This window comes from Nocardioides speluncae, assembly GCF_003121585.1.
Classification (GTDB): Bacteria; Actinomycetota; Actinomycetes; order Propionibacteriales; family Nocardioidaceae; genus Nocardioides; species Nocardioides speluncae.
The window spans coordinates 1-56,211 of the sequence record NZ_QEOO01000047.1 but is presented as its reverse complement, the minus strand read 5'-3'; the positions used below and the strand labels follow the sequence as shown (position 1 = coordinate 56,211).

Annotated in this window: 55 protein-coding genes (1 of these 55 only partly in view); 25 read left to right on the top strand and 30 right to left on the bottom strand. The window is 70.1% G+C overall.

From position 1 onward, the window contains the following. Positions 1-425 carry the 5' portion of a 4-hydroxy-tetrahydrodipicolinate reductase gene (gene dapB, locus DDV73_RS24670; RefSeq protein WP_109509936.1) on the bottom strand. Its footprint begins 319 nt before the window's first position, so 425 of the gene's 744 nt are visible here — the first part of the coding sequence; the start codon lies at positions 423-425; the stop codon falls past the left edge of the window. Between the two features lie 66 nt (positions 426-491). Here dapB and DDV73_RS24665 point away from each other — a divergent pair, with 66 nt between their 5' ends. The 4 genes from DDV73_RS24665 to DDV73_RS24650 all read left to right on the top strand — a co-directional run bounded on the left by DDV73_RS24665 (position 492) and on the right by DDV73_RS24650 (position 2,763). After that, entirely contained in the window at positions 492-1,007 is a 516-nt protein-coding gene (locus tag DDV73_RS24665) for a class I SAM-dependent methyltransferase (protein WP_109509935.1), read from the top strand. 64 nt (positions 1,008-1,071) lie between these two features. After that, on the top strand, positions 1,072-1,674 hold the full coding sequence (locus DDV73_RS24660) for a SatD family protein (protein ID WP_240617461.1): 603 nt from the start codon (positions 1,072-1,074) through the stop codon (positions 1,672-1,674). After that, on the top strand, positions 1,671-2,192 hold the full coding sequence (locus DDV73_RS24655; protein ID WP_109509933.1) for a hypothetical protein: 522 nt from the start codon (positions 1,671-1,673) through the stop codon (positions 2,190-2,192). Before DDV73_RS24660 ends, DDV73_RS24655 begins: the two co-directional genes overlap by 4 nt. A 49-nt stretch (positions 2,193-2,241) precedes the next feature. After that, a complete protein-coding gene (locus DDV73_RS24650; protein ID WP_109509932.1) occupies positions 2,242-2,763 on the top strand; it encodes a hypothetical protein in 522 nt (173 codons plus the stop codon). A gap of 14 nt (positions 2,764-2,777) precedes the next feature. Here the strand turns inward: DDV73_RS24650 and DDV73_RS24645 are convergent, their stop codons facing one another. The 5 genes from DDV73_RS24645 to DDV73_RS24625 form a co-directional block, all read right to left on the bottom strand. Then, positions 2,778-3,104 carry a hypothetical protein gene (locus tag DDV73_RS24645; protein ID WP_109509931.1) on the bottom strand — a complete coding sequence of 109 codons (327 nt, stop codon included), beginning with the start codon at positions 3,102-3,104 and terminating at the stop codon, positions 2,778-2,780. A gap of 43 nt (positions 3,105-3,147) precedes the next feature. Beyond that, positions 3,148-4,533: a M16 family metallopeptidase gene (locus tag DDV73_RS24640; protein ID WP_109509930.1), complete on the bottom strand. Its 1,386-nt coding sequence runs from the start codon at positions 4,531-4,533 to the stop codon at positions 3,148-3,150. Positions 4,534-4,537: 4 nt separating this feature from the next. Then, on the bottom strand, positions 4,538-6,796 hold the full coding sequence (locus tag DDV73_RS24635; protein WP_338066408.1) for a polyribonucleotide nucleotidyltransferase: 2,259 nt from the start codon (positions 6,794-6,796) through the stop codon (positions 4,538-4,540). A gap of 315 nt (positions 6,797-7,111) precedes the next feature. After that, entirely contained in the window at positions 7,112-7,387 is a 276-nt protein-coding gene (gene rpsO / locus DDV73_RS24630; RefSeq protein WP_109509928.1) for a 30S ribosomal protein S15, read from the bottom strand. A 194-nt stretch (positions 7,388-7,581) separates the two neighbouring features. Beyond that, complete coding sequence (locus DDV73_RS24625; RefSeq protein ID WP_109509927.1) at positions 7,582-8,322, bottom strand: hypothetical protein; 741 nt, start codon at positions 8,320-8,322, stop codon at positions 7,582-7,584. Positions 8,323-8,397: 75 nt separating this feature from the next. Between DDV73_RS24625 and DDV73_RS24620 the strand changes: the two genes are divergently transcribed. Then, positions 8,398-10,530 (top strand): molybdopterin-dependent oxidoreductase, encoded by a 2,133-nt coding sequence (locus DDV73_RS24620; protein WP_109509926.1) that lies wholly within the window; start codon positions 8,398-8,400, stop codon positions 10,528-10,530. Further along, positions 10,527-11,936: an NAD(P)-binding protein gene (locus tag DDV73_RS24615; RefSeq protein WP_109509925.1), complete on the top strand. Its 1,410-nt coding sequence runs from the start codon at positions 10,527-10,529 to the stop codon at positions 11,934-11,936. Before DDV73_RS24620 ends, DDV73_RS24615 begins: the two co-directional genes overlap by 4 nt. A 70-nt stretch (positions 11,937-12,006) precedes the next feature. Here DDV73_RS24615 and DDV73_RS24610 read toward each other — a convergent pair whose 3' ends face one another. Next, entirely contained in the window at positions 12,007-14,172 is a 2,166-nt protein-coding gene (locus DDV73_RS24610) for an MMPL family transporter (RefSeq protein WP_109509924.1), read from the bottom strand. Between the two features lie 137 nt (positions 14,173-14,309). Between DDV73_RS24610 and DDV73_RS24605 the strand changes: the two genes are divergently transcribed. After that, positions 14,310-15,497 (top strand): sensor histidine kinase, encoded by a 1,188-nt coding sequence (locus tag DDV73_RS24605; RefSeq protein ID WP_109509923.1) that lies wholly within the window; start codon positions 14,310-14,312, stop codon positions 15,495-15,497. On the opposite strand, the gene DDV73_RS24600 is transcribed toward DDV73_RS24605, so the two are convergent. Continuing rightward, positions 15,498-15,686 carry a hypothetical protein gene (locus DDV73_RS24600; RefSeq protein ID WP_109509922.1) on the bottom strand — a complete coding sequence of 63 codons (189 nt, stop codon included), beginning with the start codon at positions 15,684-15,686 and terminating at the stop codon, positions 15,498-15,500. 95 nt (positions 15,687-15,781) lie between these two features. Here DDV73_RS24600 and DDV73_RS24595 point away from each other — a divergent pair, with 95 nt between their 5' ends. The 4 genes from DDV73_RS24595 to DDV73_RS24580 are packed head-to-tail and all read left to right on the top strand — an operon-like array spanning position 15,782 to position 19,779. After that, positions 15,782-16,699, top strand: coding sequence for a LysR family transcriptional regulator (locus DDV73_RS24595; RefSeq protein ID WP_109509921.1), 918 nt, complete (start codon positions 15,782-15,784; stop codon positions 16,697-16,699). Positions 16,700-16,731: 32 nt separating this feature from the next. Next, entirely contained in the window at positions 16,732-17,373 is a 642-nt protein-coding gene (locus DDV73_RS24590; RefSeq protein WP_109509920.1) for a response regulator transcription factor, read from the top strand. Between the two features lie 47 nt (positions 17,374-17,420). After that, positions 17,421-19,112: a helix-turn-helix transcriptional regulator gene (locus tag DDV73_RS29400; protein WP_109509919.1), complete on the top strand. Its 1,692-nt coding sequence runs from the start codon at positions 17,421-17,423 to the stop codon at positions 19,110-19,112. A 43-nt stretch (positions 19,113-19,155) separates the two neighbouring features. After that, the gene (locus DDV73_RS24580) at positions 19,156-19,779 is read left to right on the top strand and encodes a hypothetical protein (RefSeq protein WP_109509918.1); all 624 of its coding nucleotides are present in this window, start codon (positions 19,156-19,158) and stop codon (positions 19,777-19,779) included. A 6-nt stretch (positions 19,780-19,785) separates the two neighbouring features. On the opposite strand, the gene DDV73_RS24575 is transcribed toward DDV73_RS24580, so the two are convergent. After that, positions 19,786-20,760, bottom strand: a complete 975-nt coding sequence (locus DDV73_RS24575; protein ID WP_109509917.1) for a hypothetical protein — start codon at positions 20,758-20,760, stop codon at positions 19,786-19,788. A 1-nt stretch (position 20,761) separates the two neighbouring features. Continuing rightward, entirely contained in the window at positions 20,762-21,712 is a 951-nt protein-coding gene (locus tag DDV73_RS24570) for a bifunctional riboflavin kinase/FAD synthetase (RefSeq protein ID WP_109509916.1), read from the bottom strand. 350 nt (positions 21,713-22,062) lie between these two features. On the opposite strand from DDV73_RS24570, the gene DDV73_RS24565 reads away from it, so the two are divergent. Further along, positions 22,063-23,952 carry a hypothetical protein gene (locus tag DDV73_RS24565; protein ID WP_154402897.1) on the top strand — a complete coding sequence of 630 codons (1,890 nt, stop codon included), beginning with the start codon at positions 22,063-22,065 and terminating at the stop codon, positions 23,950-23,952. On the opposite strand, the gene DDV73_RS24560 is transcribed toward DDV73_RS24565, so the two are convergent. From DDV73_RS24560 to DDV73_RS24530, 7 genes are all read right to left on the bottom strand, one after another. Beyond that, the gene (locus tag DDV73_RS24560) at positions 23,949-25,067 is read right to left on the bottom strand and encodes a serine hydrolase domain-containing protein (RefSeq protein ID WP_109509914.1); all 1,119 of its coding nucleotides are present in this window, start codon (positions 25,065-25,067) and stop codon (positions 23,949-23,951) included. The genes DDV73_RS24565 and DDV73_RS24560 overlap by 4 nt on opposite strands. Further along, positions 25,046-25,354: a hypothetical protein gene (locus tag DDV73_RS24555; protein WP_109509913.1), complete on the bottom strand. Its 309-nt coding sequence runs from the start codon at positions 25,352-25,354 to the stop codon at positions 25,046-25,048. Before DDV73_RS24555 ends, DDV73_RS24560 begins: the two co-directional genes overlap by 22 nt. Beyond that, a complete protein-coding gene (locus DDV73_RS24550; RefSeq protein WP_109509912.1) occupies positions 25,351-25,674 on the bottom strand; it encodes a PadR family transcriptional regulator in 324 nt (107 codons plus the stop codon). The genes DDV73_RS24555 and DDV73_RS24550 overlap by 4 nt, the downstream gene beginning before the upstream one ends. Before the next feature lie 49 nt (positions 25,675-25,723). After that, positions 25,724-26,593, bottom strand: coding sequence for a tRNA pseudouridine(55) synthase TruB (truB, locus tag DDV73_RS24545; protein ID WP_109509911.1), 870 nt, complete (start codon positions 26,591-26,593; stop codon positions 25,724-25,726). Continuing rightward, complete coding sequence (gene rbfA, locus DDV73_RS24540; protein ID WP_109509910.1) at positions 26,590-27,045, bottom strand: 30S ribosome-binding factor RbfA; 456 nt, start codon at positions 27,043-27,045, stop codon at positions 26,590-26,592. The genes truB and rbfA overlap by 4 nt, the downstream gene beginning before the upstream one ends. Before the next feature lie 218 nt (positions 27,046-27,263). After that, entirely contained in the window at positions 27,264-30,152 is a 2,889-nt protein-coding gene (gene infB / locus DDV73_RS24535) for a translation initiation factor IF-2 (protein WP_109509909.1), read from the bottom strand. 116 nt (positions 30,153-30,268) lie between these two features. Continuing rightward, entirely contained in the window at positions 30,269-30,583 is a 315-nt protein-coding gene (locus DDV73_RS24530; RefSeq protein WP_240617459.1) for a YlxR family protein, read from the bottom strand. 68 nt (positions 30,584-30,651) lie between these two features. On the opposite strand from DDV73_RS24530, the gene DDV73_RS24525 reads away from it, so the two are divergent. Next, positions 30,652-31,458 carry a glycoside hydrolase family 16 protein gene (locus DDV73_RS24525; protein ID WP_206051076.1) on the top strand — a complete coding sequence of 269 codons (807 nt, stop codon included), beginning with the start codon at positions 30,652-30,654 and terminating at the stop codon, positions 31,456-31,458. Here DDV73_RS24525 and DDV73_RS24520 read toward each other — a convergent pair. Genes DDV73_RS24520 through rimP form a run of 3 tightly spaced genes read right to left on the bottom strand, consistent with a single transcriptional unit; the run spans position 31,435 to position 34,482 of the window. Next, positions 31,435-32,931, bottom strand: a complete 1,497-nt coding sequence (locus DDV73_RS24520) for a sialidase family protein (RefSeq protein ID WP_154402896.1) — start codon at positions 32,929-32,931, stop codon at positions 31,435-31,437. The genes DDV73_RS24525 and DDV73_RS24520 overlap by 24 nt on opposite strands. A gap of 55 nt (positions 32,932-32,986) precedes the next feature. After that, a complete protein-coding gene (gene nusA, locus DDV73_RS24515; RefSeq protein ID WP_109509907.1) occupies positions 32,987-33,967 on the bottom strand; it encodes a transcription termination factor NusA in 981 nt (326 codons plus the stop codon). Then, complete coding sequence (rimP, locus tag DDV73_RS29395) at positions 33,967-34,482, bottom strand: ribosome maturation factor RimP (RefSeq protein WP_420818488.1); 516 nt, start codon at positions 34,480-34,482, stop codon at positions 33,967-33,969. Before rimP ends, nusA begins: the two co-directional genes overlap by 1 nt. Positions 34,483-34,594: 112 nt before the next feature. Between rimP and DDV73_RS29390 the strand changes: the two genes are divergently transcribed. Beyond that, positions 34,595-35,131, top strand: coding sequence for a hypothetical protein (locus tag DDV73_RS29390; protein ID WP_240617458.1), 537 nt, complete (start codon positions 34,595-34,597; stop codon positions 35,129-35,131). Beyond that, positions 35,128-35,562, top strand: coding sequence for a DUF4439 domain-containing protein (locus DDV73_RS24500; RefSeq protein ID WP_109509904.1), 435 nt, complete (start codon positions 35,128-35,130; stop codon positions 35,560-35,562). Before DDV73_RS29390 ends, DDV73_RS24500 begins: the two co-directional genes overlap by 4 nt. A gap of 305 nt (positions 35,563-35,867) precedes the next feature. On the opposite strand, the gene DDV73_RS24495 is transcribed toward DDV73_RS24500, so the two are convergent. Both DDV73_RS24495 and DDV73_RS24490 read right to left on the bottom strand, forming a co-directional pair. Beyond that, the gene (locus DDV73_RS24495; protein ID WP_240617457.1) at positions 35,868-36,818 is read right to left on the bottom strand and encodes a zinc metalloprotease; all 951 of its coding nucleotides are present in this window, start codon (positions 36,816-36,818) and stop codon (positions 35,868-35,870) included. A 119-nt stretch (positions 36,819-36,937) separates the two neighbouring features. Further along, on the bottom strand, positions 36,938-37,639 hold the full coding sequence (locus tag DDV73_RS24490) for an HAD family hydrolase (RefSeq protein ID WP_109509902.1): 702 nt from the start codon (positions 37,637-37,639) through the stop codon (positions 36,938-36,940). A 40-nt stretch (positions 37,640-37,679) separates the two neighbouring features. On the opposite strand from DDV73_RS24490, the gene DDV73_RS24485 reads away from it, so the two are divergent. Next, positions 37,680-38,594 (top strand): site-2 protease family protein, encoded by a 915-nt coding sequence (locus tag DDV73_RS24485; protein WP_109509901.1) that lies wholly within the window; start codon positions 37,680-37,682, stop codon positions 38,592-38,594. Here the strand turns inward: DDV73_RS24485 and DDV73_RS24480 are convergent. The 4 genes from DDV73_RS24480 to DDV73_RS24465 all read right to left on the bottom strand — a co-directional run bounded on the left by DDV73_RS24480 (position 38,591) and on the right by DDV73_RS24465 (position 43,880). Beyond that, positions 38,591-40,402: a TIGR03767 family metallophosphoesterase gene (locus tag DDV73_RS24480; RefSeq protein WP_109509900.1), complete on the bottom strand. Its 1,812-nt coding sequence runs from the start codon at positions 40,400-40,402 to the stop codon at positions 38,591-38,593. The genes DDV73_RS24485 and DDV73_RS24480 overlap by 4 nt on opposite strands. Positions 40,403-40,468: 66 nt before the next feature. After that, positions 40,469-41,335, bottom strand: coding sequence for a hypothetical protein (locus DDV73_RS24475; RefSeq protein ID WP_109509899.1), 867 nt, complete (start codon positions 41,333-41,335; stop codon positions 40,469-40,471). A gap of 72 nt (positions 41,336-41,407) precedes the next feature. Further along, the gene (locus tag DDV73_RS24470) at positions 41,408-42,028 is read right to left on the bottom strand and encodes a DUF4291 domain-containing protein (RefSeq protein ID WP_109509898.1); all 621 of its coding nucleotides are present in this window, start codon (positions 42,026-42,028) and stop codon (positions 41,408-41,410) included. 37 nt (positions 42,029-42,065) lie between these two features. Beyond that, positions 42,066-43,880, bottom strand: coding sequence for a proline--tRNA ligase (locus tag DDV73_RS24465; protein ID WP_240617456.1), 1,815 nt, complete (start codon positions 43,878-43,880; stop codon positions 42,066-42,068). 150 nt (positions 43,881-44,030) lie between these two features. On the opposite strand from DDV73_RS24465, the gene DDV73_RS24460 reads away from it, so the two are divergent. The 5 genes from DDV73_RS24460 to DDV73_RS24440 all read left to right on the top strand — a co-directional run bounded on the left by DDV73_RS24460 (position 44,031) and on the right by DDV73_RS24440 (position 49,563). Next, positions 44,031-45,002, top strand: coding sequence for a WD40 repeat domain-containing protein (locus DDV73_RS24460; RefSeq protein ID WP_109509896.1), 972 nt, complete (start codon positions 44,031-44,033; stop codon positions 45,000-45,002). Positions 45,003-45,140: 138 nt separating this feature from the next. Beyond that, complete coding sequence (locus DDV73_RS24455; protein ID WP_109509895.1) at positions 45,141-46,124, top strand: hypothetical protein; 984 nt, start codon at positions 45,141-45,143, stop codon at positions 46,122-46,124. A gap of 101 nt (positions 46,125-46,225) precedes the next feature. Beyond that, on the top strand, positions 46,226-47,239 hold the full coding sequence (locus DDV73_RS24450; protein ID WP_109509894.1) for a hypothetical protein: 1,014 nt from the start codon (positions 46,226-46,228) through the stop codon (positions 47,237-47,239). Between the two features lie 42 nt (positions 47,240-47,281). Next, positions 47,282-48,265: a hypothetical protein gene (locus DDV73_RS24445; RefSeq protein ID WP_154402895.1), complete on the top strand. Its 984-nt coding sequence runs from the start codon at positions 47,282-47,284 to the stop codon at positions 48,263-48,265. Between the two features lie 311 nt (positions 48,266-48,576). Next, positions 48,577-49,563: a hypothetical protein gene (locus DDV73_RS24440; protein WP_154402894.1), complete on the top strand. Its 987-nt coding sequence runs from the start codon at positions 48,577-48,579 to the stop codon at positions 49,561-49,563. 15 nt (positions 49,564-49,578) lie between these two features. Here the strand turns inward: DDV73_RS24440 and DDV73_RS24435 are convergent, their stop codons facing one another. Then, complete coding sequence (locus DDV73_RS24435) at positions 49,579-50,355, bottom strand: DUF2071 domain-containing protein (protein ID WP_109509891.1); 777 nt, start codon at positions 50,353-50,355, stop codon at positions 49,579-49,581. A 4-nt stretch (positions 50,356-50,359) separates the two neighbouring features. Next, the gene (locus tag DDV73_RS24430) at positions 50,360-50,725 is read right to left on the bottom strand and encodes a DoxX family protein (RefSeq protein WP_109510004.1); all 366 of its coding nucleotides are present in this window, start codon (positions 50,723-50,725) and stop codon (positions 50,360-50,362) included. Between the two features lie 88 nt (positions 50,726-50,813). Between DDV73_RS24430 and DDV73_RS24425 the strand changes: the two genes are divergently transcribed. Next, positions 50,814-51,791 carry a hypothetical protein gene (locus DDV73_RS24425; RefSeq protein ID WP_109509890.1) on the top strand — a complete coding sequence of 326 codons (978 nt, stop codon included), beginning with the start codon at positions 50,814-50,816 and terminating at the stop codon, positions 51,789-51,791. Positions 51,792-51,795: 4 nt separating this feature from the next. Here the strand turns inward: DDV73_RS24425 and DDV73_RS24420 are convergent, their stop codons facing one another. Next, complete coding sequence (locus DDV73_RS24420; protein ID WP_109509889.1) at positions 51,796-52,641, bottom strand: GNAT family N-acetyltransferase; 846 nt, start codon at positions 52,639-52,641, stop codon at positions 51,796-51,798. A 73-nt stretch (positions 52,642-52,714) separates the two neighbouring features. On the opposite strand from DDV73_RS24420, the gene DDV73_RS24415 reads away from it, so the two are divergent. After that, entirely contained in the window at positions 52,715-53,677 is a 963-nt protein-coding gene (locus DDV73_RS24415) for a helix-turn-helix transcriptional regulator (protein ID WP_109509888.1), read from the top strand. After that, positions 53,674-54,240: a dihydrofolate reductase family protein gene (locus tag DDV73_RS24410; RefSeq protein ID WP_109509887.1), complete on the top strand. Its 567-nt coding sequence runs from the start codon at positions 53,674-53,676 to the stop codon at positions 54,238-54,240. The genes DDV73_RS24415 and DDV73_RS24410 overlap by 4 nt, the downstream gene beginning before the upstream one ends. A gap of 3 nt (positions 54,241-54,243) precedes the next feature. Here the strand turns inward: DDV73_RS24410 and DDV73_RS24405 are convergent, their stop codons facing one another. After that, positions 54,244-55,386 carry an endonuclease gene (locus DDV73_RS24405; protein WP_109509886.1) on the bottom strand — a complete coding sequence of 381 codons (1,143 nt, stop codon included), beginning with the start codon at positions 55,384-55,386 and terminating at the stop codon, positions 54,244-54,246. A 184-nt stretch (positions 55,387-55,570) separates the two neighbouring features. Here DDV73_RS24405 and DDV73_RS24400 point away from each other — a divergent pair, with 184 nt between their 5' ends. After that, the gene (locus DDV73_RS24400; RefSeq protein WP_109509885.1) at positions 55,571-56,116 is read left to right on the top strand and encodes a hypothetical protein; all 546 of its coding nucleotides are present in this window, start codon (positions 55,571-55,573) and stop codon (positions 56,114-56,116) included. The last annotated feature ends 95 nt before the right edge of the window (positions 56,117-56,211 follow it).

Sequence of the window (56,211 nt, the reverse complement as noted above, 5' to 3'; positions counted from 1 at the left end):
CCGGACGGCGCGTCGGCCTTGTCGGGGTGATGCAGCTCGACGACCTCCACCGACTCGAAGTACGGTGCCGCCTCGGCCGCGAACCGCATCATCAGCACCGCACCGATCGAGAAGTTCGGCGCGATCAGCACGCCGGTCGCCGGGCTGACCTCGAGCCAGGTGCGCAGCTGCCCGAGCCGCTCCTCGTCGAAGCCGGTGGTGCCGACCACCGCATGGATGCCGTGGTCGATGCAGAATTCCAGGTTGTCCATGACCACGTCGGGATGGGTGAAGTCCACGATCGCCTCGGCGCCGGCCGAGACAAGTCCTTCGATCGGGTCGCCGGCGTCGATCGACGCGACCAGCTCCATGTCGCCGGCGGCCGCCACCGCCTTGCAGACCTCGGTTCCGACCTTGCCGCGCGCTCCGAGCACGCCCACCTTCATCCGTTCTGTCACCGGGTCAACCTATCCCGGCGGATCCGGCGTTCGGCTTGTGGCAGGCTGTCCCTCATGGCGGTCCAGACAGTCCCGGCCCGGATTCGATGGGCAGTCGAGCTCATCGACGTGCAGCCTTCAGACCAGATCCTGGAGATCGGCTGCGGTCCCGGCGCAGCGGCGGAGGTGATCTGCGCGAAGCTCGAGAAGGGGCGGCTGTTCGCGATCGACCGTTCCGAGTCCGGCGTGGACCGGACCAAGCGCCGCAACGCGAAGTACGTCGAGAGCGGCCGGCTCACGGTGCGCCAGATCGACCTGGCGACGCTGCGGGTCCCGGTGAAGCGGATCGACAAGGTCTTCGCGTTCAACGTGAACCTCTTCTGGGTGCGCAAGTGCGCCGACGAGGTGGCGCTGCTGCACGAGCGGGTGGTGCCCGGCGGAACGGTGAGCCTGTTCTACGACGCGACCCGCCCCGAGGGTGTCCCGCACGTCGCCGAGAAGGCGTCGACGGCGCTCGCCGAAGGCGGCTTCCGGGTCTCGCTGGTCGAGAACAAGGTCCCGCCGGTCCTCGGGATCATCGGACGCCGCTGAACAGGCTGCAATATCCTTCGTCATCGACGACCGACGAGCAGTCTCGAGGGGGCCTTGGTTGATCGTGGCTGTACTCACCGTGGACCAGCGGTCGAGCCGTCGCGGACCCGACCTAGTGCCCGAGGCGCTCGCTGCCCTGGCCGCCCACCGATCACTCCTCGAGTTCGAGCGCACCGCCGGCGACGAGATCCAAGGCGTGCTCAGCGACGCCGCTACGACCGTGAACTGCATCGAGACCCTGCTTCGCGCCGGCACCTGGAACATCGGCCTCGGCGTCGGCGCGATCGAGGAGCCGCTCCCCGACCACGCGCGTGCCGGCCGCGGGCCGGCGTACCTCAACGCTCGCGAAGCGGTCACCCGGGCTAAGTCCGGGTCGCCGTACCTCAACGTCGTCGGCGCCGATGACTACCATGCCGAGCAGCTTGAGACCGTCCTGTGGCTGTGGGCAGGCGTGCTCAGCCGGCGTACTCAACGAGGCTGGGAGGTGGCCGACCTGGTGGCCGACGGCCTGACCTACGACCAGGCTGCGCGCGTGCTCGGCATCAGTCAGGCAGCCGTCAGCCAGCGTGTGCGTGCGGCGGCGCTCATTGAGGCGAGCAGAGCGTCAGCGCTTGCCAGTGTCCTGCTCGGGAACATGCTGCCCAACGATGCGAGCTCCTCCATATGACAAGCCTCCTACTCCTGGCGACGGCAGCCATTGGGGTCGTCGCGTGGAAGTACATCGCATCGAACGACTCTCGCCTGTTCTGGTCGCTCGCCGCCGGCAACGTTTCTCTGGTGACACTTGCCACCGTCATCGCGGTGAGCGACCGCACCTTGATCCCGGCGCCAGTCGAAGCAGACGTCGGCGCCACGATCTTGGCTGCCGCCTTCGGCGGCGGAATCGTCGCACGCGCATCGCTCAAGCTCGCAGAGAGGGGCGGACTCGATCCAGGGTGGATAACGCTGCCGGCGTCCCCGTGGATTGGCGTGAGCGAACGTCTGACCATAGTGATCGCACTGCTCTTGCGATTGCCTGAGGTGGCATCCGTCGTGGTGGCAGTCAAGGCGCTGGGACAGTACGCCGACAGCCAAGGTTCGGACGGGACGGTCAACCATGTGTTAGCCAGCAGGATCCTCGGGACAATGGCGAGTCTGGCCTGGACGCTGGCGTGCTACGCCACAATCGTTGTGGCCGGCAGATAGGCAAACAGAGTTCTTGGACGTCTACGCTCTTCTAGGTAATCTTTATTACATGATTACCGATGAGGCGCTGGAGAAGGTACGGGGCTGGTTCACGGGCCGCCTGCCGCAGGAGTGGACCGCGCAGCCACCCACGATCACCGTCGACCGCGAAGAGGTCGTCGTCATGCTCACCCTTCCCGACGTCGAGCTCGCCAAAGGCGCATCGGAGAGTGAGACCGCCGAGGCCAGGGCCGGACGGGCGAAGGCGTTCCGCGAGGAGACCCGGGACCGTCGGATCCGGCTCGCCGGCGAGGCCGAGCGACGCTACGACCGCAAGGTCTCCTGGGGCGTCCGGGTCGGCGAGTACGACGAGCTGTTCACCAGTGTCGCCGCGCCCGTGATGACCCGGCTCCGCCAGCCGCAGCGGCAGATCCTCGACATCCTGGTCGAGGCCGGAGTGGCCCGGTCCCGGTCGGACGCCCTCGCCTGGTGCGTGCGCCTGGTCGGCCAGCACGAAGGCGACTGGCTGGCCGAGCTGCGCGACGCGATGACCAACGTGATCGACGTCCGCGCCAAGGGGCCGGCCGCCTGAGCCGCGCGACGTGTTCAGGACATGGTCCTGAACACGTCGACGTACACCCACACGAGGTTGCCGAGCACGGTCAGCGCCAGACCCGCGAGAACCCCGACACCGACTCGTCTGGCCGGCCAGGGAAGCAGCAGGAGCAACCCCACGAACGCCGTCAGGCTGAGGCCAGCTCCGATGGTGAGGAACCACGACACGATCTCGCTGCGCTGCATGCCGTCCGCGCCCGCCTCGAACCGCCACGATCGCACCGAAACGACCATGTTCGCGACGAAGACGAGCAGGGTCGCCAGACCAGCCGCGAGTGGCGCGCCGGCCCGCGCGGGCGTGACCAGATCCGAAGCCATGGCCCATGATCAGCGGTGAGGCCACCTCGGCGCAGGCGTTTGCCTACTCAGGTCCGACGACGGCGAGGATCTCGGCCTGGCTGAACAGCTCGTGGGCCAGGGTGCGCACCTCGTCCAGCGTGACGGCGTCCATCCGGGCGATCACCTCGTCGATGCTGAGCAGCTCGTCGTACACCAGCTCGGCCTTGCCGAGCCGGCCCATCCGGGAGCCGGAGTCCTCCAGGCCGAGAACCAAGCCACCGCGCAGCTGGCCCTTCGCACGCGCCAGCTCCTCCTCGGTGATGCCGGTGTCGGCCACCTTCGCCAGCTCGGCCCGGATCGTGGCCAGTACCTCGGCCTGCTTCGCGGGCAGGCAGCCGGCGCCGACCCCGACCAGGCCCGCGTCGGCGTGGTGCGAGGCGAACGAGTAGACCGAGTAGGCCAGCCCACGGCGTTCCCGGACCTCCTGGAACAGCCGTGAGGAGGTGCCGCCGCCCAGCGCGGTGGTGAGTACGCCGAGCGCGAAGCGCCGCGGGTCGTTGCGGGTCAGGCCGTTCATACCGAGCACCAGGTTGACCTGTTCGAACGGACGGCTGGCCCGGGCCTCGCCGGTGTGGACCGGGCGGACCCGCTCCCCCAGCCGCGGCCGGGCCGGGGTCTCGGTGCCGCTGAGGAAGCCGTTGCGGGAGAACGCCTTGCGGACCTGACGGACCACGGTGGTGTGGTCGATGTTGCCGGCGACGGCGACCACCATCGAACCGGGGCGGTAGTGGCTCCGGTAGAAGCGGGTGATCTGGGCGCGGGTCAGGCCACGGATCGACTCGGCGGTGCCGGCGATCGGCCGGCCGAGCGGCGAGCTTCCCCACGCCTGCGCGGCGAACAGGTTGTGGACCACGTCGTCCGGGTCGTCGTCGTGCATGGCGATCTCGTCGAGGATCACCTCGCGCTCCGCCTCGACGTCCGCCGCGGCGATCAGCGAGCTGGTGATCATGTCGCCGAGTACGTCGACGGCCAGCGGCAGGTCGTCATCGAGCACCCGGGCGTGGAAGCAGGTGTACTCCTTGGCGGTGAACGCGTTGAACTCGCCGCCGACGGTGTCCAGGGCGACCGAGATGTCCATCGCGGTGCGCTCGCGGGTGCCCTTGAACAGCAGGTGCTCCAGGAAGTGCGAGCAGCCGTGCAGGGTGGGCGTCTCGTCGCGCGAGCCGACACCGACCCAGACGCCGACGCTCGCGGAGCGGACGCCGCTCATCTGCTCGGTGACCACCCGGAGACCGCCGGGCAGCACGGTACGGCGTACCCGCGAGACGACCTGGCCGGCGTTGTCCTCGACGGTCAGCAGGGTGCGGGTGGTGCCGGTCTTCTGCGCCGCGGCCGGGACCGGAACCGACGACCGGCCAGCAGTGTTCTGCTGGCCGGCCGTCGAATCTGCGCTAGGTGATTGCGCCACTCGGTCAGTCCTCGGTGCTGTCCTCAGCAACCTCGGCCTCGGGCGCCTCGTCGGCGGGCGACTCCTTCGCCTCGTCCTCGTCGACGACCGGGATCAGCGAGAGCTTGCCGCGGTCGTCGATCTCGGCGATCTCGACCTGGACCTTCTGGCCGACCGAGACGACGTCCTCGACCGCGTCGACCCGCTTGCCGCCGGCCAGCGCACGGAGCTTGCTGATGTGCAGCAGGCCGTCCTTGCCGGGGAGCAGCGAGACGAAGGCGCCGAAGTTGGTCGTCTTCACCACGGTGCCGAGGTAGCGCTCGCCGACCTCGGGCATCGTCGGGTTGGCGATCGCGTTGACGGCCTGGCGAGCAGCCTCGGCGGCCTCGCCGTTGGTGGCGCCGATGTAGATCGTGCCGTCGTCCTCGATGGTCAGCTGGGCACCGGTGTCGTCCTGGATCTGGTTGATCACCTTGCCCTTCGGGCCGATGACCTCGCCGATCTTGTCGACCGGGATCCGCAGGGTGATGATCCGCGGCGCGTGCAGCGACATCTCCTCCGGCTCGTCGATGGCCTCGGCCATCACGTCGAGGATCGCGAACCGGGCGTCACGCGCCTGGGTCAGCGCGGCGGCGAGGACCTCGGCGGGGATGCCGTCGAGCTTGGTGTCCAGCTGCAGCGCGGTGACGAACTCGCGGGTGCCGGCGACCTTGAAGTCCATGTCGCCGAAGGCGTCCTCGGCACCGAGGATGTCGGTCAGCGCGACGTACTGGGTCGCACCGTCGACCTCACCGGAGATCAGACCCATCGCGATGCCCGCGACGGCCGCACGCAGCGGCACGCCGGCCTGCAGCAGCGACAGCGTGGACGCGCAGACCGAGCCCATCGAGGTCGAGCCGTTGGAGCCCATGGCCTCGGAGAGCTGACGGATGGCGTACGGGAACTCCTCGCGAGTCGGCAGCACCGGCAGCAGCGCCCGGCGGGCGAGCGCACCGTGGCCGACCTCGCGCCGCTTCGGCGAGCCGACTCGGCCGGTCTCGCCGGTCGAGAACGGCGGGAAGACGTACTTGTGCATGTAGCGCCGCGACTTCTCCGGCGACAGCGTGTCGAGCTTCTGCTCCAGCGTGAGCATGTTCAGCGTGGTGACGCCCAGAATCTGGGTCTCGCCACGCTCGAACAGCGCCGAGCCGTGCACCCGCGGGATCACGCCGACCTCGGCGGACAGGGTCCGGATGTCCGCGAGGCCACGGCCGTCGATGCGGACCTTGTCGCGGAGCACCCGCTCGCGAACGAGCGACTTGTTCAGCGAGCGGTACGCCGCGCCGATCTCCTTCTCGCGACCCTCGAACTCGCCCGCGAGCTTCTCCAGGAGCGAAGCCTTGATCTCGTCGAGCTTGTCCTCGCGCTCCTGCTTGCCGGCGATGGTCAGCGCGGCGGCGGTCTCGTCCTTCACCGCGGCCTCGACCGCGGCGTACGCGTCGTCCTCGTAGTCGAGGAAGACCGGGAAGTCCTGCACCGGCTTGGCGGCCTGCTTGGCCAGCTCGGCCTGGGCCTCGCACAGCTGCTTGATGAACGGCTTGGCGGCGTCGAGGCCGGTGGCCACGATCTCCTCGGTCGGCGCCTGGGTGCCGGACTGGACCAGGTCCCAGGTCTGCTCGGTGGCCTCGGCCTCGACCATCATGATCGCGACGTCGCCGGTCTCGGTGACCCGGCCCGCGACGACCATGTCGAACACGGCCTCCTCGAGCTGGCTGTGGCTCGGGAACGCGACCCACTGGCCCTCGATCAGCGCCACCCGCACGCCGCCGACCGGGCCGGAGAACGGCAGGCCGGAGAGCTGGGTGGACAGCGACGCCGCGTTGATCGCGAGGACGTCGTACGGCTGGTCGGGGTCGAGCGACATCACGGTGATGACGACCTGGACCTCGTTGCGCAGGCCCTTCTTGAAGGTCGGGCGCAGCGGCCGGTCGATCAGCCGGCACGTGAGGATGGCGTCCTCGCCCGGGCGTCCCTCGCTGCGGAAGAACGAGCCGGGGATCTGGCCCACGGCGTACATCCGCTCCTCGACGTCGATCGTCAAGGGGAAGAAGTCGAAGTGGTCCTTCGGCTGCTTCGAAGCAGTGGTCGCCGACAGGAGCATGGTCTCGTCGTCGAGGTAGGCGGTGACGGAGCCCGCCGCCTGGCGGGCGAGGAGACCGGTCTCGAACTTCACGGTCCTCTTGCCGAACTTGCCGTTGTCGATCACGGTCTCAACGGCGGAAATGACGGGTTGCCCCGCATTCAGGTCTGTCAAGGGTTCTTCCCTCTTCGGTAGCGGAGCGATCCGCGGCGTACGCCCTCGGGACGGGCACGATGCGTGTCCCGCTCCCCGCATCGCGGGGTGGGGGCCGGTCTTCGATCGAGGCCCGCGGAGCTGCTCACCGCGGCCGAGTCAGCGGCGGAGGTTCCGAAGGCCACTACCGAGGACCGAGCCTGACGTGCGGGTCGCTCCTGGTGGTGTTCTGCTGTTCAGTTTTAGGTTCGTCGGTCCGACACTAGCGGCCGGACAGCCGAAAATGTGACGGGAGCGGCCACCCCGAGTGGGGCGACCGCTCCGAGGTCATCGGCGCAGTCCGAGACGCTCGACGATCGAGCGGTAGCGCCCGATGTCGGTCTTCTGCAGGTAGTTCAGCAGCCGACGGCGCTGACCGACCAGGAGCAGCAGACCACGACGGCTGTGGTGGTCGTGCTTGTGCTGCTTGAGGTGGTCGGTGAGGTGCGCGATGCGGTGGCTGAGCAGCGCGATCTGCACCTCCGGCGAGCCGGTGTCGCCCTCGGTCGTGGCGTACTCGGCGATGATCTTCTTCTTGGTCTCCGCGTCGGTTCCGATCGACATGCGGGGCTCCTTCCGGACTCGTTGCGCGGCGCGCCGGGGCCTGTCCACCCGGGCACTCTCGATCCGCGGCCGTTCAACGGCGTTGTCTCTTGTTTGGGTTGTCACCCAGCAGATCGGCGTAGGCCGCGTGCCAGGCAACTGCGCAAGACTATCAACGGTGTCTCGGAAGTCCGAATTCAGGCGCCCGACGGCCCTCAGTCGGCGCGCTTGGTCAGGTCCGGGCCGTCGTCAGGCTGGGCCGGGCCGGCGGGCATCGCCCGTGTGTCGTACTCCGGGTCGGACGGCGGGTCCTGCACGGTCGTCGCCCACATCGGCTCCTCGATGCGCGGCGGCTCCGCGTCGTACGGCGGCGGCTGCTGCTGGCCGGGCGGCAGGCCCTCGGCCTGGGCTGTCGCGCGCGGCCGCACCATCAGCCAGAGCAGGGCAACGATCACGGCGAGCGGGAAGCCCCAGAACAGGCCGTAGTCGGGACCGCTCCGGAGCCCGGTGTCCACCACGATGAGCAACATGCCGTCGTCGCCCAGGGAGTCGCGGAGGGTCCACATCGACTGGGCAGACCGACCGAGCGCGGCGCCGACGATGAACGACATCCAGACCGACAGGAACACCGGGAACACCGACGACCCGGGCGCACTCCCGCGAGCCGCCCACCAGGTCCCGACCGCTGTCACCACGAACAGCGCGCCGAGGGCGAGCAGCATCCCGACCGCGTAGCTCGACTTCGCCTCGATCAGGTCCATCGGGTTAGGCCCGAGGTACTCCATCCGGATCAGCGCCAGGTCGTACCACCTGGCGCCTTCGCTGAAAGCCGCAGGCGGGACCGGCTCACGATCCATCAACTCGAACAGGACCTGCAGGAGCAGGACGGTTCCGACCGCGGCGACTCCGGCGAACAGTCCGGCGAGCCAACCGCGCTTGCTGCGTCGTGGGTTCATGCCTGCCTGTTCTACACGCTGCCAGCCTCAGGTCAACCTGGCCGCGCCGTAACTGGGGGTGCGACGATGCTCGGTATGACTGTCACAGAGACCAAGCTCGGAGTCTGCAATCTCTGCGAGGCGGTCTGCGGCCTCGTGCTGACGATCGAAGACGGCACGGTGACGTCGATCCGCGGCAACCCGGACGACCCGCTCTCGCGCGGCTACATCTGCCCGAAGGGCACCGCGATGGCCGATGTGTACGACGATCCCGACCGGCTGCGGCGGCCGGTACGCCGCGTCGACCGGCCCGACGGCAGCGTCGGCTGGGAGGAGATCGGCTGGGACGAGGCGTTCGACCTGGTCGCCGACGGCCTCGCGGGCGCGATCAACGAGCACGGCAAGGACGCGCTGGCGATCTACCTCGGCAACCCGAACGCGCACAGTCTCGGCTCGCTGACCCACGGCATCGCGATGGTGAAGTCGCTGCGCACCCGCAACAAGTACAGCGCGACCTCGGTCGACCAGCTCCCCCACCAGCTGGTGGGCCACCTGATGTACGGCCACCAGCTGCTGCTCCCGGTACCCGACCTCGACCGGACGTCGTACTTCCTGGTCTTCGGTGCCAACCCGATGGCGTCCAACGGGTCGCTGATGACGGTGCCGGACTTCCCGAACCGGCTGCGGGAGCTGAAGGCGCGGGACGGGCAGATGGTGGTCTTCGATCCGCGCCGTACCGAGACCGCGAAGGTGGCCACCGAGCACCACTTCGTGCGCCCGGGCAGCGACCCGTGGGTGCTGCTGGCGATGCTGCAGGTGCTGTTCGAGGACGGCCTCACCACCCCACCGGCGTACGCCGACAACCTGGAGGCCGTCGCGGACGCGGTGGCGCTGTTCACCCCGGAGCGGGCCGAGCGCGTGAGCGGCGTGCCCGCCGCCGAGATCCGCCGGGTCGCGCGGGAGTTCGCCGCGGCCGAGAGCGCGGTGGCGTACGGTCGGATCGGGGTCTCAACCGCGCCGTTCGGGACCGTCTGCCAGTGGGCGATCCAGCTACTCAACCTGGTGACCGGGAACCTCGACCGGATCGGCGGCGCGATGCTGACCGAGCCGGCGATCGACGGCGTGGGGCGCGGGCTGATCGGGCGCGGCCACTACGACCGGTTCCGGAGCCGGGTGCGCGAGCTGCCGGAGTTCGGAGGCGAGCTGCCGGTGTCGGTGCTGCGCGAGGAGATCGAGACACCGGGCGAAGGGCAGGTGCGGGCCCTGCTCACCCTGGCCGGCAACCCGGTGCTGTCCACGCCCGACGGCGCCCGCCTGGACCGCGCGATCGGCGGCCTGGACTTCATGGCCAGCATCGACATCTACATCAACGAGACCACCCGGCACGCCGACGTGATCCTGCCGCCGACCTCGGCCCTGGAGCGCGACCAGTACGACCTGGTCTTCCACGTCCTCGCGGTCCGCAACACCGCCCGGTTCACGCCCGCGGTGTTCGACAAGGCGCGCGACCAGCGGCACGACTGGCAGATCTACCGCGAGGTCGCGCTGCGCACCGCCGCCCGGCTGCGGAAGAAGGCGCCGCTGGCCAAGCGGCTCAAGCTGCGGGCCCAGCTCTCGACCAGCCCGTCGCTGCTGGTCGGGATGCTGCTGCGCACCGGGAAGTCGGGCGTGACCATCACCGACCTCCGCAAGCACCCCGAGGGAGTCGACCTCGGACCGCTGCGCCCGGACCTGCTGCCGGAGCGGCTGCAGACCAAGAGCCAGCGGATCGACACAGCGCCGGCATTCGTGCTGGCCGACCTGGACCGGCTGGTGGCCAGCGAGCCGGTCTCCCCCAAGCCCAGCGAGCTGCTGCTGATCGGGCGCCGGCACAAGCAGGACTGCAACTCCTGGATGCACAACACCACCCGGCTCACCCGCGGCCGGGCCCGGCACCAGCTCCTGATGCACCCCGACGACCTCGCCGCCCGCGACATCGAGGACGGCAAGACCGTCGTGGTGACCTCACGCGTCGGTCGGGTCGAGGTCGAGGTGCAGGCCACCGAGGACGTGATGCCGGGCGTGGTCTCGCTCCCCCACGGCTACGGCCACCAGCGCGACGGCGTCCGGCTGTCGCAGGCCGCCACCGTCCCCGGCGCGTCGATCAACGACCTCACCGACCCCACCCTGCTCGACGTCAGCGGCAACGCCGCGCTGAGCGGCGTACCGGTCACTGTCGCGTCGGCATGAGGGACGGGGTGATCGAGACCGACTACCTCGTGGTGGGTGCGGGCGCCTCGGCGATGGCGTTCGTCGATGCCCTGACCTCCGAGGGTGATGCCGAGGTCGTCCTGGTGGACCGCCGGCACGACCCTGGTGGCCACTGGAACGACGCCTACTCCTTCGTCCGGCTGCACCAGCCGTCGGCCAACTACGGCGTGAACTCCCGCTTCCTCGGCACCGACTCGATCGACACCAGCGGCCCGAACGCCGGCTACTACGAGCGCGCCCGCGGCGTAGAGATCCGCGCCTACTACCGCACCGTGCTCGACGGCTGGCTGCCGTCCGGGCAGGTCAGCTTCTACGGCGGGCACGAGTACGTCGCCGGCGGTCCGGGCGAGCACACGCTGGTCTCCCGGCTGACCGGGCGCACTGTCCCGGTGCGGGTACGCCGCAAGCTCGTCGACGCGACGTGCCTGGAGACCTCGGTGCCGGCAACGCACACTCCGGGCTTCACCGTCGACCCGGAAGCGACGGTCGTCCCGGTGGGCGAACTGGTCGGGCTGGCCGAGGCGCCGGGCGGCTACACGATCCTCGGTGCCGGGAAGACCGCCATGGACGCGTGCACGTGGCTGCTCGAGAACGGCGTCGACCCGGACCGGATCCGCTGGGTCCGGCCGCGCGACAGCTGGTTGATCGACCGTGGCTCGGTGCAGCCGGGCGAGCTCGTCGCCGCGACGATGGAGGGCTTCGCCGTCGCGGTCGAGTCCGTTGCCCAGGCCTCGACCCTCGACGACCTCTTCCGACGCCTGGAGTCTAGTGGCCTGCTGTTCCGGCTCGATCCGGCCGTCGCGCCGACGATGTTCCGGGGCGCGACCCTCAGCGAGGTCGAGCGCGACGCGCTCCGGCAGATCGAGCAGGTGGCGCGCCTGGGGCGGGTGCGGCACGTCGGCTCGGACCGGATCGTGCTCGACCACGGCGAGGTCCCCACCAGCCGGGACACGGTGCACGTCGACTGCACGGCGTACGGGTTCGCCAACGCCCCTGCTCGCCCGATCTTCGAGCCCGACCGGATCACCCTGCAGTCGGTCACAAGCGGCTTCATCACGTTCAACTCCGCGCTGCTCGGGTACATCGAGACCGCCCGTGACGAGGTCGCCGAACAGAACCGACTCTGCGAGCCCGGCGTTCAGCCCAGCCGGGCCGAGGACTGGCTGGACATGATGTGCGGCAGCCACGAGCGGGTCCGGCGGCTGACGGCCGAGTCCGACGTACGCGCCTGGCTGGACCGGTCGCGGCTCTACCTGACCCGCGGCCTGCGCAACCACCTGGGCGACCCGCGGATGCGCTCGGCGATGACCCGCTTCTCCACCAACCTCGAGCCGGCCCTGGCCAACATCAAGCCGCTGCTGGCTACAGCGCGGCCACCGGGATAGTCCGTCACGAAAAGCACCCCCGGGCGCTGCCCAGAGGTGCTTTTCGTGACGGACTATCCCGGCCTGGCGCCTAGACCAGCTCGTACTCCGGAGTGGGCTCGGAGACGTGGGTGCCGCGGGGGCGCTTGGGGCGGGAAGGCCACCAGGCCTTGTCGCCCATCAGCACCAGGATCGCGGGCAGCATCACCAGCCGGATCAGCGTGGCGTCGATGAGGATGGCGGCCGAGAGGCCGACGCCCATCATCTTCATCTCCATCATGCTCAGCGTCGCGAAGATCGCGAACACCGAGACCATCACGGCCGCCGCACTCGTGACCACGCCGGCGGTGTCCTTGACGCCCTGCTCGACGGCCAGCTTGGCCGGGAGGCCGCGGCCGAGGTGCTCACGGACCCGGCTGAGCACGAACACGTGGTAGTCCATCGACAGCCCGACCAGCACCACCATCACGAACAGCGGGATCCAGTCGATCACGAAGCCCGGGCTGGTGAAGTCGAGCTGACCGGCGAACCAGCCGTGCTGGAAGACCAGCGTCAGGATGCCGAACGCGACGCCGACCGAGCCGAGGTTCAGCACCGTCGAGACCAGCGCGACCGGGATCGACTTGAACGACACCGCCATCATCAGCAGCGTCAACAGCAGCACGAACCCGATCACCAGCGGCAGCTTCTCCTGTTCCTTCTTGACCCAGTCGTAGGACTCGACCGCGCCGCCGCCGACCGCGTGCTCACCGCCGACACCGGCGAACGCCGCCGGCACCAGGTCGTCGCGCAGCTCCTCGATCGCGTCGTCGACCTTGCCGTCGGACTCGTCGTACGGCATCGCGAGCTGGAGTACGGCGGTGCCGCCGTCCTCCGAGGTGGTGATCGGCTCCACGCCGAGGTCCTCGAAGTGCTTCGACTTCAGCGCCTCCGCGTTCAGCGACTCCAGCGCGGCCTTCACCTCGTCCTGGTCACCGCGGGCGACCACGTCCAGCGAGGTGCCCTCGGACGGGAACTTCTCCGAGATCGTGGCGTAGGTCTGCACCTCGGGGATCGAGTCCGGAAGCGTCTCCAGATTGCCGGAGTGGGTCTTCATGCCGAGCGCGGGTACGGCGAGCAGCACCATCACGATCGACGAGAGCAGCAGCGCCACGCCCGGACGGCGGACGACGGGAGCCAGCACCCGGCCGGCGATGCCGCCGCGACCGATCCGCCGGTTGACCCGCCACAGCAGCGGCAGCCGCGGCCGGTCGACCCAGCGACCCAGCTTGGCCAGCAGCGCGGGCAGCACCGTGATCGAGCCGAGCACGGCAACCGCGACGACCATGATCGCGCCGGTGGCGAGCGAGTTGAAGGTGACGTCGGTCAGCAGGTACAGCCCGGCCATCGAGGCGATCACCGCACCGCCGGAGACCAGGATGGAGTGGCCGGAGGTCGCGGCGGCGATCTCGACCGCGTCCAGGGTGCTGCGTCCGGCCTCGCGCTCCTCACGTTCGCGCTTGAGGTAGAACAGCGAGTAGTCGACGCCGACCGCCATGCCGATCAGCACGATCATGCTGCCGACGGTGGGCTCGGACGGGACCAGGTGGGACAGCGGGGCCAGAAGGCCCATGGTGGCGGCGACGCTGGTGGCGGCCAGAAGCACGGGGATGCCGGCCGCGATCAGGGCGCCGAACGCGAGCAGCATCAGCAGCAGCGTGATCGGCAGGCTGATGATCTCCGCGGAGTGCAGGTCCTCGGCGACCTGGTCGTTGATCGCCTCGTCGAGGGTGAGGTCGCCGGCCTGCTTGATCGTGAGGCCGTCGTACTCGCCCTGGACGTCCTTGGTGACCGCGAGCAGCTCCTTGGTCTCCTCGTGGTCCTTGGCGAGCTGGATGGAGATCAGCAGCGCCGACTTGTCGGGGCTCCACTGCGGCTCGGCGACGGCGGTGACGCCGTCGACCTTCTTCATGCCGTCGGTGATCGCCGCAGCCGCCGACTCAGCAGCGGCCTGGTCGAGTTCGCCGTCCGCGGAGGCGATCAGCACGTTCTCGGCGTCGGGCTCGTCCAGGCCGGCCTCGTGCACCATCGCGTCCGCGCGGCCGGACTCGCCGAGCCGGTAGTCCTCGTCGTCTACCTGGTTGCTCGGAACCGCCACCGCGAGTCCGGCGGCGATCAGGACGAAGGCGAGCCAGGCGAGGATCGCCTTCCAAGGGTGGATCGCGCTCCAGCGGGCGGTCCGCATGGGGATCGCCGCGAGAATGCTTCGGGTGGACATGTCGCTCCTTGAGGTCGAGGCTTTTCCGATGCCTCCAGCCTTGTGAGTGCAACGCCGCAGGTCAGGGGCGCCAGCACCACAGCGAGGGTGGTGCTGGCACCACTGTCCGAACTCGGGCCATCGGGGAGGATTGCCCTATGAGCAGCCCCATGACCGGCCTTCCGGCCAGCGCCACCCTCGGCGCCCCCGCCAGCCCTGACGCCCCGCCCAGCCGGCTCGCCCTGACCGGGTACGCCGCGGCGCAGCTGCTGCTGGTGATCCCGGCGATCCTGTTCTTCGTGCTGACCACGGTCGGCGGCACCCTGGCGCTGTTCGTGATCGGCATCCCGTTCCTCCTGGTGAGCCTGCCCGCGACCCGCTGGCTCGCCAACCTGCACCGCAAGATGGCCGGCCGGATCCTCGGCACCCCGATCCCTCCGCAGTACCGGCCAAGTCCGCCGGGTGGGCCGCTGGTGAAGCTGCGGTCGTGGGCGACCGACCCGATGACCTGGCGCGACCAGGCCTGGATCCTGCTGACGCTCACCATCGGCTTCACGCTGTCGTTCCTGGTGGTGATCCTGTTCCTGGCGATCGTGACCGGCATGTTCTGGTGGTACGGCGCGGAGCCGATCATGAAGGCCCGCAGCATGCTGGACCGATCGCTGCTGAGCTACGGGACCACCGAGAAGCTCGAGCAGCGCGTCCAGGTGCTGACCGAGACCCGGACCGAGACCATCGACCACTCCGCCGCCGAGCTGCGCCGGATCGAGCGGGATCTGCACGACGGCGCCCAGGCCCGGCTGGTGGCGCTCGGCATGAACCTCGGCATGGTCCAGGAAATGCTCGAGAAGGACCCGAAGAAGGCGAACCAGATCCTCAGCGAGGCCCGCTCGACCACCGGCGCCGCGCTCGGCGACCTGCGCTCGGTCGTGCGTGGGATCCACCCGCCGGTGCTCGCCGACCGCGGCCTGCTAGGCGCCGTACAGGCCCTCGCGCTGGACATGGCTATCCCGGTGCACGTGACCGCCAAGCTCGACGGCCGGCCGCCGGCGCCGGTGGAGTCGGCGGTCTATTTCGCGGTGGCCGAGTGCCTGGCCAACACCGGCAAGCACGCCGCCGCCGAGCACGCCTGGGTGGAGCTCGAGCACAGCAACGGCGTCCTCACCACGGTGGTCGGCGACGACGGCCGTGGCGGCGCGGACCCCGGCGCCGGGACCGGCATGCGGGGCGTGATGCGGCGGCTGTCGGCGTTCGACGGCACCATGAGCGTGTCCAGCCCACTGCGCGGGCCGACGCTGGTCACGCTCGAGGTGCCGTGCGTGCTGGCGCCGGCGGTGAAGAGCTGATCAGGCCGCGACCGGGTGCGCCCGGGGCTGGCCGATGCCCTTCCCTGTGAGCTTGGTCTGCTCGGTGCCGCACCAGCACGTGAACGCCACCTCGATGAGGCCGTCCTCCCCCGCGTTGGTCAGCGACGTGACCTGGCTGGGGAAGATGAGAACGCGCTGGGCGCATACCTGGCAGTCGTTGTCGAACATCGTGACCTCCTCTGGTTGGTTGTCTTCGACAATTGTCCCGAACCTGTCTCCGCAGGGGTAGCCTCGCTTTCCAGAGGCACCTCAAGGAGATTCCTATGGTTTCGCTACACCAGATGCGCTGCTTCCTCGCCACCTACGAGCACGGCTCGCTGACCGCCGCCGCCGAGGAGCTCGGCTACGCCCAGCCGTCGGTCTCCGAGCAGGTGCGCGCGCTCGAGAAGTCGCTGGGCGTGCCGCTCTTCCGGCGGGTTGGGCGCGGCGTCGTACCCACGACCATGGCCGACACCTTCCGCCCGCACGCCGAGCGGACCCTGGCCGCGGCCGACGAGGGGCGGAAGGCGGTGCGCAGTGCCGTGGAGTTCGAGAGCGGCACGATCCGGTTCGGGATGTTCGGCGCCGTCCGCCTGTACGCCGGCGCCCGGCTGATCGCCGATGTGCTCGACCGCTATCCGGGTGTCCGGGTGGAGCTGGTCGGGCAGCACTCCCACGAGGTGCAGGAGCAGCTGCGGCGCGGGCGGCTGGAGGCGGCGATGATCGCGGTCACCAACGTCGAGAGCGAGGGGATGCAGGTGACCCCGGTGGCCCGTGACGAGATCGTCTACATCTCCGCCGACCCCGCGCGGACCGCCAGCCCGGTGACCGCGGCCCGCCTGTCGAAGGCGACGCTGGTGATGCCGGAGACCACCTGGCGAGCGACCGACTCGATGCGGACGGTTCTGCGCCGGATGCTGCACGAGGCCGGCCACAACCCGCAGACCAAGATCGAGGTGGAGGAGATCGAGACCGCGGTCGAGCTGGTCGGCATGGGGTACGGCGACTCCGTGCTGCCCAAGGGCGCGGCCGACCAGCTGCTGTCGCGGCTGGCCCCGGGCGTCGGCTACGTCTCGCTGCGTCCCCGGCAGTACGACACGATGGCGATCGTGCACCGCGCCGGCGCGATCCTGTCGCCGGCGGCGCAGCTGATGATCGAGCTCGCCACCCGGCACATCCAGGCGCTCACGGAGCCGGTGTGACGGCTGTCGGCGGCTGACGGCACGATGAGCACGTGCGACTTGTCCTTGCCGAAGACCACGCCCTGCTCCGCGACGGCCTGATCCGGCTGCTCGAGGAGCACGACTTCACCATCGCCGCCGCGGTCGACAACGCGCCGTCGCTGGAGCGGGCGCTGCAGGACCCTGAGATCGATGCGGCCGTGGTCGACGTCCGGCTGCCGCCGACGTTCACCGACGAGGGGCTACGGGCGGCGATCGCGGTGCGCGAGGCCAAGCCGGGCTTCCCGGTGATGGTGCTGTCGCAGTACGTCGAGCATCTCTACGCCCGCGAGCTGCTCGCCAGCGGCCAGGGCGGCGTCGGGTACCTGCTCAAGGACCGGGTCGCCGACGTCGGCGAGTTCGTCCAGGGAGTACGCCGAGTCGCCGCCGGCGGCACCGTGCTCGACCCCGAGGTGGTCGCGACGATCATGTCCAGGCAGCAGGCCGCGCCGGTCGACCGGCTCACTCCGCGCGAGCGCGAGGTGCTGTCGCTAATGGCGGAGGGCCGCTCCAACGCGGCGATCGCGAGCGCGATGTTCGTGACCGAGAAGGCCGTCGCCAAGCACACCAACAGCATCTTCACCAAGCTCGACCTGCCGGTCGACATCGACGACAACCGCCGGGTGCTGGCCGTCCTCGCCTGGCTCCGGGTCTAGCCGCAGTTCGGGCCCCTCGACCGCCCGGCCGGTGCCACGATGACTACATGCAGCCGCCGGACGACACCGCCACGCTTCGCACCGCTCGGCGGGCGCGCGAGCGACGTGCGTGGGCGGAGGCAGCGGCGGCATACGAGGATGCGCTCGCGGCTGCCGGCGGCGAGTCGGCCCCACTCTGGCTGGACCTGGCTCGCGCACGCTTCCGCGGCGGCGAGCTCGATGCTGCCTGGTCGGCCTGCCTGGCCGCTGCCGACCTCGGCAGGGCCGAGGGCGACCCGACAGTGCTCGCCGATGCCGCAACCGTCGTCGTCGGGCTGTCCGGCGACCCGATCTGCGACCAGATCCACGAGCTCTGCCGCGAGGCGATCCACTCGCTCGGGAACACCGACCCGGTCCGCACCGCCCGGCTGCTCGGCCAGCTGGCGGCCACGGCCAACCGCTGGGCCGGCGACTTCGAGGCAGGCGTCGTCGACGAGGCCGACCGGCTGGCCACCGCCAGCGGTGACGGAGACGCCCGACTGCTGGCGCTGTTCGCCCGCCATGCCCACAGCCAGGACTTCCGGACCCCGGAAGCCCGTCTGGATCTCGGCGACCAGGCGGCGCGGCTCGCGGCCGAGACCGGCGACCGGCGGACGGCGATGTGGGGACACTTCTGGCGCCTGGACACGCACTACGAGCTGTGCCAACGCCTCGAGATGGATGCCGAGCTGGTGGCGCTCACGGCGGTGGTCAACCACCTCGCGGAGCCGTACGGCCGCTGGCGGCTGCGGCTGATCCAGGCTTCGGTCGCCGCTCTCGAAGGCCGCTTCGACGACGGGTTCGACCGGGCGGACGAGGCGGTTGCGATCGCCCGGGCGACGGGCGGCAGCGGCCAGGCGGAGTTCCTGCACATGGTCGTCCAGGGCAACGTCGGCGCTCTATCCGGCCGACTCGACCGGGTGGCGGAGGTCGAGTCGTTCGTCCGCCGCCTGCTCGCCGACGAAGGCCCCTTCCTGGCGCGCAACTGGCTCGCCTCGCTCCTGGGCAGCCTGGGGCGCGTCGACGAGGCCCGCGCCGTCTGGGAGTCGATGATCCCGCATCTCGAGGCGTTCCCCCGCTACACCCCGGAGTGGGTGATCAACCTGGTCGGCAACACCAACCTCAGCGTGCAGCTCGGCGACGACCGCATCGCCCAGCGCTTGTACCACGAGCTGGCGCCGTTCCCGGAACGGCTCGCGATCGGCGGCGCGCACACGCCGCCGGAGGGCCTGATCGCCCATCACCTGGGCCGCCTGGCCAGGCTCCTCGGCGATGACGCCGCCGCGCGGGTCCACTTCGAACAGGCCCTCGGGCTCGCCGTCCGACTCGGCTCGGCGCCCTTCGAGGCCCACGCCAGGCTGGCACTCGGCGAGCTGTCGCATACCAGCGCGGTGCCGGCCGAGCGGCGCGAGGCCGAGCAGCAGCTCATGCAGGCGGCCGCAATCGCGGCCCGCATCGACCTCCGGCCGGTGTCGGGCCCGGCGGACGCCCTGCTCGCCAGGCTGCGCCCGAGCGGCACCTCGCTGCTGTCCGGTCGCGAGGAGCAGGTCGCGGCACTGGTCGCCGAGGGCTCGACGAACCGTCAGGTCGCGGCCCGCCTGCACCTCTCCGAGCGCACCGTCGAGACGCACGTGCGCAACGTGATGCTCAAGCTGGGCTTCGACTCCCGGGCCCAGATCGCCGCCTGGTACGCCCGCCGAACCAGTGGATCAGCTACGTAGTTTCCCGGATCCGGCGACGCGGCTGCGCTCCTACCTTGGGGCGATGACCACCACAACCGCCAACCCCGTGCGCGCCACCTCGCGCCAGCGCTCTCTCGCCGCCGTCGGACTCGCCGCCTCCCTGCTGGGAGCCGCTTCCGCCGGCCTGCTGATCGGCTGGGATCCCCAGGTTCCGTCCGACCAGTTCAGCTACCCGTTCGAACCCGGCGGCTTCGCCGTGGTCCAGACCTTCTTCTTCGTCCAGCACCTGCCACTCGCCGTACTGCTGGGGCTGCTGTGGACCTCCGGCGTCACCGGCCGTGGGCAGCTGGCGAAGGTCGGCGTGATCGGCTCGGTCGCGTCGATGCTGGGCCTCGCCGTGACCGAGCTGATCGCCATCGCGTCCGCCGAGGCGACCTACCCAAGCTCGGACACCGCGCACCTCGACGTGCTGTACGGCGCCACCTCGATCGGGATCGGCCTGTTCACCGTCCTCGCCGGCATCGCGACCATCCCCGCTCGGGTGTGGACCGGCTGGGAGCGCTGGCTGCCGCTGGCGATCGGGGTCTACGTGTTCGTGGTCCTGACCCCCGGCATCATGCTCGGCTTCGACGCAGGCCGCCTGGTGATCGGCGCCTGGATGCTGCTGTTCGCCGCTCTGGGCTGGGCACTCATGAGGCGGGCGTGAGGCCGGCTACCCCTGGCGCAGCGACTGGTAGACCGCGCGTACGCCGACGGCCCGGTCCAGCTGGCGGGCGAGGGAGGCGAAGAACTGGCGGCGGTAGGCGTCGTCGTTGACGGCGTACACCGTGAAGTAGAGGCCGGAGAACGATGCCAGGAAGGTCGACACCTGGAGCAACTCGACGCTGAGCACGTGCCAGCCGTCGATCAGCCAGTGCGGCTCGGCGTCCAGCCAAGACTCCATCACCGGCTCCCGGATCGCGACCGCACCGAAGACCACGAAGAACGCGAACACCGAGAGCGCGAGCAGCAGCACCTGCACCGCCTGGACGACCAGCAGCACGAACACCAGGTTGCCCTTCTCGAACCCGTGCACCTGGGCGATCTCGGTCAGCTTGGCGTCGGCGTAGCGCGGCGCCACGTCGGCCATCGGCGTCCGGGCGCAGCTGGCGACCAGCCGCTCGCCGCCGATCTCGTCATCGACCTTGTCCAGTTCCTCGGGCAGCCGGACCAGCAGGAAGCCGACGGCGACGGCGGCGAACAGCAGCACCGCGCCCCACAGCACGCCGTCGTCGAGGTTCGAGGCGACCTGCCATACCTCGGTGTTGATGAACAGGAAGGTCACGAACAGCAGCAGCAGCGGCAGCGCGCGGGTCGCGAGCGGGAACAGCAGGCCGAGCGAGCCGAACGTGCGGGCCAGCGCCCAGCGCGCCATCGAGGTGACGTGCAGCCGGGCGACGCCGTACGCCGTGATCACGGCCAGTGCAACCAGGACGCCGACGAGGGTGCCGGTGTCCGCGTTGGTCGCGGTCCCGACAAGCAGCCCCATCGCCGCGCCGCCGGTGGTCGCCATCACCAGCAGCGGGACCACCAGCCCGGGCTGCAGGCTGACGCGCACCTGCGACCGGAGGTCGTCGACGAAGTAGGGCAGCCCGTGCGCGACGAACCACGCCTCGGTGTCGGTGACCGCCTGCTCCTCGGGGGTCACGTCAGACCTTGAGGATCTCGCGGGTCCTGACGACGTCGTCCTTCATCGTGTCGATCAGCGCGTCGACGCCTTCGAAGCGGACCATCCCGCGCAGCCGGGCCGTGAAGCTCACCTCGACCTCGACGCCGTACAGCTCGAGGTCGGTGCGGTCGAGCACGTAGGACTCGACCCGCCGCTCCCGCTCGCCGTCGAAGGTCGGGTTGGTGCCGACGCTGATCGCGGCCGGGTACCTCACGCCGGTGTCCAGCCGCCGCAGCCAGCCGGCGTACACACCGTCGGCGGGCGCCGCGGCGACACCGGTCGTCGGCACGTTGGCGGTCGGGAAGCCGAGTTCGCGACCGCGCTTGTCGCCCTCGACGACGGTGCCGGTGACCGTGAACGGGCGGCCGAGCGCCTCCGCCGCGCCCTCCACGTCGCCGGCGGCCAGGCAGTTGCGCACGTACGTCGACGACCAGACCTGCGGACCGCCGTCCAGCGCGATGCCCTCGACCGCGAAGTCGCGGGACTCCCCCGCCTCGCGGAGGGTCGCCACGTCGCCGGCGGCGCGGTTGCCGAAGCGGAAGTTGGCGCCGACCACGACCGCGTTGGCGTGCAGGGCGCCGACCAGGATCCGGTCGATGAACTCCTCGGGCGACCAGCCCGCGACCTCGCGGTCGAACGGGATCACCAGCGCATCGTCGGCACCGGCCTTCTCGAGGAGGGCGAGCCGGTCCTCGATCGTGGACAGCGTCGGGGGTGCGTGCTCGGGCCTGAGCACGGCGATCGGGTGCGGGTCGAAGGTGACCACCACGACCCGCTCGCTGCCAACTCCGGCCGCCACCTCGGTCGCGACCTCGCGGGCACGCCGTACAACGTGCTGATGGCCGAGATGCACCCCGTCGAAGTTGCCGATCGTGACCGTGGTGCGTCCCAGGTCAGCAGGAACCTCAGCTATCGAACGCCAGACTCGCACGAGCCACAGCCTCCCACACCACGGGTCGGGCGCGACCGATCGGCCACCCGGCACCGCGGCCCGAAAGGGCACCCGCCGTTCCCCAAGAGCCGCACCGCAGCCTTCGAACGAATGCGGCGAGCGCGCATACGGTACCTACCGTGGCCGTGTCCGATCGTGCGCGCCGCTGGCGCCTGTCTGGCGAAGAGGCGCCGAAGGTCGAGCGCGCCCGGCCGCGTCCGCGGCCACAGAGCAAGCAGCCACAGTTGGGTACCGACAGGCTGGAGAGCCTCCAACGGTCGGTGGGGAACGCCGCCGTGTCCCGCCTGGTCGCTATCCAGCGAGCACCTTCGACCACCCGGGACGTCTCGGTGACGATTCCGTTGACGGCGGAGGGCGACCTCGGCCATGCCACCGGAAAGATCTCCGGCGGTCTCGTGGTGAGCAAGGCGCAGGCGAGCTTCACCGACGGCAAGGCACGGAACGCGCAGCAGGCGGCTGAGCACCTCAAGGCGCTCGCCGCCACGGCGATGGCCGGCAACAAGGTCGCCGGCGTCGCCGAGCTCGGCAAGCCGTTCACCGTCACCGCAAGCTTCGGAGGTCAGTCGTTCTCGATCGCCTTCTCGGACCAGGCCGATATCACCCAGCCGATCCTGGCCGACGGCCACCTGAAGGGGCTCAGCGCCAAGCTCGACTTCGGAGACGCCACCGTGGAGGGCATCGTCGACGCCCACCCGGTGATCGACGTGACACCGAAGAAGCCGGTCGCGAGCCCGCCGGCCGGCATGAAGCCGGGCGCGGTGAGCGGGCTGACGTTCGGCCCCGGCGCCGGCGTACCGAGCGGGAAGGAGCAGAACGTCTTCACGGTCTCGGGCAAGGCGATCGCCGATGTCGACAGCCTGCCGGCCGTAGTGCTGAGCGGGGGCGGCATCGTCGGGCTGAACAGCCTCGAGCAGAAGCGCAACTTCCTGATCGTCATGCACAGCTGGTTCAAGTCCGACGAGGCGACGCTGGCCCACTTCGCCGAGGTGAAGAGCTGCAACATCCCCGGCGGCGGCGCGTTGCACAAGGACGCTCAGGTCCGCCTGGAAGCCGTCGCCGCCAAGCTCGGGGACAAGATGCCGAAGAGCCCCGGTGTCGGGATGCAGTTCCGCACCGCGTTCAACCCGACGATGACCATGAGCGGTGCCTCCATGCACACCCTCGGCTACGCGATCGACTACGACGCCAACCAGATGCCGCGAGTGGGCCGCAAGACTATGGCGCAGCTGGTGAAGTCCGCGACCGGCCGTCCGAGCAATCTCCAGCTCGGCAGCTACGAGTCCCGGCGAGCCCTGATCAAGACCATGGGCGAGATGTCGCAGCTGCCCGACGACGACAAGAAGAAGCAGGAGTTCTTCGCCAGCAAGGCAGCGACCGAGCTGATCGACAAGGTCGGCACCGAGACCGCGCGGCTCGGCACCACGTCGACCATGTTCCAGCAGAGCCTCGGGGACCAGCGTGACGCGTTCTTCGCGCTGCGAGACGAGATGGCCGATGCCAAGGATCTCGCAGCGCGCAAGGCGGTGATGGCCAAGCTGCCGCCGGTGATCAAGCCGTGGCTGGACTCGATCGCCCGGGCCGAGGCCGAGCTCGACGGCCGCGCCAAGGCTGCCCTCACCCCTGAGGAGCTCGCCAAGCCGCTGCCCACGGACGGGACCCTGAACGCCCGCCAGGCGGCGCTGCAGCAGCGGCAGACCAAGATCGACAAGGCCCTCGCCGACCTCAAGGCGCAAGGCAAGCTCGAGCTGCCGGCCGACTCCGCCGAGCTGCCGAAGGGGCTCGCCAAGGACCTGGCCTCGTGGTCGAAGGACCTCGGCACGTTTCCGGGTACGGTCGGCGACCAGTTGGTCAAGCTGTCGGAGACCGCGGCGACCAGGCGGGCCGCGCTGGGTGCGCTTGTCGGCGCCGCCAACGAGCGGGAACAGCTCACCAAACTGCGCAAGGACCTTGAGGATCCGACTTTCGTCTTCGGGAACCCGCGGCGGGACAAGAAGTCCGGAAAGGTCGAGACGCCGGTCGTAGCAGATACGCCGTCCGCCGCGCAGATGGTCGAGAAGGGCTTCTTCAACCCGACCAGCGCCCCGACCTCGAAGAGCCTGTCGTTCGGTGCCCAGTTCATGCAGGAGCTGATGAAGCAGGGCTTCGACGTGGGCGGCGCCTGGGCCGGCGAGTCGACCGACTCCATGCACATGGAGCTGGTCGTCGGCCGCCCCGGCTAGCTCGACAGGAGGCGCTCGATGACGCTCTGGGTCAGGGTGGCGCCGAGGTCGCCGTCGAAGGTCCAGCCCTCGGTGCCGCTGCTGCGATCCTGGTTGGTCACCCAGAAGACCATCGCCCGCCGACTGGGAATCCGGACGATCTCGCTATAGGTCCAGCCGTTGCCGCCGTTGTGCCAGAGCACCCGGCCGTGGGGACTCTGCATCACCACCCAGCCGTAGGCGTAGCGGAAGTCACCGCCCGGCTCCTCCAGCACCCTCGGCTTGAACAGCTCGGCCTTCGCCTTCGCGTCCAGCACACGCCGGCCCTCGAGCGCGCGATGCCAGCGGAACATGTCGCGCGCGGTGGAGAGCATGCCGCCATTGCCATGGAGGTTCCAGTAGGGCCCGTCCTCGGCCCAGGGGTGGTCGAACGGCCGGCCGTGCGAGCGCCCCTTCGCGTCGTACTCCAGGGCGACCTCACTGGAGGGCCAGTCTGGGATCACGTAGCCGGTCTGGCGCATGCCGGCCGGCGCGAACAGCGCCTTCGCGAGGTACTCCTCGTAGCTGGTGCCCGAGGCCTCCTCGATGATCAGGGCGAGCAGGCTGTAGCCGACGTTCGAGTAGTGGAAGGGGCCGCCGGGGCGGTTCCGGAGCTTGGAGTCCATCGCCGCGGTCAGTAGTCCGTCGCGGGTGAGCGGATCGTAGTCGTCGCCAACCGAGTCGACCAGGCCAGCCGTGTGCGTGAGCAGCTGCTGGAGCCTGATCCCCCGCTTGTCCGGCGGTACGCCGTCGAGGTGGCGGCCGATCGGATCGGTGACCTCGAGCTTGCCTTGCATCTGCAGCTTCATGACGGCGGCGGCGGTGAACTGTTTGGTGTTCGAGCCCACGTCGTACACCGTGTCGCAGTCGGCGGCGGTCTGGTTCTCGCGGTCGGCCAGCCCCCAGCCGGTGCACGTCTCCACCCGGCCGTCGAGCGCGGCGACCAGGCTTCCGCTGGAGCCCTCCGGCACGTCGGACGGGCGGAACGCCTCGATCCGCTCCGGCGCCGGTTCCGCCGGCTCCTGGCTGCACGAGGCGAGCATCAGCAGCGACCCGACGACGGCAGCCGCCCTGATCAGCCCTGACCGTGCTGCCATTGGGTCACCTCTTCATCCTCGAACTGGGTAGCCGCGGCCGCGGCGGTGGCGGTCAGCAGGGTGAGAACGAGCCCGGTCAGCGCGCCGACAGCGAGCATCGTGCGCCGCGACCGGCGTACCCGCCGGGCCCGCTCGCCGAGGCCGCCGCGGACCAGTCCGAGTACCTCACGCGTGATCCCGTGGTCGTCGGCGAGCTCGTGCGCGAGATCGCGCAGGTGGTCGCCGTCGCGGTCCCGGACCCCGCGCGGAAAGGCCAGCAGGCCGGCGTCCAGCAGCCGGCTCCTCATGCCAGCCCCGGGGTGGGACGGGCGGCGAGCCGGGTGCCGAGGGTGGCCGCCGTTGTGCGCAGCCGCTCGACCTCGGCTGTGAGCGCCGTACGGCCGCTCGCGGTGAGCCGGTAGTAGCGGCGCCGTCGGCCCTGGACCTCACGCTCCCCCGCCGGCTCGACCAGGCCCTGGTCGGTCAGCCGATTCAGGGCGCCGTACAGGGTGCCGGCGGTGAGGGTGACCCCGCCGTCGGAGAGCTGCTCGACATCGCGGGCGATGGCGTAGCCGTGCAGCTCACCGTGGGCCAGGCTGGCCAGGATGAAGAGCGCTTGCTCGGTCATGACGGCGACTATACATCGTCACGCGATGCATAGAAGCCCGATAGGTAAGTCAGACGAAGACCGCCACCGGCCGGGCGCCCGTGGCGCGCGGCTCGTAGAGCGCGAGGAACTCACCATCCGGGGCGAACACCGCGGTGGTGCCGGCGATCTCGATCTCCAGCGGCCTGCCGTAGCGGACGTGCTGGGCGCCGGGCTCGTCCAGCTCGTACGCTGGGAAGCTGGCCCGCGCGGCCTGCGCGATCGGCACCAGCTCGAAGGAGTCGGCGAGCTGGTCGAGGGTGCGTGCGATGCCCAGGTCGAAGCTGCCGACCGCGGTCCGCCGCAGCGCGGTGAGGTGACCGCCGACGCCGAGCGCGGCGCCCAGGTCGCGGGCGATCGCCCGGATGTAGGTGCCGCTGGAACAGCGCACCGAGATGTCCACGTCCACCACCTCGCCGTCGTGGGCGACGCGGTTCACCACGATCTCGTGGACGGTCACCTTGCGCGCCTTGAGCTCGACCTGCTCGCCGTCGCGCACCCGCTGGTAGGCCCGCTTGCCGTCGACCTTGATCGCCGACACCGCCGACGGCACCTGCTCGATCTCACCGACGAAGCCGGCCAACGCGGTGCGGACCGCCTGCTCGTCGACGCCCGCCGCCGACGTGGTCGAGACGGTCTCGCCGTCGGCGTCGTCGGTGGTGGTGGTGACGCCGAGCCGGACGGTCGCGTCGTACCGCTTCTCGGTCAGCATCAGGTGACCGAGCAGCCGGGTCGCCCGGTTGACGCCGAGCACCAGGACGCCGGTGGCCATCGGGTCGAGGGTGCCGGCATGGCCGACCTTCCGGGTGCCGGCGAGGCGGCGTACCCGCGCGACCACATCGTGTGAGGTCGCCCCGCCCGGCTTATCGACGATGACCAGCCCGGAGGCGGCCTGCGTCATTCGTCCTCGTCGGACTCGTCGGACTCGTCGTCGTCCTCGTGCGGCTTCTTGTACGGGTCCTCACCCGCGGCGTACGTCGCACCGGCGGCGGCCGCCGCGACCGCGGCGTCGGACTCGCGCACCTTGGCCAGCAGGTCGTCGATCTGCCGTGCGTTCTCCGGGACGCCGTCGTAGCTGAACTCCAGCGTCGGCACGTGCCGCATCCCGAGCTGCTTGCCGACCTCGGACCTGATCAGCCCCTTAGCCGACTCCAGCGCCGCCGCCGTCGACGCCAACGACTCCTCCTCACCGAACACGGTGTAGAAGACCGTCGCCTGCTGGCTGTCGCCGGTAAGCCGCACGTCGGTGACGGTGACGAACCCAAGCCGCGGATCCTTGATCCGCCGCTCCAGCATCTCCGCCACAATCACCTGAATCCGGTCCGCCACCTTGCGAACCCGAGGGCTTGCCATCTTGTGTCCTCCAGAAACATGCGGAAGTCCCGCATTCGTGAGCCTAGACGCCGCCCGCCGTGGGCGGCCGGCACGCGCCGATGCGGGCGGCGTCAAGCGGCTTGGCCGCGGCGCGCAACGGCGAGTAACCACAGACGTGGCCGCCCGCGCGACGCGCCGCCGCAGCGCCCGCATCGGTGCGGGCCGGGCGCCCACGGCGCCCGACCCCCACACAAACATCAGGCCCGCGGAATCTCCCGCATCTCAAAGGCCTCAACAACATCGCCGATCTTGATGTCGTTGTAGCCCTTCACGACCAGACCACACTCGAAGCCCTCACGGACCTCGGTCACGTCGTCCCGCTCGCGGCGCAGCGACGCCAGGTCGGCGGACTCCACGATGACGGCGCCATCGCGGATGAGCCGGACCTTGGCGTTGCGCCGGAGGGTGCCGCTGGTGACCATGCAGCCGGCGATGTTGCCGATCTTCGAGGAGCGGAAGATCTCGCGGATCTCCGCCTGGCCGAGGGTGGCCTCCTCGAACTCCGGCTTGAGCATGCCCTTGAGCGCCGCCTCGATCTCCTCGATCGCCTGGTAGATGACCGAGTAGTACCGAATCTCGACACCTTCCTTGTCGGCCAGCTCGGTCGCCTTGCCCTGCGGGCGGACGTTGAAGCCGATGATGATCGCGTCGGATGCCGCGGCCAGCATGATGTTGGTCTCGGTGATCGCACCGACGCCGCGGTCGATGACCCGGAGGCTGACCTCGTCGCCGACGTCGATCTTGGCGAGCGAGTCCTCGAGCGCCTCGACCGAACCGGACACATCGCCCTTGAGGATGAGGTTGAGCTCCTGGCTCTCGCCCTTCTCCATCGACGCCATGAAGTCCTCGAGAGTACGACGCACGCGGCGCTGGGCCTGCATGGCCGCCCGCTCGCGGGCTTCCCGCTTCTCGGCGATCTGGCGGGCCATCCGGTCGTCGTCGACGACCAGGAAGTTCTGACCCGCTCCGGGCACGGCCGACAGACCGAGAACCAGCGCCGGACGCGCCGGGTCGGCTTCTTCGATCTCGTGGCCGAACTCGTCGAGCATCGCGCGGACGCGGCCGTGAGCCGGGCCGGCGACGATCGAGTCGCCGACGCGGAGCGTGCCGCGCTGGACCAGCACTGTGGCCACCGGACCGCGACCGCGGTCGAGGTGGGCCTCGACGACCAGACCCTGAGCGTCCTGGGTCGGGTTGGCGCGCAGGTCGAGCGACGCGTCAGCGGTCAGGACGACGGCCTCGAGCAGCTTGTCGAGGTGCAGCCCCGCCTTGGCGGAGACGTCGACGAACATGGTGTCGCCGCCATACTCCTCGGGCACCAGGCCGTACTCGGTCAGCTGGCCGCGCACCTTGGTTGGGTCCGCCTCCGGCTTGTCGATCTTGTTGACCGCGACCACGATCGGGACGCCGGCGGCCTTGACGTGGTTCAACGCCTCGACCGTCTGCGGCATCACGCCGTCGTCGGCCGCGACCACGAGGATCGCGATGTCGGTGGCCTGAGCACCACGAGCACGCATGGCGGTGAACGCCTCGTGACCCGGGGTGTCGATGAAGGTGATCCGGCGCTCGTCGCCGTCGACGTCGGTCATGACCTGGTAGGCACCGATGTGCTGGGTGATGCCACCGGCCTCCTTGTCGACGACGTTGGCGTTGCGCAGCGCGTCGAGGAGCTTGGTCTTACCGTGGTCGACGTGACCCATGACGGTCACGACCGGCGGCCGGATGACCAGGTCGCCCTCGTCGCCCTCGTCGGACCCGAACTCGAGGTCGAACGACTCGAGCAGCTCGCGGTCCTCGTCCTCCGGGGACACGACCTGCACGATGTAGTTGAGCTCCTCGCCGAGCAGCTCCAGCGTCTCGTCGTTGACCGACTCGGTCGCGGTCACCATCTCGCCGAGCGAGAACAGCATCTGCACCAGCGACGCGGGGTCGACGTTGATCTTCTCCGCGAAGTCGGTCAGCGAGGCGCCACGGGCAAGCCGGACGGTCTCGCCGTTGCCCTTGCGGACGCGTACGCCGCCAATGGTCGGCGCTTCCATCTGCTCGAACTCTTGACGACGGGCCCGCTTGGACTTGCGGCCACGCCGCGACGGACCGCCGGGGCGACCGAACGCACCCTGGGTCTGGCCACGACCACCCGCACCGGGACGACCGCCACCGGGGCGTCCACCGCCCGGGGCGAAGCCACCGCCGGGACGACCGGGCGCACCAGCACCCGCACCGGCGGGAGCACCGGCGCCACCGCGACCAGGAGCGCCACCGCGACCACCGGGGCCACCACGGCCGCCGGGACCACCAGCGCGGCCACCGGGACCACCCTGACGGCCGGGAGGGCCGCCGGAGCCGAAGGCTGCCGGCGACTTCGGCATCATCGCCGGGTTGGGACGCGGCATGCCGGGACGTGCGGGCGAGCCGCCACCACCCTCACGCGCGGCCGGAGGCCGGGGTGCGCGCTGGTCGCCGCCGCCGCCTTGGGCGGGAGCGCCCGAGGGAGGTGCGGACGGGCGCCGGCCCATGCCCTGGCTGGACGCGAACGGGTTGTTGCCGGGACGCGGGGCGCCCGGGCGGCCGACCGGCTTGGGAGCCGGCGTGGGTGCCTTGGGGGCCGGCGCCTTCGGCGACGCGGGCGCGGGTGCGCTCGCGGCTGCCGCGGGGGCGACCGGCTCGGCCGGAGGCTCCGGCGGCGCTGCCTTCTTCGGACCCGGCTTGGGACCGGGCCGGACTCCGGGCTTGGGACCGGTGGCTGCCGGGGTCTCGGCTGCCGGGGTCACGGCTGCCGGGGTCTCGGCTGCCGGGGCCACGGGCGGCTCAGGCGCGGCAACGGTCTCCGCGACCGGGGCCGGCTTGGCTGCCGGTGCTGGCTTGGGGGTGGGCGCCTTCTTCGCGGGCGCCTCGGGGGCGGGAGCCTGCTGTCCAGCTGACTTCAGCTGGGCGCCGTACTCCTTCTTGAAACGCATCTCGACGGGGGGCTCGACCGTCGACGACGCCGACTTGACGAACTCGCCCATCTCTTTGAGCTTCTCGAGAACAAACTTGCTCTCGACACCGAACTCCTTGGCGAGTTCGTGGACTCGGACCTTGGCCACGCTGCTCCTTCTGGTCCGAGCCCCGCTCTGGGGTGATCCGGACCGTTAGTGGTGTTGCAAACTCATTGCGAAGTACTCATCGAGTGCTCATGAGCTGCTGCTCCAGTTTCTGTCGGTCAATCACGGTTGAATGCAGACGAGTCAACGTAGTCCCTCACCGATGCGCTTGCCAGCCCGGCTCCGGCCCTGAGGGCCCTGGAGAAGGCTCGCCTGCGCACGGCGAGTTCGTAGCACTCGGCCGTGGGATGCAGGTGCGCCCCGCGGCCGGCGGCGGTCCTGTCCGGGTCGGGGCAGACGGCCGGCTGGCCGTTGCTGTCCGTCCCTGCGACGATCCGCAGCAACTCGCTTCTGGCGGCTCGCTCCCGGCATCCGATGCAGGTGCGGACAGGTTCATGCGCCGTACGTGCCTGAGGGATGTGTTCGCGAACCACCGAGCGACAACTCTAGCGCGTCACGCCACCGGATTCCGAACCGGAGGTACGCCGGTAACGTGAGGCTCGTGTCGGATCTGGACGAGGAGTTCGCCGGTACGGACCTGGACCTGTCCATCTGGCTGCCGCACTACCTGCCCGCATGGAGCTCGCGCGCGGCCTCCGCAGCCACCTGGACGGTGTCCGGCTCCTGCCTCACCCTCAGCATCCCGCGAGAGCAGGCACTGTGGTGTGCCGACGACCATCGGCCCGCACTGCGGGTCTCCGGCGTGCAGACCGGAAGCCGGTCGGGCCCGGTCGGGAGCACCCTCGGCCAGCAGTCGTTCCGGAGCAACCAGGTGGTGCGCGAGGAGCAGCCCCGGTTCCAGGGGCACCTCACCGCCGGCGGCCGGGTCGAGATCCGCTGCCGGATGGAGCTGTCGGCACGCTCGATGGCGTCGCTGTGGATGGTCGGCTTCGAGGAGGTACCGGAGCAGTGCGGCGAGATCTGCGTGTTCGAGGTCTTCGGCCGGTCGGTGGCCGACGGGTTCGCGGATGTCGGCACCGGGGTGAAGGCGATCCGCGACCCGGGCCTGGCCCAGGACTTCGCGGCGCCCTCGGTCGAGGTTGACGTCGCGCAGTTCCACACCTACGCCGTCGAGTGGACGCCGGGCGGCCCGGCCACCTTCAGCGTCGACGACCGCCCGGTACGGCGCGCCGCCCGCACCCCGGTGTACCCGCTTCAGCTGATGCTGGCCGTCTTCGACTTCCCCGAGTGGACCAACGGCGCCGACGACCACCTCGAGCCGAAGCTCGTAGTGGACTACGTGCGCAGCTCAGGGTCGTCTAGGCGAAGGCCAAGACACCGGCGCTCACATGCACCCCGGAGCGCCTGACGCCCGCTCGTACGTCGCGATCACCTCTCCGCCGTCGATGCTGTACTCGAGCAGGCCGTCCGCCTGGACGGTCGCATAGCCGTAGATCATCTGTCCCGAGACCGGCCAGTCGGCCGTCGCCTCGGCACCGGCCTCCAGGCCCGGTCCGGCGTCGGTACGGCGCCAGGTTGTCTCCCCGAGCCAGAACCAGTCCATGCCGCAGTGCACGTAGAACGGTGCGTGGTAGCGCACGCCCACCTCGGGCTGCCCGTCGGCCGGAGGCGTCGTGAGCTCGATCGTGTGGGGATCCGCCGGCCCCTGGCCGACTGGCAGGTCGGCCCCGGCCGGCCAGGTGCCCAGAGACAATCCTCCGTCCGCGCCGGCCAGCACCAACGTGCTGCCGCTGTCGGTGCCGGCCACCTCGTCGACCTCGCCGAGGCCCGTTGTGTCGAGGCGAGTCCAGTCCACGCCGTCCTCGCTGGCGAAGAGGGCAGCGTCCGGCGCTCGGCCGCATTGGCCAAGGTCGGCGTAGCAGACTTCTGGCCGCGACCAGGCCTCGCCGTTCCCGCCCCCAATGGTCATGAAGCGCCCAGCCGCCGACCACAGCGGAGACCAGCCCTCGCCGCCGCCACCCGGCGCGGTCACCTTGGCCCAGGTCGCACCGCCGTCCGTGGAACGCAGGAGGTGACCGGCGTCCTCCGCCGGGGTCGCGACCACGGTTCGGCCGGTCGCCTCGAGGCCGCTCAGTGCGTATGCGTCGCGCACGACAGGGTCGTCCGAGGCAGCCCAGGTCCGGCCGCCGTCCGAGGATGCCCACAGCGCGCCGTCGCGGCCGACGCGGCCGGCGGCGAGCAGCTTCCCGTCCGCGAGCTCGAGGTGTCCGACGTACGACTCTGCCGCGCTTGCACCCGGAACGACCACCTCGGTGAACTGCCGTCCGTCGGAGCTCACCCAAACCGCCGCACGGAAGCCGCCGCTCGAAGGGTTCTCGGCAGTGCGGTACGAGCCGGCTGCGATGATGGCGCCGTCAATCTCGACCAGGTCGTTGAACTCAACCGGCCCGGTGAAGCCGGTCACGGTGACCTCCTCCCACGCCAGCCCGTCGTCACTGCGCAGCCCGATCGGGCGGTAGGTGGCCCGGTCGTCGCCGTCGACACGCTCCATACCTCCGGATCCGAGGCTGAACCAGGAACCGCCGGCCGTCCGGACCGCGCCGCCGAGACCGGCGAACCGGATTCCGGTGGACAACGGCTCACCTTTCGAGAACGCCGCCCCGCCGCGGGACAGGTGCGGCTGCAGCACACCGTCGTCGGAGAGCATCAGCACCAGAGCGTCATCGCCGGCCGTGGCGAGCACGCTCGGAAAGTCGACGCCCGGCTCGCCGTCGAGGTGCTGGGTATGGATCTCCGCGATCGTCTCAGGACCACCGGTATCCGTGCCGCACGAGGTGAGCGCGAGTAGGAACGCGCAGGCCACGAGTAGGCGGGTCCACATACTCAGTACGACGGGTTGCGCCACACCCTGGTTCCGATCGCTGAGGAGCCTGCGTCTACTCCTGCGGCGCAGGAGCCTCGTCGGATCTGATGTCGATCCGCCAGCCGGTGAGGCGGGCGGCGAGGCGGGCGTTCTGGCCCTCCTTGCCGATCGCCAGCGAGAGCTGGAAGTCGGGGACCACGACCCGGGCCGACTTGGCGGCCGCGTCGACGATCTCGACCGAGGTGACCTGCGCCGGCGACAGCGCGTGGCCGACGAGTTCGGCCGGGTCCTCGGACCAGTCGACGATGTCGATCTTCTCGCCGTGCAGCTCGGACATCACGTTGCGCACCCGCTGGCCCATCGGGCCGATGCAGGAGCCCTTGGCGTTGACGCCGGCGACCGTGGACTTCACCGCGATCTTGGTGCGGTGCCCGGCCTCGCGGGCGATCGCCGCGATCTCGACGGTGCCATCGGCGATCTCGGGGACCTCCAGCGCGAACAGCTTCTTGACCAGGTTCGGGTGCGATCGCGACAGCGTGATCTGCGGGCCGCGCATGCCCTTGCGGACCGAGACGACCAGGCACTTGATCCGGGAGCCGTGGTCGTAGCTCTCACCCGGGACCCGCTCCCCCAGCGGCAGCAGCGCCTCCAGCTTGCCGAGGTCGACCATCACGTCGTCGGGGTTGCGGCCCTGCTGCACCACGCCGGAGACGATGTCGCCCTCACGGCCGGAGAACTCGCCGAACCGGACGTCGTCCTCGGCGTCGCGCAGCCGCTGCAGGATGATCTGCTTGGCGGTGGTCGCCGCGATCCGGCCGAAGCCGTCCGGAGTGTCGTCGTACTCGGCGACGGTGTTGCCCTCGTCGTCGAGCTCGGAGGCCAGCACCGACACGTGGCCGGTCTTGCGGTCCAGCTCGACGCGCGCCTTGTCCTGCGCCCCCGGCGTCTTGTGGTACGCCGTAAGCAGGGCCTGCTCGATCGCCTCGACGAGCACGTCGAACGAGATCTCCTTCTCCCGTTCGAGCATCCGCAGGATGCTGAGGTCGATATCCATCAGGCGTCGCCTTCTTTCTTGCCAAGATCCGCCTGGGCACGGTTGAACTCGATCTGCACCTTCGCCTTGCCGACCTCGGCATAGGCCAGCCGCTGCGCCTTGCCGTCGACCTCGAGGGCCACGCCCTCATCGTCGGACTCGCCGATCCGGCCACTGAGCTCGCCGCCGCCGCTGAGCGACACCTTGACCAGCCGGCCGGCGTTGCGCCGCCAGTGCCGGGGCAAGGTGAGCGGGCGGTCGACGCCGCGGGAGGTCACCTCGAGGGTGTACGGCTGCTCGCCCATCACGTCGGACTCGTCGAGGATCCGCGACACCTCACGGGTGGCGGCAGCAACGTCGTCGAGGGTGACGCCGCCGTCCTTGTCGACGGCGACTCGCAGCACCCGGCGCTTGCCGGCAGGGGTGATCTCGATCGCCTCGATGTCGAGGTCGAGAACACTGAGGGGGCCGGCCAACTCCGCGTCGATGCTGTCGCGCAGCGGATCGGCTTGCCCGCCCTTGGCGGCTCGGCTCACAGGTGACGACCTCCTTGTGCTGTTGTCGAAATACAACCTTAGCGGCTGCTCCTTCGCTGAAAGACCGCGACGCCCTGGGGCGGCGCGGCGCCCCGGTTGTAGGGTGCCGGACGTGCTCGACTCCCCCCGCCACCCGGTCTCCCGGCGTACCGCGCTCGCGGTCGGGACGGTGGCAGCGGCCACGGCCCTCGCCGGCTGCGAGCTCGACCCACCCGAGGACGACGCGCCCGGCAAAGGTCCCGACGCCCTGCTCAGCGACGAGGAGCACGACACCGACCTGGCCGGCAAGGCCGCCCGGTCGATCTCGACCACGCTGAACGAGGTCCGAGCGGCCGCCAACCGCCACGTCGGGCTCGCCCAGGCGCTGGCCGGACTGGTCGCCATGCACGAGGCACACCACGCGCTGCTCGCCGACTCCGGCGCCGACCAGGACCCGAGCACCTCGCCGTCCGCGCCGGTCACCGCGCCGCCGTCGAGCGGCGAGGCGCTGAGCCGGGTGACGACCAGCGAGCGGAAGCTCGCCCAGCGCCTGGAGGACTGGGCGGTCAACGCCCGCAGTGGGCAGTTCGCTCGGGTGCTGGCCAGCATGGCCGCCTCGGTCGCGCAGCACGTCTCGGTCCTGCCCAAAGCCAAGGAGCCCGCCGGATGACGCCGCTGGAAGCACTTCAGGCGACGCTGGCCGCCGAGCATGCCGCGGTCTGGACCTTCGGCACCCTCGGTGCCCGGACCTCACAGTCGGCGAGCCCCCAGCTGTACGAGCGGCTCCGCGAGAGTCATCTGGTGCATCGCAACCGCCGCGACCAACTCTCCCGCGAGATCCGAGACCTCGGCGATCAGCCTGCCGCGGCCGCTCCGGCGTACGCGCTGAGCAACCCGGCGGTCACGATCGATGAGATCACCAGCGCGGCACTCGCGGCGGAGGCGGCGTGTACGGCGTCGTACGCCGACCTGGTCACCCACACCTCCGGCGCTCGACGGGCCTGGGCGGTGTCGGCCTTAACAAACGCAGCGGTCCGCAAACTCGCCTTCCAAGGAAGCCCCGAGATCTTCCCCGGAGTCGGCGAACTCACGGACCGCTGACCAGGGCCTGTCAGCGTGACCCTGGTGGGTCACCCACGCCGGGCAAGCCCGGACGTGGGTGACCACGTTTGGTGTGCCTTGCGGCACGGTCTTTCTTCGTCAGCCACGAGGTGGAGTGTGACCTTCTGTTGCAAGATCTTGCATCAGCCAGAGGCGAAAAGCACCCCTGATTCGCCTGCGAGTTCACGCACTGCAACTTCCTGCAGATTGATGCGGATTCGAACACCTCTTGCCAGTGCCGGAAATGCCCGACAACGACCGGACCGCCCCCGCCTTCGGGCGGGAGCGGTCCGGGGTCACGCAGGTCAGCCGCGATGCGCCGCCCACATCTGGGCCATCCGGTCACTCTGGCCCGGGGTGAACTGGTTGTAGCAAGAGTCGTAGCTGTAGTCCATGTAGTTGTGGATCGGGTCCACGCCGGGCAGGTTGCACGAGTCCCGGCCGATCGGGCAGCCACTGGTCGAGCCGCTCTGCGCGGGCGTGTCCGCGACCTCGTCGTTCTTCGCCGTACAGCCGCCCTGGAAGGTGTGGTAGAGCCCCATCCAGTGGCCGACCTCGTGGGTCGCGGTCTCGCCGAGGTTGAAGTTGGCGATGCCGCCGCCGGGGAGCGAGTCGAAGTGCACCCGGACGCCGTCGATCTTCTTGTTGCCGCCCCACGGGAAGGTCGCGACACCGAGGTATTCGAAGTCGACCAGCCAGATGTTCAGCGCGTTCGTGCCGCCCTGGCGGGTCTGCGCCCGGTACTTCGAGCTGTTGCCGTCGACGTGCCAGGTGTCGTTGAAGAAGCGGTCCACCCCGGCCAGAGAGAAGGTGAAGCCGGTGTTGGCGGCATCGCCCGACTCGCCGCCCGCGAAGGTGTTGTTGAGTACGTCGATCTGGTCGGCGATCTGGGCGTCGGTGACGTCGCCGTCGCCGTTCGCGGCGGCCATCACGTGGACGTAGGTGGGGATGGTGGCGGAGGCGGCCGCGGCCTCACTCAGCGAGAGCCCCTTCCTGTCCAGCAGGGCCTTGGTCTGCTTCTCGATCGCGGCCTGCTCGGCGCGGCTGACATGCGGGTGGTCGAGCCCGCCGTGGCCGCCCCGTGCGTCGGCCGCGTCGCCGCCGGCCTCCGGCACGATGCAGTCGAAGAAGTCCGTACCACCGGAGCCGAGGCTGTCAGGACCCGGCTGCGCCTGCGCGCTGAGCCCGCTCGCGACCATCCCGACCGTGACCAGGGCTGCCGCGGCGCCGGCCATTCGAAGCTGCTTGAGACGCATGATCCAGTCCTTCCGAGTGGGCACCCCTGGCGGTGGGTGCCGTTGACGGAGGATCGTGCATCACCCGTCACGGAAAGAACAGGGTCAAGCGTGGATCCAGGCAAAGCGCTGGATCCTGGTCAGCTCCAGCCGGCCACGATCGCGCCGACGTCCAGAAGCCGGTGGGCGACCGCGTCCGGCTCGCCCTCGGAGTGCCCGATCTGCTCCGGCGGGATGTCGCTGTGCGGGACGTGGATGGCCCTCAGGCCGGCGTTGTGAGCGCCCCAGATGTCGTCGTACAGACGGTCGCCGACGAACGCGCAGCGCGCCGGGTCGGTGGCGCCGACGGCGTCCATCGCGGCCCGGAAGGCGCGCTCGGACGGCTTGGTCCAGGGCAACTCGCTGGTGTAGACGTCGCCGTCGATCAGGTCCAGCAGGCCGTCGCGCTCGAAGATCTCCCGGTGCCAGCCGCGCGGCCAGATCGTGTTGGACAGGATGCCGACCTTGATCCCACGCTCGCGGAGCTCGGTGAACAGCGGTACGGCTTCGGGGTCGGTCTCGGTGTGCGGGCGCCAGAACTCCCGGTACGCCGTGAGCAGGTCGATGTCGTGGCCGATCCCGGCCTCGTTGAACAGGTCGGCCACGGTGGCGCTCTGGTGGTGGTCGCGAGATCGGCCCCAGACGGTCTGGTTAGCGTCGCGGAGCTTGGCCACGACCTCCTCGGGCGGCAGGTCGTGCTCCACCGCCGCCTCCGCCAGCGCCCGCGCCTCGTCATCGAAGTCGACGGTGTGCCACGGCGTGAGGGTGCCGCCCCAGTCGAAGATCACCGCGTCCATTCCCATGAGCGGATTTTAGGGCGGGCCGGCCGGATAACCTGCAAGGGTGAGCGACGAAGACCCGTTGGGACGACTCTCGGCCGACCCCGAGTGGCAGCGCCGGATGCGCGAGACCGAGCGGGAGTTCAGCAGCCGGCGCCGGGCGCACGAGCGACGCCGCCGGCTCAGCAGTGCCCGCGGCCGGCTCCCCCGGGCGCCCCGGGTCTCCTGGATCTTCCTCGCCCTGCTGGCGGCCACCCTCGTCTGCGCGGCCGTGCTCTGGCTGGACGTCGGGCCGGCGCAGCCGTTCGTCTTCGTGTTCGTGCTCGCGGGCTGGCTGGTGACGCTGTGCCTGCACGAGTTCGCGCACGCCTGGGTCGCGCACCGCGGCGGTGACGACTCGATCGCCGAGCGCGGCTACCTCGAGCTCAACCCGCTGAAGTACGGCCACCCGATCCTGACCTTCGTGCTGCCGCTGGTGATGCTGGCGTACGGCGGCCTGCCGCTGCCCGGCGGCGCGGTGCTGGTCCACCAGCACCGGCTCCGTAGCAGGCTGCGCGCCTCGATGGTGTCGCTGGCCGGCCCGGCGACCAACGCCGTGCTCGCCGTCGTCCTCCTCGCCGTGGTCGCCGTTCTCGGGCCCGACTGGATCACCAGCACCGACGAGCCGCACGCGCCGTTCTGGGCGGCCCTGACCTTCCTCGCCTTCCTGCAGGTGGCGACCGTGGTCCTCAACCTGATCCCGGTGCCCGGCCTGGACGGGTACGGCGCGCTGGAGCCCTGGCTGCCCGACGGCGTCCGCACCGCCCTGGCTCCCCTGCACCCGTTCGGGATCCTGATCGTGTTCGCCCTGCTCACGATGCCACCGCTGCGCGACCTCTTCTCCGACGTCGTGCAGTGGCCGGTAGACGCCACTGACGCACCCGTCAATGGCGTCTACTTCGGCGACGTGCTCTTCCGGTTCTGGCGGGAGTGGTTCTAGAACCGTGAGGCGAACGGGGCCGGGATGAGGAGCTCGACGTTGCGGTCCTCGATCCCGCCTCGAGCATCCCGAGATGGCACGCGGTGTTGCCAGTCGTTGACGCTCAGCTCCCGAGACAGCGCCGCGAGCTCGAGCGGGCTTCGGGGATGCCGCCCGGGCCGCAGCGGCGCAGCGTGGTCGACGATGGTGCCGAACACCGACAGGGTGCCGTCCCGGTTGTCGACGAGCTCGACGACCCGCGCCTGCTGCGGCCAGTCGATGTGGGCCGCGGTGTTGACCTCCCAGAACCCACCCGGGACCGGTGACCCGGCGGGCCGCCGGAATGGGGTGACGTTGTTGCGGTGGGTGTGGCCGTTGACCCAGAGCACCACGTTCGGGAACCGCAGGAGCAGGTCCCGGAGCTGCGGGCCGAGCACCCGGCCGGGACCGGTGTTGTTGGTCATGGTGCCGATGGTGTGGTGGCTGAACAGAACGAACAGCCTGTCGTGCCGCCCACCGCGCACGAGCTTGCCGGTCTCGTCGAGGTGGTGGCGGCTGCCGGCGGTGAGCTCGTCCGTCAGCCAGGTGAGCTGGTCGGAGTCGAGCGAACCGTCGGAGCCGCCGTTCTGGTTGACGCTGTCCAGCACCAGGCAGCGCACCTGGCCCTGGTCGAAGGCGTAGTAGGCGTTACCGGTACGCAGGTTCTGGCGGGTGTAGCCGTGACCACGGGGCCACCCACTGGTCCGGAAGTGCTCCGCGATGGTCTCGGCCCGGCTCAGCTGGCGGCGGGCCGGGTCGGCAGTGACAATGCGCCGAGGTCCCGAGAAAAGCAGCTGAATCGCAGCAGGATCGCCGGCCAGGATTCCGAGGAGCAGCGCGATCAGGTCGACGCCCGGAGGCAGATCGGTGATCTTGATGTTGCCGGTGGCGATGGCGTCGGTCAGGTCGGAGGCCGCGACCGTGCCCTGAACCAGGCCGTCGTGGTTGCCGAACGTGCTCAGCCAGGGTGTCCGCAGGCCGGTCGCCCGGAACGGTCGCCGGGCCGCGTCGAGCAGTCCGGGCACGGTTGGGAAGCCCGAGTTCGCGCGTCTGAGGTCGTCGGCCTGTCCGGGAGGAGTGCCGTCCGGATGCCAGTAGTGGACGTCGTACGACTCCCAGTCGGCCACGCCCTCCCACTTGGTCAGGTCACCGGAGTCCGGGCGGATCCGCACGCCGTCGAGCAGGTCGATCTGCCAGCGCAGCTCGTTGTACTGCATGTTGTCGACGTTGTCGCCGGTGCACATCGTGAAGCGCAGAGGAGCACCGGTCGCCGGGCCACGCCGTACCCGGTTCATCGCCTGGACCATGGACTCCGCGACCTGGGCCGACAGCATCTCCTGGGCCCGGTAGGCGCCGCTGAGCCCCAGGCCCGCGAACGGTGAGCCGGGATCGTCGAGGCGGTCGAGGAACTCGGTACGGGCCGGCGACTGGGCGTCGATGATGTGCTGGTCGGTCAGGTGGCCGAACGCGACCAGGGTCCGGCGACGGTGACTGCGCCCCGTGTCCGCCCGGCCCGACAGGTCGTCGCGGACCAGGTACGGCTCGCCCGGTCCGCTGTTCAGCAGCCGGTAGCCACCGGCGCCAGGCTCGCCGTACACGATCGTCCGGCGCAACGTGGTGGTGCCGCGGGCCGCATGCTTGGCCTTGGCCGTCGCGGATGCCGTGGCCGACTCGGCCGGCGCCCCTGACGCGGTCGACGCCAAGAACGCCGCTCCTGCGGCGCCGGCACCGGCGCCCAACAACGTACGCCGGCTGAGCGCGCCGTCTGATTCTGCTTCCTCGTCCTTCATCTCTGCCTCCCCTGGAAATCCTCAGAGTGGCAGCCTGCCGCGTGCGCGGCCGATTGACCAGGTGTTCTAGTCCTCCAGGTCGTCGAGCGTGCCCTCCGCGACCTCGCGCAGCTGGTCGGCGATCTCGTCGCCGTCGAGGTCGGCGGCATCCGTGCTGGAGTAGGCGTTCCACGTGGCCTGGTAGGTCAGCCCACCGTCGAGGATGCCGAGGACGACCTCACCGCCGGCGTACTCGCCGTCCGAGGTCTGGGTGACCAGGAATGCCTGGTCGCCCAGGTCGGACAGCTCCTCGACGGTGTAGTCGACGCCATCGGTCTCGTCGTACCCGTTGTAGGCGAGGTAGCGAGACTCGAACTCCGGCTCCGGGTCGGTCTCCTTGTGCAGGTCGGCCCAGGTGTAGTGATAGCCGGAGACCGAGCCCTCCCCGGTCAGCGAGGTGAAGCACGACATCGAGTCGATCGCGTCGTGCTCGGTGCCCCGGCTCGTCGGGTTCTCGCTCGTGCCGGAGGCCTCGGAGACGGTGAACCCGGACTCCTCGAGCGGCTTCAGGTCGACCGCCTTGCAGAGGTCGTCGGTGTACTCGTAGTCGCCGAGGCTGACGCTGCCGCCGAGGACGCCGGTGAGCAGCAGCGCACCCAGGACCGCCCCCCACACCAGCGACGCGACCAGGAATCCGCCGAGCGCCCAGAGCCACCCCTTGCCGCCGGTACGGCGAGGCGGCTGGCCACCGGCGGGCGGACCGTAGGCCAGCCCGGCGGGCGGTTGGTACGGCGCCGGCGGCTGGCCCGGCTGCTGCTGGCCGGGCGGAGGTCCCGCCGGCTGGACGCGGGTCGGCTCCGAGCCCTGCGGCGGCCCGGCCGGCGGTCCGGCCGGCGGCGGGTTCGGGTGCGGCGGACGGCTGCGGGTGGGCTCGGACTCGCCGGTCGAAGACATGCGGTGAACCTATCGGAGACCGCGCGCCTGCCGTACCGAAGAGTACGACGGTTCCGGCGGCCTGAAACCGACCTACTCTTCGGTACTGTGGGCGCTCATGCCCAACGCGGCCGCCAGGTGGTCCGGCACCGGGTAGGGCCGCTCGACGGGCAGCAGCTCGGTAGCGCCGGCGACGTCAGCGGCCGCGGCAAGTCTCTGGACGCGGCGGGCCAGGTCGGTGATGTCCTTCAGGCCGACGATCGAGTCGTGCCAACGGCGCGCGGCGCTGCCGCCGAGGCCGATCTGGATGGACCGGTGGTCCAGCGGCTGGTGGTGCAGGTCCCGCTCCGGGTCCCACTGGATGCGGACGTCGTGGTCTTGCAGGCCGGCGGCCCAGTCATCGTGCGATGCATGGAGACCCGGGTCGACGTGGCTCAGCCAGGCTTCGCCCAGCAACGCCTCGAAGCCCGCGCGCTCCAGGCGGATCGCGAGCACCCGCTCCTGCCCCGGCTTGGTCGCCCAGCCGCAGCGGTACATCATCCACAGGAAGGACGGCTTGATCCAGGTCATGCGGTCGAGCTTGAACGGCGGCACGAAGCGCCCGGCGGCCTCCGCCGGCCCGGCGATGTGTGGCGAGTAGGCCTGATAGACGGTGAGGTGCCGATCATCGAAGTCGGCCCGCACCTGCCGGTACGGTGTCGGATTCTCATTCATGCCGACACCGTACCGACTTTATTGTCAAATGGACCAATTAGTTTCTGCGGACCAGACCGACCAGGTGGGTGACGGCGTCGGCCACGGCGACGTCGGTGGCCTCACCGGTACGCCGGTCCTTGACCTCGACGTTGCCGTCGACAAGCCCCTTGCCGACCGTGACTCTGGTGGGTACGCCGATCAGCTCGGCGTCCTTGAACTTCACTCCCGGGCTGATCTTGCCGGCGCGGTCGTCGTAGATCACGTCGATGCCGGCTGCCGCCAGGTCGGTGGCCAGCTTGTCGGCCGCCTCGAAGACCGCCGGGTCCTTGCCGGCCGCGACCAGGTGGATGTCCGCCGGGGCAACGTCGCGCGGCCAGCACAGGCCGCGCTCGTCGAGGGTGTTCTCGGCGATCGCGGCGACGGCGCGGGACGGGCCGATGCCGTAGGAGCCCATCGTGACCGTCACCAGCTTGCCGTTGACGTCGAGGACCTGCAGGCCCAGCGCGTCGGCGTACTTGCGACCGAGCTGGAAGATGTGGCCCATCTCGATGCCGCGGGCGGCGTGGAGGGTCCCGGAGTCGCAGTTGGGGCAGGCGTCGCCCTCGCGGACCTCGGCCGCCTCGATGGTGCCGTCCGGCGTGAAGTCGCGGCCCACGACCAGGTCGAGGACATGCGATCCGGGAACGTCCGCGCCGGTCACCCAGCGGGTGCCCTCGACCACGCGCGGGTCGACCAGGTAGCGGATCTGGGAGTCCGACTTCTCGCCCAGCGCGCCGGGGCCGATGTAGCCCTTGACCAGCGCCGAGTGCTTCTTGAACTCGACGTCGTCCATGGCCTCGACCTCGATCGGCTCCAGCTGGCCCTCGAGGCGCTTCTGGTCGACCTCGCGGTCGCCGGGTACGCCGATCGCGAGCGGCTCGCGGGTGCCGTCGGGGTGCTTGAGCACGACCAGTACGTTCTTGAGCGTGTCGCCGGCCGCCCAGGGCCGGTCCGCGCGCGGGAACTTCTCGTTGAGGTGGTCGACCAGCGTCTCGATGGTCGGCGTGTCCGGGGTCTCCTCGGCATGCGCGGCGGGAGCGTCGTCGTACGGAACGGCGTCGGGCGGCCGGACCGCGACCGCCTCGACGTTGGCGGCGTAGTCACAGTTGCTGCAGCGGACGTAGGTGTCCTCGCCGACGGCGGCGGTCGCCAGGAACTCCTCGGACTTGGACCCGCCCATCGCCCCGGACGTGGCCTTGACGATGACGTAGTCGAAGCCGAGCTTGTCGAAGATCCGGATGTAGGCGTCGCGGTGGGCCTGGTAGCTCGCGTCCAGGCCGGCGTCGTCGACGTCGAAGGAGTAGGAGTCCTTCATCACGAACTCGCGCCCGCGCAGGATGCCCGCGCGGGGCCGCGCCTCGTCGCGGTACTTGGTCTGGATCTGGTAGATCGTCAGCGGCAGGTCCTTGTACGACGAGTACAGGTCCTTCACGACCAGCGTGAACATCTCCTCGTGGGTCGGGCCGAGGAGGTACTCCGCGTCCTTGCGGTCCTTGAGCCGGAAGATGTTGTCGCCGTACTCGGTCCACCGGTTGGTGGCCTCGTAGGGCTCCTTCGGCAGCAGCGCCGGGAAGGAGAGCTCCTGGGCGCCGATCGCGTCCATCTCGTCGCGAACGATGTTCTCGATCTTGCGCAACACGCGCAGGCCCAGCGGCAGCCAGGTGTAGATGCCCGGGGCGTTGCGGCGGATGTAGCCCGCGCGCACCAGCAGCTTGTGGCTGGGCACCTCCGCGTCGGCCGGGTCGTCGCGAAGCGTGCGGACGAAGAGCTGGGACATGCGCAGGACCCGCCCAGTGCTGCCTGAGCGTCCGGTCCCGGTGCTGAGAGTCATGCGCGCAAGGCTACTTCCGGGGGTGGTTCCGGGACCAAACGGATTAGGTGTGTTGTCGCGCCAGATAACTTCGGAATCGATGCAACCAGCCGGCACCGGTTTGCGTCTTGGACTCGGACAGACACACCGACACCCGACTTTGGGGGAACCATGAAGCGACTGCTCACCGCCTGCGCCGCCACCGCCGCCATCGCCGTACCACTCGCGATGCTGCCGGCAGCGGCCCACGCCGAGCCCACGAAGAACCTCGCGCCGAACCAGATCGACCGCGGCCCGAACCCGAAGATCCCGTACGTCGACGGCAGCACCGTCGTCGACGGCACCCGCAAGGTGAAGGTCAACGCCGCCCAGGTGCAGCTGCTCGGCAAGGCCGGCACCGCGTCGTACATCGTCGTTGCCGCAGGCAGGGACGGCGGCAACGCGCGGCTGCTCCGGGTCCGCGCCGGCCAGCCCGCAAAGGTGCTCGCCCGCGGCGACCAGACCTACGAGGCCGTGCTCAGCGGCAACGGCACCCGGGTCGCGCTGACCACCCGCGAGAGCGGTGCCCGGACCACGATCAAGGTGATCAGCACCAGCACCGGCACGACCCAGCGGACCGGCACCTTCCAGGGCTCGGTCAACAAGCTGGACTTCGCCGGCGACCGGGTGCTGCTGTCGAGCTGGGGACCGGCGCGCACGTTCGTGTGGAACTACAAGACCAACACCCGCAAGACCATCAACAACAAGACCGGCTACGAAGGCAGCTTCAAGAGCAATCGGCTGGCCTTCTACACCGCAGACCCGTTCGAGGACGGCTGCTCGGTGCTGACCCGGATCACCGCGCCGACCACGCCGATCTGGCGCTCCTGCACGGACCGGGTCGCCGCGATCTCGCCCGACGCCTCGCGTCTCGCGACGATCGACATTTTGTCCGACGGCCTCGGCCCGCGGCGGGTCACCATGCGCACCGGTGCCGGCCGCGCGCTGGTGACCTACAAGACGTCCTGGTTCGGCGCGATCGAGTGGGAGACCAACCGGGCGCTGCTACTCGAGACTCACGGCCAGACCTGGACCGCCACCGTCCGGGCGACGGCCACCACCGTCAACCGGGCCACCAAGCTGACCCGCACCGTCCAGCCGTAGCACCGAACCAGGAACGCCGGGGCGGCCTTGCCGCCCCGGCTTTTCGTCGTCTCCTCGCGACAACAAGTGGCGCGGTTGGAGCATCCGATGTGTAGGCGCGAACGGCACGCCAGATCCGCACCTCACCAGGAGATCACCATGAACCGACTTCTCGCGGTCGTCACTGCAACGGCGGCCCTGCTCGTCCCGCTCGGCGCAGCCGCGGCATCAGCCCAGGCCGAGCCGACCACACCGCTCCGCCCGGCCGAGATCAAGCGCGGACCCAACCCCCAGGTTCCGTACGTCAAGGGCACCACGATCATCGACGGCGACCGCCGGATCAAGGTCAATGCAGGCCGGATCGGCCTGCACGGCACCGCCGGCCCGTCGGCGTACATCGTCGGCGCCTCTTCGGCGAGCGGCGAGAACCGGCGGCTGCTGCGGGTCGCTGCCGACGGCACGACCAGGGTCCTGCTGCGGGCCGATCTCCGAGCGCTGAGCACCGTCCTGGTCGCCGATGACGGCGCCCGGATCGCCTACCTTTCCGCCGAGGGGCGGCGGAAGTCCACTGTGAAGGTGCTCAGCGCGGTGACGGGCGGACTTCAGTACCAGCGCTCGTTCTCCGGCTGGACCAGCCTGCACGATGTCGACGGACGCCGCCTGCTGGCGACGGTGTGGGGCAACAACGGACCCCGCACGCTTATCTGGCGGCTGGGTGGCACCAATCGAACCGTGGTGTTCAAGGACGCCTACACCGGCGACCTGTCCGCCAACCGGGTGGCGTTCTACTCCAAGGACCCGTACCAGGGCGGCTGCTCAGTGCTGACCCGGATCTCCCGGCCCGCTGACCGGATCTGGCGCTCCTGCCGAGACCGGATCGAGCCCGCTTCACCCGACTGGAGCCGGCTGATGACCGTCGGCCTCCTCGACGACGGGCTAGGTTCCCGGGCAATCACCATGCGCACGGGCACCGGCCGCGCGCTTCGGACCTTCACCGTGGACGGCTGGTTCGACCTGTCCGAATGGGAGGACAACCGAACCATTCTCGTGGTCACCCACGGTGAGCACTGGACCGCCACGATCCGGTGTACGGCGTCGTCCTGCAACCGCGCGAGCAAGCTGACCCGCACGGTCTGGCCGTAACCAATCCGTGTCCGCCCCCAGCCCATCTTTGGTCGGCCGGGGCGAAACTTCTCGCCCATGGACTGCATCTGATCTGTACCAACCAGCCACCAAGGGGAACCATGAAAACCCTGCTCACGGCCGGAGTCGCTGCGGCCACGCTGCTCGCACCACTGACCTTGCTGACCGCGGCGACTGCTACCGCACCCACCACGACCCTGCGTCCGGCTCAGATCGAACGCGGGCCCAACCCGAAGATCCCGCACGTGGACGGCACGACCGTCGTCGACGGGTCGCGCCGGATCAGGGTGAACGCCGACTTCGTCGCGCTGGTCGGCAAGTCCGGGACCGACTCCTACATCGTCCATGCCTCGAACGACGACGGTAGCAACGTGCGGCTGCTGCGGGTGAGCACTCGCGCAAGGAAGGTGCTGGCCCGCGGCGAACATGCCTGGGAGACCGAGCTCTCGGCCGACGGCAAGCGGATCGCCTCTGTGGCTCACTCGGGCAACGGCCGCTCCAGCACGGTCCGCGTGATCAGCGCGAAGACCGGCGCTGTCCTGCACCGAGGTTGGTTCGCAGGCACCGTGAGTCTTCTGGAGTTCACCGGAGGCCGCGTGCTGCTGTCCCAGTTGCGCGGACCCGGCGGCCGGACGCTGTGGTGGAACCCCACCGCCAACACACGGACGACACTCATCAAGAAGGTCGCCTACCTAGCCGACGCCCGGGCCAACCGGCTGGCGTTCCACACCGCGGACCCGTTCGAGGGCGGCTGCTCGGTGTTGAGCAAGCTCTCGTCGCCGTCGACACGGATCTGGCGCTCATGCCGAGAGCGGGTGGCGGCGATCTCCCCGGATGCCTCCCGGCTCGCCACCGACACCATCATCGAGGACCACCCGGACGCGGGAGTGACGCACGTGCGCACCGGCGCTGGCAGGCTGCTCGCCACGTATCGCGCCGAGGCATTCGGACGCGTCCAGTGGGAGACCAACCGAGCGCTGCTCATGGAGACCCACGGCCGGACCCGGGCCGCGACCATCCGGTGTACGCCGACCGCCTGCAATCGGGCCTCCAAGCTCAGCCCTAGCCAGGCGAGTTTCAGGAGCGATGCAACCGGTCGCGGCGTGCATGCGTAGAGAAGCCGGAACATCACACCGAACCGACTGGGGGACTCACAAATGAAACGACTGATGATGGCGTGCGGAGCGGCCGTTGCTCTCGCCGTACCACTCGCGCTACTGCCGGCCGCCAATGCCGCCGCGCCCACCACCACGCTCTCGCCCGGCCGGATCGAGCGCGGCCCCGATGTCCGCATCCCGCACATGGAGGGGACCACCGTGGTCGACGGGTCGCGCCGGATCAAGGTCCGCGCCCAGGGGGCTGTGCTGCTCGGCAAGGTCGCCCCGACGGCGTACGTCGTCTGGGCGTTCGGCTCCCAGGCCCAGCGGGTCCTGCGGGTGACGCCCCACGGCGTGCGGGTACTGGTCCCGAGCAGCAACCTCGCCACCGCGGTGCTCTCCAGCGACGGCAGCCGGGTGGCCGTGGAGCCGGTCGGCGACCACACCGGCACCACCGTGAAAGTGTTCAGTGCCAAGACCGGCGACCTGCTCCGCAAGCGGCGCTTCAACTTCTCAGCGCAGCTGCTGGACTTCGGCGACCGACTGATCCTCACCGGCTTTCCGAACCGGACCGTCCGGACCTTCTGGTGGAACCACCGCACCAACGTCACCCAGCGGATCGTCGCGAAGAACACGTACTTCGCCGACACCAGGACCAACCGCCTCGCCTACACCACCTTTGGACCGGACGGAGACTGCACGGTGTTGGCCGCGATCTCCGCACCCCGCAAGCCGATCTGGCGCACGTGCGGCGACCACGAGGTACGTGCCATCTCTCCGGACGGGTCTCGAATTGCCACCGGCAGCCCGGCTGGGGAAGGGACGAACCGGATGACCATCCGCACCGGCAACGGACGAGCCCTGGCGCACTTCCGGGTCCAGTCGCTCGAGGGCCGGCCCGCGGGATTCGGCCCGGTCGCCTGGGAGACCAACCGAGCGCTGCTGATGCTGACGCGCGGTCCCTACAAGACCGCCACCATTCGGTGTACGGCGACCAGCTGCAACCGGGCATCCGCCTTGACCCCGACCGAGTGGCCTGAATGAATCACGCGCACCGCCAACCGCGACCGGCCTCGGCCGGTCGCGGTTGTATTTCTCTTCTGGCCGAATCGCGTTCTTTACGCAACTAGTGGGTATCTCCCGGAAGTTCTTCGAGGGTATGAGTGGTCAGGGTGCGTGCAGCGCAAGGCGTCGGAGGGAGGCGGGCCGGTGGCCCGACGACCGACGACAACGCAGCGATGTGCGTGCCCTGGCCGCTCAGACCCCGACGAACTTCCGGAGATGCCCACTAGCGACGCCCTCCCTGCGTCTAGCAGGTCAGCACGTTGCTCACAACACTCAATGGGGGAAGAAAGATGAGACGAGCATTTCTGGCCATCATGGCCGCCACCGCAGTAGCAGCGACCGTTCTGCCGTCCGGCGCTCTGCCGGCGGCTCACGCGGAGCCCACGAAGAACCTCAAGCCCGCCGCGATCAAGCGAGGGCCAGATCCTAGAATCCCGCACGTCCAAGGCAACACGGTCGTCGACGGCGACCGGCGAATCGTGGTGAACGCCCAAGTGGTGCGCCTCCTCGGCAAGGCCGGCCCGGCGTCGTACGTCGTGCAGGCGAGCGCCGGGAGCGGTGCCAACCTGCGCCCGCTGCGGGTCGGCGTCGGCCAGCCGGCGAAGGTCCTGCTGCGCGGCGAGAAGACCTGGAGCGCGAAGCTCAACACCAGCGGCACGCGTGTCGCCGTCACCGACAGCCAGACCAGTCAGCGCACGCTGCTCAGGCTCATCGATACCCGGAGCGGCACCTCCGTGCGCACCGCCAGGTTCACGGGTCTGGTCCGCGAGAAGCTCGACTACGACGGCAACCGGCTGCTGCTGACGATCAAGTTCCCCGACCGCACGGTCCTCTGGAACACCCGCACCAACACCCGGCGCATGGTCAAGGCCAAGTTCGGCTACCTCGCCGACTTCAAGGCCGACCGGCTGGCCTACTACACCGGCGGCACAGCGCACGAAGGCAACGGGTGCTCGGTGCTCACCCGGATCTCGGCGCCGAGCAAGCCGATCTGGCGCTCCTGCCGGTACAGGATCACGGCGATCTCGCCGGACGCGAGCCGGCTGGCGACCGATCTCACCCTCGACCCGGGCCAGGGCACGAGCCCGGTGACGGTGCGCAATGGATCCGGCCGGGCGCTGCACACGTTCACCGCACACCACGGCTTCTCTGGCTTCACATGGGAGACCAATCGCGCGCTCCTGATGGAAACCAACGGCAGTCGCTGGACCGCCCTGACCCGGTGCACCGGGACCCGCTGCAACCGGGCCTCAGCGCTCAGGCCGGTCGGCAGCTAACAGCCTTGTCGGACGTCAGGGGCGCGTGGCTCGGGTCGGGCGCGCCTGACGTCTTGGCGGCGTGTGTACGTCGAAGTGGATGGTCTGCTGGGCGAGTGCCGAGTGCGGGACGGCGTCGGCGGTGATCAGCCCGAGCCGCTCCAGGAACGTGAACCGGGCCGCCTCGACGCGGAACCGGCGCGCGTCCATCACTGGGTGCCAGATCGTGTAGCTGCCGACGTCGCCGTCGCGGCGCCGGTACCAGCCGGCGGTCGGGTGGGTGAGCGTGCGGAGCACGTCGGCGACCTCCAGGAAGCCGTCCAGCGGGCCCAGCGGTCCCGGTTGCTCGACCAGCTCGCAGTGGCTCTCGTCCGAGGCGTCCACGGCGGTCATCTGCCAATGGGCTGGTGTGCCATCCCAGACGCCGGCGATGCTGATCCGGCTGCGCCGCCACGGCATCTGCCACAGCAGCTTCGGGACCACCACCAGCGGATGGTCGAGGCTGGTGCCGAAGAACCAGACGCCGGGCTCGCCGTGCGCGCGGACGTAGGTGCGGTAGTTGATCTGCCCACAGGTGATCGAGACCGGGCGGAAGAACCGGAAGTGGTAGTCGCGGTCGCGGAACACGACCGCCGACACCAGCGCGCCCGTCGTACCGTCCTCGAACGCGAACTCCTCCGGCTCGAAGCCCTCCGGTAGGTGCCGCGCGACCGCCTCGGCCGTGACCCGGTAGGTGATGATCGCGAAGTCGTCCAGCTCGGTCGTGGAGTGGTGCCAGCGCAGCGGCGGGCGCGTCGTACCGTCGAACGTCACCGGATCACGGGGTACGAGCGGCCTTGAGCGCGGTCCGGATCAGCGGCAGCTGCAGCGGCAGCCGGCCGATGGCGATGCCCTTGAAGGTCTTGTTGCTCGACCCGGCGGCGTCCTTGGCCATCTTGAGGTTCGCCGGGTAGACAGCGAGCAGCAGCGCCGCACTCCCCCAGCCGGCGGCCTTGCGGGTCCGCGGGTACAGCAGCCCAGCGGCCAGCGCCAGCTCGGCGACGCCGGACACCAGGATCAACTCGCGGTGCGCCGGGATCAGCTTCGGCATCATCGGCTCGTAGACCGAGGGCTTGACCAGGTGCACCACCCCGGAGGTGGCGAGGAGACCGGCCAGGCCGAGGACATCCTTGGGTGTGCTCACACCGAGGACGCTACCGGCCGATGCAACCACCGGCGCGGCTTTTGCGTCGTGAGTACGACGGACGCCCTCGGAACCCAGGAGACCTCGAATGCGGATGCCACTCGCCAAGTCACTGTTTGCCATGGCCGGCCTCGCGCTTGCCGCACCCCTGTTGAGCGCCAGCGGCACCGCTGGCACCACCGCCGTCGCGTCGGTCGACGACGTGCCGACCCTCTTCCTGGCCCCAGCCGAGCTGGACCGCGGCGGGAACGCTCGGATTCCCTACCTGGACGGCAAGACGATCGTGGACGGCTCCCGGCGGATCCCGGTCCGGGCCGAGGACGTGGAGCTCTACGGCCGGTCCGGTACGGCGTACATCGTCCGGACCGAGTCGAAGTCCGAAGCCCGCACGTTGGTCCGGGTCGGGCGCGACGGCCGGTGGAAGGTGCTGGACCGGCACCCGTCGAGCTACATCCAGCTGTCCAACGACGGCCGGCGGGTTGGCATGTTCGAGCCGATCGACTCCGACGGCAGCACCGCCCAGGTGATCGACGCGCGGACCGGCGCTCGGGTCGCCAGCCGGTTCTTCCGGTCCGCCGTCTTCAGCCTGGACTTCGGCAGGCGGGTGCTGCTCACCGACGATCTGGGCCGGAACGGCCGGACGTTCTGGTGGGACGTCGATCGCGACACCATCACCGTCGTCAAGCGAGCGTCCGCGCTGTACGCCGATATCCCGGCCAACCGCCTCGTCTACGAGACCGACGGGAACTGGTGCTCGGCGCTGAGCAAGCTCACCGCGCCGTCGGTCGTGCTCTGGCGCTCGTGTCGCGAGACGGCGGTGGCGGTCTCGCCCGACGGCGAGCGGTTCGCCACGCTGCCGGCCGACCTGAACCAGGGGCAGGACCAGGTCATCCTCCGCGCTGCCGACGGCCGGACCCTGGTCCGGTACCGCGCAAACTTCTTCAGCAAGGTCCGCTTCGACACCGAGCGGTCACTGCTGCTGGAGGTCTGGGGCCGGCGATGGGCGGCCGAGGTCCGCTGCGTCCGGCTAAGCTGCCACCGCGCCTCAGCGCTCACGAGATGGTGACCGGTCAGAACATGATCGTGGAGAACCGCGCGGTCTCCCGGAAGCCGACCCGCTCGTAGGAGCGGCGAGCGGCCAGGTTCCATTCGTTGACGTAGAGCGAGGCGACGGGCGCCACATCCTTGATGACGTACGCCGCGACCGCGGCCATCCCGCGCGAGCCGATCCCCTCGCCGCGCCGGTCCGGCGGCACGTAGACGCCCTGCACCTGCGCGGCGTACGGCGACACGCAGGCGACCTCGGCCTTGAACACCACCCGGCCGCCCTCGAACCTCGCGAAGGACCAGCCGCGCGCGATCAGCTGGCTGACCCGGGCCCGGTAGAGGTCCGCGCCGCCGCCGTCCTCGGGCGAGACGCCGACCTCCTCGGTGTACATCGCCACGCACGCCGGGTAGAGCCGCTCCAGATCCTCGCGGGTGGTGCGCCGTACCAGCGGGTCCGGCTCCAGCGTGGGCTTGCCGGCGAGCTCGAGGTGGCGTTGCTGCCACCGGAGCTCGCGGGGCCGCCCCCACTCCTGCGCCGCGACCTGCCAGAAGGTCTCGACGGCGTCGTGCAGCCCGACGATGGTGGCCGACACCCGACCCCGGGCCAGCGCCCGCTCGGCGAACGCCACCACGGCCTCGCGGTCGGCCTGCACCGGCACCAGGTTCGCGCCGACGTGGCAGGCGGCGGTCATCCGGCCGTCGGTGAACCGGCCCCACATCTCGCCGCCCAGCCAGCGCGGGTCGAGGTTGGTGGTCCGGGCCCGGTAGTCGGCGAACACGTTGACCACCGGGTCCACGGCGGCGAGCGCCAAGAACTCGGGCAGGTCGGACGCGCCGAGCAGGCGGATTCCGTGCCGGGTGGTGAGCACGATCGGAGCCTAACTCGTTGGGTCAGCACGAACGGTCAAGCGTGATGTCGGTGGACGGCGCGAGACTGGGTCCATGACTGGACCGACCGCCGGGATGCCCCGCGACCGGCTGCGCGAGCTGCTGGATGCCGTGCTCGACGAGGAGGCCGGTGACCGCGACCAGATGGCGCGCCGGGCCTACAGCTCGCCGTACCACTTCAGCAGGGAGTTCCGCCGCGGGACCTACGAGTCGCCGGTGGCGCTGCGGCGCCGGGTGATCCTGGAGCGCGCCGGCTGGCGGCTGCGCAACGGCGAGCAGGTGACCGAGGTGGCGCTGACCGAGGGGTACGAGTCGGTCGAGGGCTTCTCCCGTGCCTACTCGCGCGCATTCGGACACCCGCCGAGCGCGGCCCGCGCGCATCCGCAGCGCTGGCTGGACGCGCCCAACGGCATCCACTTCCACCCGCCGACCTCGCTGTGGGTCGACACCACGACCACGCCCGCCCAGGAGGCTCCGATGGACCCCACCACCCAACTCGTCCACCACGACGTCGACGACACCCGCGCGCTGCTCGAGCTCGCCGGCAAGGTCGCCACCAAGGACTACGACCGGACCCTGATGCCCCGCCACGAGGTGCTCGGCTGGGACGGTCCGGAGGAGTCGATCGCCGCGATCCTGGAGAAGCTGATCTGGACCAAGGAGGTCTGGCTGGCCGCAATCGACGGCGCCGACCTGCCGAACCGCGGTGGGCGCGACCTCGGCACCCTGGTGACCCGCCACGAGGCCGTGGCGCCGCGGTGGCTGGCCGCCGTCCAGCGGTTCGAGGACGAGGGCCGGTGGGGCGACATCCTGATCGACGCCCTGTGCGACCCGCCGGAGAGCTTCGTGATCGGCAGCGTGGTCAGCCACGTGCTGACGTACTCGGCGTACCGCCGTCAGGTGGTCCGCCAGCTGCTCCGCAGCGTCGGCGTCAAGGCCGACCACGGCGACCCGATCATGTGGCTGCGCGAGCGTGCGCAGCCCGCCACAACCGACCCCGGAAGGAACGGCTCATGACCCTGACCCAGTTCTACACAGCGACCAGCCTGGACGGCTTCATCGCGGACGAGAACCACTCCCTCGAGTGGCTGTTCCGCCAGGAGCAGGACCGCAAGGGCGCCCTGAACTACGACGACTTCTACGCCGAGGTCGGCGCGCTGGCGATGGGCAGGTCGACCTACGACTGGGTCCTCGACCACGAGTTCAAGGAGAAGCCGGTCGAGGAGTGGAAGTGGGTCTACGACGTCCCGACCTGGGTCTTCACCCACCGCGAGCCACGGGTCGTCCCGGGCGCGGACATCACCTTCACCGGTGACGACGTGCCGGCCGTGCACGACGCGATGGTCAAGGCCGCCGACGGCCGCAACGTGTGGATCGTCGGTGGCGGCGACCTGGCCGGCCAGTTCGCCGACCACGGCCTGCTCGACGAGGTGATCGCGTGCTTCGCGCCGGTGATGCTCGGCGCCGGCGCCCCGCTGCTCCCCCGCCGCCTCGACCTGGAGACGGTCGAGGTCCATCGGAACGGCGCGTTCGCCTGCGGTCGCTACCGGGTCGTGAAGCCCGAATCGTCGGTCGAGTAACGCCTACCAGATCGACTCCGCCCACTCCGGGTGGTCGATGAACGGGTTCCGGTTGTGCTGGTAGGTGGTGAAGATGATCTCGTTGCGGCGCTGCTCGGTGGCACTGACCGGGTCGGCGGCGTGCCAGGCGAGGAGCGTCGACAGCTTGCCCATGTACGGCGCGGAGCCGTTGCTGGTCGACTGGTTCGGCTCCAGGTCGGGCCAGGAGTCATCGCCTTCGTAGCGGATCGACATGTAGAGGATCATCCGGGCCACGTCGCCCTTGACCGCGTCCCGCGGCTCGAACGAGTCGCCGTCGGTGAAGCAGTCGGTGCAGCCGCTCACCGGAGAGCCGCCGTTGTCGAAGTCCTTGTTGCCGCGGACCGAGTTGACGCCGACGTCCTCCGGGCGGAGATGGTGGATGTCGGTACCCGGACCTGCCGACGTACCGAGGTCGCCGTGGGACTGCGCCCAGACGTGCTCGCGGTTCCACTGGCCGGAGCCGCCGCCGTTGCTGGACTTGCTGATCGACCGCCCGGTGTAGAGCTCGATCACGTTGTTGCTGTTGGCGGGGTCCTGGTCGGTCGCCTTGAGCGCGTTCCACACCTGGTCGTAGCTGAGCCGGGTGTGATCGTCGATGATCTCGTGCAGCGCGGCCCGCAGCGCGGGCCCGGTCTTGCCCTCGGCGTCCGCGTAGTAGTCACCCGGGTCGCCCGGCGGATCGGTCGGCGGCGTGCTGCCGACGACTGTGAACGCCGTGCCGTTCTTGAGCCCGGCGTGGGAGAAGTACGCCGTGAGCTGGCCGGTCACGTCGATCTGCTTGCCGCGCAGGCTGGGGTTGGTCCGCAGCCCGAACGACGCGCGGAACTGGTCCGGGATCTGCACGTAGAGCATCCGCGAGGTGCTGGTCTCCGAGGCGGACGCGGCGAGCGCGAGCGCGTAGTCGTTGGGGTAGTTGCTGGTCACCACCGTGTTGGTGGCGGTCGGCTGGCCGACGACGTACCCGCGCACGGTCGCGGTCGAGCCGTTCTGGGTCGCGATGGCCTGGCCGACGGTGATCGGGGTGGCCGCTCCGGCCGACTGGGTGGCCGGTGGGGCGAGGGTGACGGCCACCAGGAACGCGACGAAGAGGACGGTGATCCTGCGTGTTCCGAGAGTCGAGGTCATACCAACCACGATCCACCGAAAAGGTAAAGGATGGCAGAGGCACGGCCGGTGTCGGCCACGGTGTTCGCGGAGCATTCACCGGCGGTACGACGGCCGACTTCCTTGGCGAGTGGAGTGGTCTACAGTTTCGGCCCGAGCCCGCGAGCGGCGGGAACCACGCGCAGCCGGAAGGCGTCGGACCCTCATGCGAACGAACTCTCGGAAGACCCTGACCACGCTCGCCGCCGGACTCCTGGTGCTGGCGCTGGCCGGCTGCGGCGAGGAGGAGCCGACCACCGCCAACGAGCCGTCGAGCACCCCGAGTACGTCGTCCAGCCCCGGCAGCCCGGACACCACCGACCCGACCGACGCCGCGACGTCCGATGCCGGCCAGGACGGTCCGGTGGACTTCGAGCTGGTCGAGATCGTCTCCGCCACAGAGGGCGGTGGCACCGTGACCACCACGCCGACCCAGCTCGGCGGCGCGGGCAAGGTCGACGCCTTCGTGGCGAAGCTCAACGGTCCCGAGCTCCCTCAGGAGGTGCGGAGCACCGTCAAGGGGGTGCGGCCCGCTCCCGACGAGGGCCTGTTCGCGGCCGTGGTGGCCATCGGCTGCGACGTACCCCACGACATCACCCTCGAGCGCGCCGCCGGCAAGCTGGTGGTGAAGCCGGTGATCAAGAAGACCGGTATCGAGTGCTTCGCTCCGGTCACCAGCGTCGCGGTGTTCACCGCGCCCACCGGCACCTAGGGATGCGCTGATCATCGGACCAGTTGGCGAGTGAGTAGCAGGCGCGGGCCTCAGGGTGTGGTCGTGGGGTCTGGGAAGTTCTGCCAACCGGTCCC

Bases quoted from the DNA above. Each gene is read 5' to 3' on its own strand.
- DDV73_RS24665 (WP_109509935.1), top strand. From the start codon at position 492: ATGGCGGTCCAGACAGTCCCGGCCCGGATTCGATGGGCAGTCGAGCTC.
- DDV73_RS24655 (WP_109509933.1), top strand. From the start codon at position 1,671: ATGACAAGCCTCCTACTCCTGGCGACGGCAGCCATTGGGGTCGTCGCG.
- DDV73_RS24650 (WP_109509932.1), top strand. From the start codon at position 2,242: ATGATTACCGATGAGGCGCTGGAGAAGGTACGGGGCTGGTTCACGGGC.
- DDV73_RS24645 (WP_109509931.1), bottom strand. From the start codon at position 3,104: ATGGCTTCGGATCTGGTCACGCCCGCGCGGGCCGGCGCGCCACTCGCG.
- rpsO (WP_109509928.1), bottom strand. From the start codon at position 7,387: ATGTCGATCGGAACCGACGCGGAGACCAAGAAGAAGATCATCGCCGAG.
- DDV73_RS24625 (WP_109509927.1), bottom strand. From the start codon at position 8,322: ATGAACCCACGACGCAGCAAGCGCGGTTGGCTCGCCGGACTGTTCGCC.
- DDV73_RS24620 (WP_109509926.1), top strand. From the start codon at position 8,398: ATGACTGTCACAGAGACCAAGCTCGGAGTCTGCAATCTCTGCGAGGCG.
- DDV73_RS24615 (WP_109509925.1), top strand. From the start codon at position 10,527: ATGAGGGACGGGGTGATCGAGACCGACTACCTCGTGGTGGGTGCGGGC.
- DDV73_RS24610 (WP_109509924.1), bottom strand. From the start codon at position 14,172: ATGTCCACCCGAAGCATTCTCGCGGCGATCCCCATGCGGACCGCCCGC.
- DDV73_RS24605 (WP_109509923.1), top strand. From the start codon at position 14,310: ATGAGCAGCCCCATGACCGGCCTTCCGGCCAGCGCCACCCTCGGCGCC.
- DDV73_RS24600 (WP_109509922.1), bottom strand. From the start codon at position 15,686: ATGTTCGACAACGACTGCCAGGTATGCGCCCAGCGCGTTCTCATCTTC.
- DDV73_RS24595 (WP_109509921.1), top strand. From the start codon at position 15,782: ATGGTTTCGCTACACCAGATGCGCTGCTTCCTCGCCACCTACGAGCAC.
- DDV73_RS29400 (WP_109509919.1), top strand. From the start codon at position 17,421: ATGCAGCCGCCGGACGACACCGCCACGCTTCGCACCGCTCGGCGGGCG.
- DDV73_RS24580 (WP_109509918.1), top strand. From the start codon at position 19,156: ATGACCACCACAACCGCCAACCCCGTGCGCGCCACCTCGCGCCAGCGC.
- DDV73_RS24560 (WP_109509914.1), bottom strand. From the start codon at position 25,067: ATGGCAGCACGGTCAGGGCTGATCAGGGCGGCTGCCGTCGTCGGGTCG.
- DDV73_RS24555 (WP_109509913.1), bottom strand. From the start codon at position 25,354: ATGAGGAGCCGGCTGCTGGACGCCGGCCTGCTGGCCTTTCCGCGCGGG.
- DDV73_RS24550 (WP_109509912.1), bottom strand. From the start codon at position 25,674: ATGACCGAGCAAGCGCTCTTCATCCTGGCCAGCCTGGCCCACGGTGAG.
- truB (WP_109509911.1), bottom strand. From the start codon at position 26,593: ATGACGCAGGCCGCCTCCGGGCTGGTCATCGTCGATAAGCCGGGCGGG.
- rbfA (WP_109509910.1), bottom strand. From the start codon at position 27,045: ATGGCAAGCCCTCGGGTTCGCAAGGTGGCGGACCGGATTCAGGTGATT.
- DDV73_RS24520 (WP_154402896.1), bottom strand. From the start codon at position 32,931: ATGTGGACCCGCCTACTCGTGGCCTGCGCGTTCCTACTCGCGCTCACC.
- nusA (WP_109509907.1), bottom strand. From the start codon at position 33,967: ATGGATATCGACCTCAGCATCCTGCGGATGCTCGAACGGGAGAAGGAG.
- DDV73_RS24500 (WP_109509904.1), top strand. From the start codon at position 35,128: ATGACGCCGCTGGAAGCACTTCAGGCGACGCTGGCCGCCGAGCATGCC.
- DDV73_RS24495 (WP_240617457.1), bottom strand. From the start codon at position 36,818: ATGCGTCTCAAGCAGCTTCGAATGGCCGGCGCCGCGGCAGCCCTGGTC.
- DDV73_RS24490 (WP_109509902.1), bottom strand. From the start codon at position 37,639: ATGGGAATGGACGCGGTGATCTTCGACTGGGGCGGCACCCTCACGCCG.
- DDV73_RS24480 (WP_109509900.1), bottom strand. From the start codon at position 40,402: ATGAAGGACGAGGAAGCAGAATCAGACGGCGCGCTCAGCCGGCGTACG.
- DDV73_RS24475 (WP_109509899.1), bottom strand. From the start codon at position 41,335: ATGTCTTCGACCGGCGAGTCCGAGCCCACCCGCAGCCGTCCGCCGCAC.
- DDV73_RS24470 (WP_109509898.1), bottom strand. From the start codon at position 42,028: ATGAATGAGAATCCGACACCGTACCGGCAGGTGCGGGCCGACTTCGAT.
- DDV73_RS24465 (WP_240617456.1), bottom strand. From the start codon at position 43,880: ATGACTCTCAGCACCGGGACCGGACGCTCAGGCAGCACTGGGCGGGTC.
- DDV73_RS24460 (WP_109509896.1), top strand. From the start codon at position 44,031: ATGAAGCGACTGCTCACCGCCTGCGCCGCCACCGCCGCCATCGCCGTA.
- DDV73_RS24455 (WP_109509895.1), top strand. From the start codon at position 45,141: ATGAACCGACTTCTCGCGGTCGTCACTGCAACGGCGGCCCTGCTCGTC.
- DDV73_RS24450 (WP_109509894.1), top strand. From the start codon at position 46,226: ATGAAAACCCTGCTCACGGCCGGAGTCGCTGCGGCCACGCTGCTCGCA.
- DDV73_RS24445 (WP_154402895.1), top strand. From the start codon at position 47,282: ATGAAACGACTGATGATGGCGTGCGGAGCGGCCGTTGCTCTCGCCGTA.
- DDV73_RS24440 (WP_154402894.1), top strand. From the start codon at position 48,577: ATGAGACGAGCATTTCTGGCCATCATGGCCGCCACCGCAGTAGCAGCG.
- DDV73_RS24425 (WP_109509890.1), top strand. From the start codon at position 50,814: ATGCGGATGCCACTCGCCAAGTCACTGTTTGCCATGGCCGGCCTCGCG.
- DDV73_RS24415 (WP_109509888.1), top strand. From the start codon at position 52,715: ATGACTGGACCGACCGCCGGGATGCCCCGCGACCGGCTGCGCGAGCTG.
- DDV73_RS24410 (WP_109509887.1), top strand. From the start codon at position 53,674: ATGACCCTGACCCAGTTCTACACAGCGACCAGCCTGGACGGCTTCATC.
- DDV73_RS24405 (WP_109509886.1), bottom strand. From the start codon at position 55,386: ATGACCTCGACTCTCGGAACACGCAGGATCACCGTCCTCTTCGTCGCG.
- DDV73_RS24400 (WP_109509885.1), top strand. From the start codon at position 55,571: ATGCGAACGAACTCTCGGAAGACCCTGACCACGCTCGCCGCCGGACTC.